Origin of the sequence: Pseudomonas sp. MWU12-2037 (assembly GCF_023242345.1) — a bacterium.
Classification (GTDB): Bacteria; Pseudomonadota; Gammaproteobacteria; order Pseudomonadales; family Pseudomonadaceae; genus Aquipseudomonas; species Aquipseudomonas gingeri_D.
Window position 1 is genome coordinate 227,682 of record NZ_JALLIZ010000006.1, and the last position, 56,872, is coordinate 284,553.

Below are 56,872 nucleotides of genomic sequence, written 5' to 3' on the forward strand. Positions count from 1 at the left end.
ACAAGCTCGTGCACCTCGACAGTCCGCCATGATGCCATTAATGCGCCCGCTGGATCATCCGTTTCCGTCGTCGGCGGCAATGGCTTTCAGGTAGTTGTAAACCGTCGCCCGGGAAATCTCGAAGTATTCGGCGAAATAATCGACGAAATTGCGGATATCCAACAGCCCGCCGGCCTTGGCCTCGATCAGCGCCAGGCGGATTTCGGCGCGGCCGAAATCGCTTCGACGCACGCATTGGCCGGCCGAGATGGCTTCGACGATATCGTTGAGCTTTTCCCGCCAGTCGGCATTGAACAAGGCTTGTGGACGTGGTTGTGGCTTGAGGCCGGCGGCAAATCCGCTGAGCAGCTTCTGCACCTGGGACAGGGCCGTGACATCGAAATTCAGGCACAGCAGGGCGACGATCTCGCCGCTGTCGGCGCGCGCGGCGATGCTGATGGAACGCAACTGGCGATTGTTGGCGCCGTTCTTTTCGTAGGGACCGATAACGTCCGCGCCCTGCTCCAGTTCAGCAAGATCGTCGAGCAACGAGGGATCGCCGACCTTGCGCCGGGAGAAACCGTTGGCGATGTGGGTGATCCGTCCGTTGCGGACATCGTGGACCACCGCTTCAAGGTCGGGAAACAGCAGCGCCGCGAAACCATCGGCGGCGGCGTTCATAAAGGCGATATCGACCATAGGGGAGCCGGGCCATTGAAAATAAGCGGGAATTGTACGCAATGCCCCCTGCGGGAGCGAGCTTGGTGGCGAGGCCCCCGGCGCCTAACGCTCCGCGTTGCGCAGCGACTCGATCGCCAGGCTGGCAATGGCAATGTCATGGGCCGCCAGTCCCGTCAGGTCGGCCACGGTCACATCGTCATCGCTGAAGCGCCCCGGGACCTTGCCCGCCAGCACCTGACCCAGCGAAACATCGGCTCCGGCCTCCACCAACCCCGCCGCCAAGGCATGGGCCAACTCACCCCGCTCGGCGCACTGATGCCGATCATCGGTCATGATCACCCGGGCCCGGGCCAGGATCGCCGGGTCCAGCTCCTGTTTGCCGAGGCTGTCGGCTCCCAGTGCGACAATATGGGTACCGGGCCGTACCGCCGAAGCCGGGACCAGCGCCTCGGTTGAAGGCGTGCAGGTCATCACCACGTTGCAACGCTCGAACAACAGCTCAACGCTCGGCAACGCCTGGGCGATCAGGCCCTGATGGCTGAGACTGGCCGCCAACCGCGCGGCTTTGTCCGGGCTGCGGCCCCAGATAAACACCCGGTCGATCCCCAGCATCTCGGCGGTCCAGCGCGCCTGGTGCTCGGCCTGATGGCCGCTGCCGACAATGCCCAGCGCCGTGACCCGCGACGGCGCACCGGCCTTGGCCGCCAATGCACCGGCGGCGGCAGTCCGCCAACTGGTCAACCAGCCTTCATCATTGAGCACGGCCAGGGTCGCCCCGGTCCGCGCATCGAAGACCAGCATCAGGCCGTTATTGGTCTCAAGGCCCTTGGCGGCGTTCCCATAGAACCCCATCGCCACCTTGACCACAAACACCTCGCCACCACGGAAATGGCCAAACTTGATATGACAGTCCCCCGGCGGATCCTGGAACAGCAACTCACCGCCACGGGGCGCGACGACTTCACCCTCGGCATGGCGGATAAAGGCCTCACGCACCACCCGCAACATGTCCTTGCGCAGCAGCACGTCGCGCAACTCCCCCAGGCCATGGACCGGCAACGCTATCGGGCTCATGGACGGCGACCGCGCAGGTAGTTGGCAAACACCTCCAGCCCCTCCTCCATATGGGCCCGGCCATAACCGATACGAAAGCGATCCTGGGGCACCGGCCCCAGCGCCGACTCGTAGATGCTCGACGGCAACAGCAGCACGCCAGTGCGCTCCACCAGGTCGGTGGCGAAACGCTCGACCCCTTCGGCCCCGAGGTAACGCGGGTAGGCAATGCAGCCGCCATCAGGGCGATACCACTCGAACAACTCTTCAAACTCGCGGAAGAATCCATCCAGCAGCGTGAGGTTGTGGCGCATCAACTGGTGGATCCGCGCCAGGATCGGCTCGCGAGCCTTGAGCGCGATCCGTGCCAGCACTTCACTCGGGCCGGCGTTACAGATCGACAGGTAATGCTTCATGCGCTCCATGCGCGACAGCAACCCACGGTCCTGGCAGGCGATCCAGCCGATGCGCAGCCCCGGCAAGCCATAGGGCTTGGACATCACCGCCAGGGACAGGCCACGTTCGTAGACATCGGCCACCGCCGGCAACTGCCCGCCCTCACCCAGGCCCAGCAAGCGATAGGCCTCGTCGCTGAACAGGTAGATACCGTGCTGGCGGCACAGGTCGACCAGGGCGTCGAAACGCTCGCGCTCAAGGATCTTGCCGGTGGGGTTATGGGGAAAGTTGATGGAGATCAGCCGGGTGTTGGGGCGGATCGCCGCCGCCACCGCGTCGATATCCAGCGTCCAGCCCTGTTCCGGGTCCAGGGCCACGCCCGTGACCTCGCAGAGACTCAAGGGGATGGTTTCCGAGGACTGGTAGTTGGGCGTTACCACAATGGCGTGGTCGCCTTTATCCAGCAGCGCATGCATGGCCACATAGAGCCCTTCCTCGGCCCCGGCGAAGCAGAGCAGATCGGCCGGAGCCAGACGCTCGTAGGTTGAAGCGATCACCTCCAGCAACTCGGGCGCGCCAAATGTCTGGGTGTAGCCCAGGGACAAGGTCTCGAAGGCTTCGCGGTCCGACGCATCGGCCAACGCCAGCAACGCCTTGATGGTCAGGCTTTGCGCATCGGATGCGGTCATATGGTAGCGCGCGGAAAACTCCCACTTGGAAAAGTAGGTTTCCAGGCGGAAATCCGGAAGTGTGGCCATATGATTTTTCCCCAGGTCGATTCAAGTCACGGCCCTTGCGTCAGGACATCAGGCCTTGGAACGAGAATACCCAGAACAATACACATTGTCTAATTTTTACAATTTATACAAAAAACATCCTCAAGCCATCACGCTCTTGTGTTCGGACCCACTCAATCTGAGAGGCAGAATCACCAGGGGAATGCCATCCAGATGAAGTCGGCGCTGCAGCAGCAAGGGCGTCTGATTGTGCAACCACTCGCTGAAACCCCAGCTGTCCTGCAGGATCAGCTTGTTGCTGAAACAGACGCAGCCCGGGTAATGCCGGGTCGCCTCACCGAGCAGCTTCTGCAACTCGGCGACCGGGTCGGTGCCGTAGCCGATTCGCCGTGTCGCGCTGATACCGGCCTGGGCACAGAAGGCCTCCAACTGATCCATGGACTCGTCGAGCCGGGTCTTGCGCCGTTGCACACCGTCGATCCGCCCCCACACATGCCCCTCCACCTTGACGATGCCGACAAACACCACATTGGCGAAACGGTTCGGGAACAGACGCTGCACCCAAAGCAAGGTATGGATCGCCGCGCCCCAATGTTCGGTGGCCAGGATCACCGCCGTCGGCGCGTCTGGCGTGGGCTCGATGCGGGTGACGGTTGCCAGCACCTGCGCCGACAGGGTGAACTCGGTATCCATCTGCAGGCGCAGGGTTTCCACCTTGGCGTAGTGGTGCCGGACCAGGGCACAGCCGCCGATCACCAGCAGGGTCAGGCAAAGGGTCGCCCAACCGCCTTCGAAGAACTTTTCCGTCAGGGTCACCAGCAGGATGCCCGAGGCCACGCAAAAGCCCGTGACCGACACCAGCATCCGCCCGAGCCAAGGCCCTTCGCGGCGATGCTGCCACCAGTGGCGGCACAGCCCGGCTTTGGCCAGGGCCAGACTGAGAAACACATTGATGCTATAGAGCACCACCAGCAGCCCCAGCGATCCCCTTGATAACAGCAGGATCAGCAGCGCGCAGGCCCCCACGAAAACCACCCCATTCTGCTTGACCAGGCGGTTCGACAGGTTGCAGAAACGGTGCGGCAGCCAGGAGTCGGCGGCCATGCGGCCGAGCAGCGAGGGGGCGAAGATCAGGATCGAATTGGCCGCCACGAAGACAATCGCACCTTCCAGTGCCAGGGTCAGCAGGAGCAGCCCATGACTGGCACCCGGTGCAATCCCGAGTTGCTCGATAACGGCCTTGAACACCACTGCGTTCAGGGTCTGCCCATAGGTCGGTTGCGCCCCCCAGAGGCTGTACAGAAGAATCATGCCGCCGGCCATGAACGCCAGGGAAAAGCCCACCGAGAGCAAGGCGGTGCGACCGGTCTTGATCCGGGGCTCGGCCAGCAGGTTGACGTTGTTGGCAATCGCTTCGGACCCCGCGTAGGTACTGCCCCCCAGGGAATAAGCCCGCAGGAACAGCGCCACCAGCAAGGGCCAGCCGATATCCCCGGACAAGGCCACGGTATCAGCGGAGCTGCGCACCAGCGTGCCCGTCAGGTCACCGGCTTTCGAGGCAACGCCATAGACGATCAGCCCCACATGCACCAGCACAAACCCCAGCGTCAGGGGCAGCAGCAAGCGGATCGAGTCGGCGATGCCGCGCAGATTCAACAGGATCAGCAGCAGCACCAGACCGACCTCCACCACCAGCTTGTGGCTCTGCCACTCAACCGGCAACAGGCTGAACAACGCATCGGTGCCACTGGCCAGGCAAACCGCAATGGTCAGCACATAGTCGACCAGCAAGGCGCAACCGGCCACCAGGCCGAGCCTGGGGCCCAGCAGTTTCGAGACGATCTTGTAGTTGCCGCCGCCCGAAGGAAACAGCTCGACCACCTGACGATAGGCCAGCGACAGGACCCAGACGGTCAGCAGCGTCGCCAGGGCCAGGAACACCCCCAGCTCGGGATGGGCCCCCAGCGCCAGATAAGCTCTTTCCGGGCCATAACTGACCGAAGCCAAACCGCTGGCTCCCAGGCCCGCCCAGGCCAGCAGACCGACCAGCAGCGTATGGGCGCGTGTATCGGGGGCCAATGGATCGCGCGCGGGCCCGATAATCCCCTGTGCCAGCCGTTCCAGTTTGAGCATGAGCGCCGCCTTGAATGCGTTGTTAATAGCCTTGATGTCAGTTAGGACCCCAGGTATCAATTCGCCAAGTTTCTTTACGGAAAATTGATAGCGCCAACGCCTAAAAAGACACAGGCCTTATCAGACCCGGATAATCCGATACTTATACTGAAACTGTACCCACCGAGATCGGCCAGACCGATTGAAAGTGCCCACTAACGCTACAGGTATCGAGGACTAACATCATGTTACTCAGCGCACTCCTGTTTGCAGCGATCATCGGCTTTTATCTGTTATGCGGGCTGGTCGTCTACTTTGCCGACAACGTCATCACGCCCTCGAAAGCCCCGGATATCAAGCCCGTGCTGCCGAACCGGCACAGCCGCAACTGATCCTGGAAACGGCTCGCCGACCGATTTCAAGTCACGCAGCGGGCGTGCCCCGTCCGCTGCCCCCCACTCAAACACGGCAAGAAGGAATACTCGACATGGCCATTGATCTATTACTGGCGCTGGTGGTTGGCGTAGTGATCTATCTGTTCTACGCCGTTATCAATCCGGAAAAGTTCTGACGGCCTGTTTCTGTTTAATAGCGCACGCCAGAACAGTCCGCTGATTCAGGAGTTAACGCAATGTCACACCTCTGGCTACAAATCATTATTACCTTGATCGCCACCCTGGCACTGAGCCTGGTGGCGGGACGTTATCTGGCCAGGGTGGTGACTGATCAGAAAACCGTGCTCGACCGGGCGCTCGATCCACTGGACAACCTGCTCTACCGGCTGATCGGCAAACAGGCCTGCAGCCAGGCGATGAACTGGAAAAGCTACACCCTGCACATGCTGGCGACCAACCTGGTGATGGCCCTGCTCATCTACCTGGTGCTGATCTTCCAGAATGTCCTGCCGCTCAACCCGCAGCATTTCGCCGGCATGGAACCGATGCAGGCGTTCAACACCGCCATCAGCTTTATCACCAACACCAACTGGCAGAGTTATGGCGGCGAAAGCACCCTGTCCAACTTCAGCCAGATGGCCGCCATCACCTTTCCGATGTTCACCTCGGCGGCGACCGGTTTCGTGGTGGCAATTGCCTTTATCCGTGCCTTGCTGGTCACCGACGGCGGCGCCAATCTGGGCAACTTCTACCGCGACCTGATCCGCTTTATCACCCGGGTGCTGCTGCCCGTGGTGCTGGTGCTGAGCCTGTTCCTGATCTGGCAAGGCGTGCCGCAGACCCTGGATGCCAGCCTGGTGACCGATACCCTGCAAGGCGGCCACCAAACCCTGACCCTGGGCCCGATCGCCGCACAGGAAGCGATTGAAAACCTCGGCACCAACGGCGGCGGCTTCTTCAACGTCAACGCCGCGCACCCGTTCCAGAACCCCAACGCCCTGACCAACTTCGTGCTGATCCTGCTGATGGCCAGCCTGCCCGCCGCCCTGGTGGTGATGTTCGGCCATATGATCAAGAACCATCGCCAGAGCGCGGTGATCTATAGCGTCATGGCCCTGATGCTGGTGGGTTTCCTGCTGCTCTGCGTGATTCCGGAGCAGGCCGGTACGCCGCTGCTGAGCCAGCTGGGTATCGATCCCCATGCCAGCGCCCTGCAGGCCGGCGGCAATATGGAAGGCAAGGAAGTGCGTTTCGGCATCGCCGAAAGCGGACTCTACGCCGCCTACACCACGGCATTTACCACCGGCTCGATCAACTCGATGCACGACAGTTTCACCCCACTGGGCGGTCTCTCGACCCTGGTGCAGATGATGCTGCAATGCGTCTTCGGCGGTAAGGGCGTGGGCTTCCTCAATTTCCTGATCTACGGCCTGGTCGGGATCTTCGTCGCCGGCCTGATGGTCGGGCGCACCCCGGAGTTTCTCGGCAAGAAGATCGAGAAGCGCGAAATCATCCTGGTTTCGCTGGCCATGCTGATTCACCCGCTGGTGATCCTCGCGCCCTCGGCCTGGTCGATGGTGATGCCCTACGGCGTGGCCGCGCTGGGCAATGCCGGGGTGCATGGCTATTCGGAAGTGCTCTATGCCTTCACCTCCGCCGCCGCCAACAACGGCTCGGCCTTTGGCGGCCTGAACGCCAATACGCCCTGGTACAACCTCGCCATCGCCTGCGTGATCGTGATCGGTCGCTACCCCTCGATCATCTTCCTGATGGCGGTAGCCGGCTCACTGGCGGCCAAGCCGACCCTGCAGCCCAACATAGGCACCCTGCGTACCGATACCCCGATGTTCGGCATCTGGTGGCTGGCGACGATCGCTATCGTCGGCGCACTGACCTTCCTGCCGGCGCTGGTCCTGGGACCGATCGCCGAGTTTTTCGCCATGAACAAGCACTTGCTGTTCTAAGGGTGAGGAGACTGAGATGAAAGTTGAAAAAGCATTGCCACTGGCCCCGCTGTCGACCCCGGTTGCGGCCCGCAAGGCGCCGCGCGCGGAGAACCGGCAGGAGCGTCTGCGGCTGATCCTGGTCGAACCGCTGAAAAAGTTCGATCCACGGGTGCAGATCAAGAACCCGGTCATGTTCGTGGTCTGGATCGGCACCCTGGTGACCGCTGCGCTGACGATCAACCCGCAACTGTTCGGGCCATCGAATGCCACGTCGCTGTACAACGGCGTGGTGACCTTCATCCTGTTTATCACGGTGTGGTTCGCCAACCTCGCCGAAGCCATGGCCGAGGGCCGTGGCAAGGCCAAGGCCGCTTCGTTGCGCCACACCACCACGCAGCTCAATGCCACCCGGCTGCTCTCTGACGGCCGCCAGGAATTGGTGTCCGCTGCATCGTTGCGCAAGGACGACCTGGTCAAGGTCAACCGCGGCGAACTGATTCCCATGGACGGCGAAGTGGTCGAAGGCGCGGCTTATGTCGACGAGTCGATGATCACTGGCGAATCCGCACCGGTGATCAAGGAGTCCGGTTCGGACGTCAACTCCACGGTCACCGGCGGGACCAAGGTGATCTCCGACTCGTTGGTAATCCTGGTCACCGCGTCACCCGGCAACACCTTCCTCGACCGAATGATCAGCCTGGTGGAAGGCGCCAAACGGCAGAAGACCCCGAACGAGATCGCCCTCACTGTGCTGCTCTCGGTGCTGACCCTGATCTTCGTGATCGTGGTCACCGCCATCGCCCCGGTGGCGAGCTACCTCAATGCGCAGATCAACGTCGCCGACCTGGTGGCCCTGATCGTCGCGCTGATCCCCACCACCATCGGCGCCCTGCTCTCGGCCATCGGTATTGCCGGGATCGACCGCACGCTGCGCTTCAATATGCTGGCGATGTCCGGCAAGGCGGTGGAGGCCGCCGGCGACGTCAACACCCTGCTGCTGGACAAGACCGGCACCATCACCATCGGCAATCGCCAGGCCACCGAGCTGCTGCCGGTCAAGGGTGTCACCCGCCAGGAGCTGCAACAGGGGGCTTACCTCGCCTCGCTGTTCGACAGCACCCCGGAAGGCAAGTCCACCACCGCCTATGCCAAGAGCCTGGGTGTCCATGAAGAAAGCCGGCTGGAAGAAGCCATCGGCATGGACTTCTCGGCACAAACCCGCATGAGCGGTTCCGATCTGGCCGACGGGCGCGTGGTGCGCAAGGGCGCGGTGGACTCCCTGGTCAACTACGTCAGGGACAGCTACGGCAGCGAGATTCCCGCCGACCTCGAGCGCATTGCCCTCGGTGTCAGCCAGCAAGGCGCGACGCCCCTGGCGGTAGCCATCGACGGACGGATACTCGGCATTATCAACCTGTCCGACGTGCTCAAACCGGGAATCCGCGAGCGGGCCGCGCAACTGCGGGCCATGGGCATCCGCACGGTGATGGTCACCGGCGACAACCCGACCACCGCCAGTGTGATCGCCGCCGAGGCCGGCCTCGATGATTTCGTCGCCCAGGCCACCCCCGAGGACAAGCTCAAGCTGATCCGCAGCGAACAGGCGGCCGGGCACCTGGTGGCCATGACCGGCGACGGCACCAACGACGCCCCGGCCCTGGCCCAGGCGGATGTCGGCCTGGCCATGTACACCGGGACCATGCCGGCCAAGGAGGCGGCGAATATCATCGACCTGGACTCCGACCCGACCAAGCTGCTGGACCTGGTCACCATCGGCAAGCGCATGCTGATCACCCGCGGCGCCCTGACGACCTTTTCCATCGCCAACGACGTGGCCAAGTACTTCGCCATCCTGCCGGCGCTGTTCATGGTCGCCCTGCCGGGCCTGGCGGCGTTGAACCTGATGCACCTGGCCACGCCGCAAAGCGCGATCCTCTCGGCGCTGATCTTCAACGCCCTGATCATTCCGGCGCTGATTCCCCTGGCCCTGCGCGGGGTCAACTTCATGCCCAAGAGCGCGGAAACCATGTTCTATCGCAACTTGCTGGTGTATGGCGTCGGCGGGCTGATTGCGCCCTTTATCGGCATCAAGCTGATCGACCTGTGCCTGGCACCCTTCCTGTAGGAGGATCTGATCATGATCAAGTTCTTGTCACCGGCCCTGCGGGTCACTGCGGTCACCTTCGTACTCTGCGGCATGGCCTACCCCTTCGCCGTCACCGGGATCGGGCAGTTGCTGTTTCCCGCCCAGGCCAATGGCAGCCTGCTGAAAAACCCCGAGGGCCAGGTGATCGGTTCGGCATTGATCGGCCAGCAATGGGATGCCCCACAGTGGTTCCATGGGCGGCCATCGGCCACCACCGACACCGATCCCAAGGACCCGCTGAAAACCGTGCCATCGCCCTATAACGCCGCCAGCTCCTCGGGCTCCAACCTGGGGCCGACCAGCCAGGCCCTGAGCGATCGGCTGACCGCCGACCGGCATGCCCTGGAGCAGTCCCAGCCGGAACTGGCCGGCCAGACCCTGCCCGCCGATATGCTGACCACCTCGGCCTCCGGCCTGGACCCGGACATCAGCCCGGCCAATGCCGCCTTGCAGGCCACCCGCGTGGCACAGCAACGCGGCGCACCGCTGGATAACGTGCTGGCGCTGGTCCAGGCCAATACCCAGGCGCCGGCGCTGGGGGTGTTCGGTGAATCGCGGGTCAATGTGCTGGCCCTGAACCTGGCCTTGCAACGGGACTATCCGAGCCATCAATAAGGCGGGACAATAGGCGGGACTTAACCTGCAATAGCGACACTGCCATGAACGTACAAGCTTCACGCAACGCCCCGTCCCTGTTCTGCCTGCTGACGCTGGCGATCAGTTTTTCAATGATCGCCGGCTGTTCGGGGAGAGCTTCGCAAACCCCGGTCGGCGGTTACGCCTGCTACGCCAAGGCGGTGCCGACGTTGGGGGATGGCGGATTGGCGTGGGGGCCGAACGTGAAAAGCGCCAGCGTCAAAGCGATGGGCAACTGCCAGCGCTACGCCGCTGAATCGGGCGGAACGCCGGCGACCTGCAAGGTCACCCTGACCGGCTGCCGCTAAAAGCACACCGCAACACCTGTAGCTGGCTTGCCGGCGATGAGGCCAGTAAGCCTTGCATCGACCTTACTGACGTCATCGCCGGCAAGCCGGCTCCTACAGGAAACGCGTTCAACCTTGATGGACAGGCGTTAGCCGCGGATACCCGGCGCCATGAACTCGGGACCCACAGGGTCCTTGACGGTATTGAGCAGGATCTGGTCGATCTGCTTCAGTTCATCCGCCGACAGGCTCCAGCCAAAGGCGTCTTCGATGCCCTTCAATTGCTCAGGCTTGCGCGCGCCCCACAAGGCGATGGTCGGCCCCTGGTCGAGCACCCAGCGCAAGGCCAGGGCCAGCACCGACTTGTCATGCCGCTCACGGGCGTAGAGGTCCAGCGCCGCCACGGCCGCCAGGTACTGCTCGAAACGCGGGGCACGGAACTTAGGATCGGCACCGCGGATATCGTCGCTGCCAAACGCCGTCGCCGCGCTCATGGAACCGGTCAGCAGCCCGCGGCACAGCGAACCATAAGCCAGCACCACCAGCGAATGCTGCTTGGCATAAGGCAGGATATCGTTGTCGATGGCCCGTTCGAACAGGTTGTAGGGCGGCTGCACCGTGGCCAGCGCGGTGTATTCACGGAACTCGTCCATCTGCGCCGGCGAATAGTTACTCACCCCCACCGCCAGGATCTTGCCTTCCTGACGCAGCTTTTCCAGCTCCAGCGCGGTTTCCTGCTGTTCGACCAGAGGGTCGGGCCAGTGGATCTGGTACAGATCGATATAGTCAGTCTGCAAGCGCCGCAGGGAGTCTTCAACTTCCCGACGAATCCGCACGGCCGTGGCGTTACGCCGAACCGAACCGTCATCCCACTGCAAGCCGGCCTTGGTGGCGATAACGGCTTGATCGCGTACGCCCTTCAAGGCCTTGCCGATCAGCTCTTCGGAATGCCCCTTGCCGTAGACCGGCGCGGAATCGATCAGGTTGATACCCCGTTCCAGGGCGTGACGCAGGGTCTGGATCGAGACTTCATCGTCCGCGCCTCCCCACATCCAGCCGCCCATGGACCAGGTGCCGAGGGCAATGCGCGAGACCGGTTTGTCGATACCGGCGATGGCGATGTGTTCGATGCTCATGATGATCTCCAATGGAATCGAAGCATAAAAGGACCATGATTTTAGATCATCCATGGTTGAATAAGGCTCAACACCCCGTTCACCTTCTCTCCTCGTAAAGAACCCATGACATGGCAGCTTTCAACCGCTCCGAACTGGCCGATCTCAATGTGTTCATGGCCATCATCCGCCGCCGCAGCTTTCGCCAGGCCGCCCATGAACTGGGGGTCACCACCTCGGCCCTGAGCCACACCCTGCGCAACCTGGAAACCCGCCTGGGGGTCAAGCTGCTCAACCGCAACAGCCGCTCGGTGGAACCCACGGATGCCGGTGCCCTGCTGGCGCAGAAGCTGGCCGTCGGTTTCGCCACCATCCAGGAAGCCCTCGACGAACTCGACCGTTATCGCCATGCGCCGATCGGCCGGCTGCGCCTCAATGTGCCCCGGGATGCCGCCCGCCTGCTGGTCAGTCCGGTGCTCGGCGAGTTCATGGCGGCCTACCCGCAGATCAACCTGGACCTGAAGGTCGAGGACCGTCTGGTGGACATCGTCGCCGAAGGTTTCGATGCCGGTATCCGCTATGGCGCGACGGTGCCCCAGGACATGATTGCCGTGCCCCTGACCGGCGAGTTGCGCTGGATCATGATTGCCTCCCCCGACTATCTCGCCCGCCGTGGCGTCCCGGAAAAACCCGCCGACCTGCTGGAGCATGCGTGCATTCGGATGCGCCTGGGCGACAACACGGCCTACAAGTGGGAACTGGGCAACGGCGCGCAAATGATCCGCCTGGATGTCCCCGGAGCCCTGACCGCCTCGGATACCCAGGCGGTGATCGACGCGGCGCTGGCCAGTGTCGGGATTGCCTATTGCCTGGAAAAACGCGTCACCCGGGAACTCGAGGACGGCAGCTTGCAGGAGGTGATGCCGGACTGGTCGAGCATGGGCGCCCCGTTCTGCCTCTACTACTCCAGCCAGCGCCAGTCGCAGCCGGGGCTGCGGCAGTTGATGGAGATGATCCGTCGGCACAACCTTCCACTGTAGGACTCGCCCTCGCGGCAACCTGAATACTTTCAGGAGGGGCTTGCACAGCCAATATTATGGTATACCATCATACCACATGATCAACGTGCACCCAGGAGCCCCCTTATGAGTTTCGAAATCCGCAAGATCGTCAGTTATTCCGAACAGACCCTGATCGAAGGCGGCAAGGCCGCGGACAAACCGGTGACCATGATCGGCCTCGCCGTGGTGATGAAAAACCCCTGGCTGGGTCGGGGTTTCGTCGAAGACCTGAAACCGGAAATCCGCGCCCACTGCTCCGACCTCGGCGCCATGATGGTCGAGCGCCTGGTGGCCGCCATCGGCGGTGCCGACAAGATCGAGGCTTACGGCAAGGCCGCGGTAGTCGGCGCCGACGGTGAAATCGAACATGCCTCGGCGGTGATCCACACCCTGCGCTTCGGCAACCACTACCGCGAGGCGGTCCAGGCCAAAAGCTACCTGAGCTTCACCAACAAGCGCGGCGGGCCCGGCACCTCGATCCAGATCCCGATGATGCACAAGGACGACGAAGGCCTGCGCTCGCACTACATCACCCTGGAAATGCGCATCGAAGACGCTCCGCGCGCCGACGAGATCGTCGTCGTGCTCGGTTGCGCCGACGGTGGTCGCCTGCACCCGCGCATCGGCAACCGCTATATCGACCTGGAAGAACTGGCCGCCGAGAAAGCGCGGTAATCAATAAGAAAGGCAGGAGCGCTCCATGATTCGGCTCACCGCTGAACGCACCCCGGCTGGCACCAGTTACCTGGCGACCGGCCAAGGCCAGCCTGTGGTCTTGATCCACGGCGTGGGCCTGAATAAAGAAATGTGGGGCGGCCAGATCGTTGGCCTGGCCACGACGTACCGCGTGATCACCTACGACATGCTCGGCCACGGCGCCAGCCCGCGCCCGGCCAGCGGCACCCCGCTGCTCGGCTATGCCGACCAGTTGCTGGAGCTGCTCGACCATCTGCAATTGCCCCAGGCAAGCGTGATCGGCTTTTCCATGGGCGGGCTGGTAGCGCGGGCGTTTGCCTTGCACTACCCGCAACGTCTGCAAGCCCTGGTGGTGCTCAACAGCGTGTTCAATCGCAGCGCCGAACAGCGTGCCGGCGTTATCGCCCGCACCGCCCAGGCCGCCGAGCACGGACCGGACGCCAACGCCGAAGCCGCGCTGTCGCGCTGGTTCAGCCGCGAATACCAGGCGGCCAATCCCGCGCAAATCGCCGCCCTGCGCCAGACGTTGGCGGACAATGACCCACAAGGTTACCTGACCACCTATGAACTGTTCGCCACCCAGGACATGTACCGTGCCGAGGATCTGGGCGGCATTCAGGTGCCGACCCTGATCGCCACCGGTGAGCTGGACCCGGGGTCGACCCCGGAAATGGCCCGCCAATTGGCCGAACGTATTCCCGGCGCCACGGTTGCCGTGCTCGCCGAGCAACGGCATATGATGCCCGTGGAGTCGCCGCGCCTGGTCAACCAGGTGCTGCTGGACTTCCTCGCCAACGCCCACGCCCGACAAAATCAGATAAAGGGGATCGTTGCATGACACTCACCCGCTTCCAGATGTGCATCGACGGTGAATGGGTCGATGCCCTGTCCGGCCAGACCTTCGACAGCCTCGACCCGGCCCTGGCCGAACCCTGGGCACAGTTGCCCGACGCCGGCGAAGCCGATGTCGAGCGCGCGGTCCAGGCCGCGCAAAGGGCTTTCGACAACCCGACCTGGCGTGGCCTCAGTGCCACCGCCCGGGGCAAGCTGCTGCGTCGCCTCGGCGATCTGATCGCGGAAAACAAGGAGCGCCTGGCCCAACTGGAAAGCCGCGACAATGGCAAGCTGATCCGCGAAACCCGCGGCCAGGTCAGCTACCTGCCGGAGTTCTTCCATTACACCGCGGGCCTGGCCGACAAACTCGAAGGCGGCACCCTGCCGCTGGACAAGCCGGACCTGTTCGCCTACACCGTGCACGAACCCATGGGCGTGGTCGCCGCGATCATCCCCTGGAACAGCCCGCTCTACCTGACCGCGATCAAACTGGCACCGGCCCTCGCGGCGGGCAACACCATCGTGCTCAAACCTTCCGAGCACGCCTCGGCCACCGTCCTGGAACTGGCGCGCCTGGCCCTGGAAGCCGGCATTCCGCCCGGCGTGGTCAATGTCATCACCGGTTACGGCGCAAGCACCGGTGCCGCCCTGACCCGCCACCCTTTGGTGCGCAAGATCGCCTTCACCGGCGGCGCGGCCACCGCCCGCCATGTGGTACGCAGCAGCGCCGAGAACTTCGCCAAGCTGTCCCTGGAACTGGGCGGCAAGTCGCCGAACATCATCTTTGCCGACGCCGACCTGGACAGCGCGATCAACGGTGCCATTGCCGGGATCTACGCGGCGTCCGGCCAGAGTTGCGTCTCAGGCTCACGGCTGCTGGTCCAGGACGACATCTATGACGAATTCGTCGAGCGCCTGGTGGCACGCGCCCGGCGCATTCGCATCGGCAACCCGCAGGACGACGCCAGCGAGATGGGCCCCATGGCCACCGCGCAGCAACTGGCCGTGGTCGAAGGCCTGGTGGCCGACGCCCTGGCCGAGGGCGCGCGCCTGCGCCTGGGCGGCAAGCGCCCGCCGAACCTGGGTAACGGCTGGTTCTACGAGCCGACCCTGTTCGAGTGCGACCGCAACTCGATGAAGATCATGCAGGAGGAAGTCTTCGGTCCGGTGGCTTCGGTGATCCGTTTCAAGGATGAGGCCGAGGCCCTGGCCATCGCCAACGACTCGCAGTTCGGCCTCGCCGCTGGCATCTGGACCCGCGACCTGGGCCGCGCCCATCGCCTGGCCCGGGACATCCGTTCCGGAATCATCTGGGTCAACACCTACCGCGCGGTCTCGGCCATGGCACCCATCGGCGGTTTCAAGAACAGCGGCTACGGTCGCGAGAGCGGCATCGATTCGGTGCTGGCCTATACCGAGCTGAAAACGGTGTGGATCAACCTCTCGTCAGCCCCCATGCCCGACCCCTTCGTGATGCGCTAGGAGACAAACGAGATGATCGAACCCGGTATCTACAAAGAAGTCATGGGCTCCTTCCCGTCGGGCGTCACGGTGGTCACCACCCTGGACGCCGAGGGGGGCATCGTCGGCATCACCGCCAGCGCCTTCAGCGCCCTGTCCATCGACCCGGCGCTGGTGCTGTTCTGCCCCAACTACGCCTCGGACACCTACCCGATCCTGCGGGACAGCAAGCAGTTCGCCATTCACCTGCTGTCCGCCGACCAGACCGCCGAAGCCTACGCATTCGCCGGCAAAGGCAAGGACAAGGCCAAGGGGATCGCCTGGCACCTGAGCGCCCTGGGCAACCCGCTGCTGGACAAGGCCACCGCCATCATCGAGTGCGAACTGTGGCGCGAATACGACGGCGGCGATCACGCCATCATCGTCGGCGCGGTCAAGAACCTGATCCTGCCCGAGCAAGCGGTGACGCCGATGATCTACCACAAGGGCAAGCTCGGCCCGCTGCCCGCGCTGGCCTGAGGTTTTGCCACGGCGCGAGCCGACGCGGATGAACGGCGCATGATAAGCTTGCCGGTGATTTCGGCCCTCGATCGGCCCCACGAACTTTTAGAGCGGATCCCATGAAACGCCTGCCACTCGACGACAGCTTCAAGGTCAATCGCAACCCCGTTACCCTGCGCGAAATCGTGCTGGACAAGCTGCGAAGCGCCATCATGAACTTCCAACTCATGCCGGGGGACCGCCTGGTCGAGCGCGACCTTTGCGAGCGCCTCGGCGTCAGCCGCACCTCCGTGCGCGAAGCCCTGCGCCACCTCGAGTCCGAAGGCCTGGTGGCGTTCGCCGATGCCAAGGGGCCGAGCGTCGCCATCATCACCCTGGACGATGCGGTCGATATCTACGAGCTGCGCTGTGTGCTGGAGGGCCTGATCGTCCAGCTGTTCACCCTGCGGGCCAAGGCCAAGGACATCAAGGCCCTGGAAAAGGCCCTCGAAGTCAATCGCAAGACCCTCAAGGACGGCGAGCTGCAGCAGGTCATCGATTCGGTGCAGGGTTTCTACGACGTCCTGCTCGAAGGCTCGGGCAACCGTGCCGCGGCCACCCAGTTGCGCCAGTTGCAGGCCCGGATCAGCTACCTGCGGGCCACCTCGGTGTCCCAGGAAAACCGGCGCGGCGCCAGCAACCAGGAAATGGAACGCATCGTCGAGGCCATCAAGAGCGGCGACCCGCTGGCCGCCCACCAGGCCTCGGTCGACCACGTGCGCGCGGCAGCCAAGGTGGCGCTGGAATACCTCAAGCGCAAGCAGGACGAAACCGGCCCGGCCCCCGAGATCACCGCGCCCATCGCCCTCAAAGAACCCCGTATGGGCCGCTGACATGCCCAGCCCGCGCTTCTGCCCGCAGTGCGGCGGCGCCGACCTCGCTCGGCAAGTGCCGCCGGGCGATACCCATGAACGCCTGATGTGCGCGGGCTGCGGCTACATCCACTACGTCAACCCGAAGATCATCGCCGGCTGCATCATCGAGCGCGACGGCAAGTACCTGCTGTGCCAACGGGCGATCCCGCCACGGCCCGGCACCTGGACCCTGCCGGCGGGCTTCATGGAAGGTGGCGAGACCACCGAGCAGGCGGCACTGCGGGAAGTCTGGGAAGAGAGCGGCGTGCGCGCGGAAATCCTCTCGCCCTACTCGATCTTCAGCGTGCCGCAGATCAGCGAGGTGTACATCATCTTCCGCGCCATCGCGCTGGAGATCACCGGCCAGTTCGGGCCGGAAACCCTGGACTACCAATTCTTCGCGCCCGAGGACATCCCCTGGGACAGCATCTACTACCCGGCGATCCGGCAGATCCTCGAACGCTACATCGAGGAACGCCAGGCCGGGGTCTACGGCATCTACATCGGCAACGACGACAGCGGCAAGATTCACTTTATCCGCTGAGCGCCCTCAGGGCGCCATGCCCTCGACAATGATCACTTCGGCCCGGGCCGCGCCTTCGCGGTGCCCGCGCGCTTCCTGGTATTCCGCCGAACGATAGCAGGCCAGCGCCTGGTCGTAGGAGTCGAACTCGATCACCACATTACGCTGTGGCGTTTCCCGCCCCTCCAGGGCCTCGGCGCGCCCGCCCCGTGCCAGCATGCGTCCGCCGTAGCGGGCAAATACCGCTGGGGCGCGGCTTGTGTACTCGGTGTATTGCTCGGGGTCCGTGACATCCACATGGGCAATCCAGTAAGCCTTCATCGATGACCTCATTGCTGGCTGATTTTGTATTATGGTATACCACAAATCACACTTTCAGACAGAGCGAGCGCCCGCATGGCCTTTGACAGTATCCAGGACATCATCGACGACTACCGCCAGGGCAAGATGGTCCTGCTGGTGGATGACGAAGATCGCGAAAACGAAGGCGACCTGCTGATCGCCGCCGACCGTTGCAACGCCCAGGCTATCAGCTTCATGGCCCGCGAGGCACGCGGGCTGATCTGCCTGACCCTGACCGACGAGCATTGCCGGCGCCTGGGCTTGGAACAGATGGTGCCGAGCAACGGCAGCGCGTTCAGCACCGCCTTTACCGTGTCCATCGAAGCCGCCCACGGCGTGACCACCGGCATTTGCGCCGCCGACCGCGCCCGCACCGTCGAAGCCGCGGTGGCCGCCGAGGCCCGCGCCGAAGACCTGGTCCAGCCCGGGCATATCTTCCCCCTGCGGGCCCGGGAAGGCGGTGTGCTGACCCGTGCCGGGCACACCGAGGCCGGTTGCGACCTGGCGCGCCTGGCCGGCTTTACCCCCGCCTCGGTGATCGTCGAAGTGATGAACGATGACGGCAGCATGGCCCGGCGCCCGGACCTGGAAGTATTTGCGCGAAAACATGGCATCCGGATCGGCACCATCGCCGACCTGATCCACTACCGCCTCAGCACCGAGCACACGGTGCTGCGGATCGGCGAACGGGAACTGCCGACGGTGCACGGCATGTTTCGCCTGATCACCTTCGAGGACCGCATTGAAGGCGGCGTGCATATGGCCATGGTGATGGGCGATATCCGCCGCGATACGCCGACACTGGTGCGAGTCCACGTCATCGATCCGCTGCGTGACCTGGTCGGCGCCGACTACCACGGGCCGAGCAACTGGACGCTCTGGGCGGCGCTGCAACGGGTCGCCGAGGAAGGCTGCGGCGTCGTCGTGGTGCTGGCCAACCACGAATCCTCCCAGGCGCTGCTGGAGCGCGTACCGCAGTTGACCCGGCCAGCGCGCCAGTACAGCCGTTCGCAATCGCGGATCTATTCGCAGATCGGTACCGGGGCACAGATACTGCAGGACATCGGTGTCGGCCAACTGCGCCACCTGGGGCCGCCGCTCAAATATGCCGGGCTGACCGGCTACGATCTGCAGGTGGTGGAAAGCATCCCCTTCACGCAACCCTGATACCCCGTAAAAAAGCGCCAAGGCCGGATCACCGGTAAGGCAAAGTGCTTGCAGAAAGTTTGGAATACCATAATATGATATTCCGTAGACCGGAGATATTTGCCAAGTGCCCCCGACAGGGAAAGCACCCATAAAAGCCCTTGGCGCGGTCGCCTTAAAAGGCCCCGATGGACCTACTGCTCCCGATAGGCGGGCATCAACAACCCGCTCAAAAACACAACAAATGAGGGCGTGAAAATGGTGTTGAACAAAGGTGCAACCGCGACATTGCTCGCGGGTTTCCTGGCAATCGGCAGTTCCTTCGCCATGGCCGCCGACAGCGTCAACTTCGTCAGTTGGGGCGGCAGCACCCAGGACGCGCAGAAACAGGCCTGGGCCGATCCGTTCAGCAAGGCCAGCGGCATCACCGTGGTCCAGGACGGCCCCACCGACTACGGCAAGCTCAAGGCCATGGTCGAAAGCGGTAACGTGCAGTGGGACGTGGTCGACGTCGAAGCCGACTTCGCCCTGCGCGCCGCCGCCGAAGGCCTGCTCGAGCCGCTGGACTTCAGCCAGATCCAGCGCGACAAGATCGACCCGCGCTTCGTCTCGGACCATGGCGTCGGTTCGTTCTACTTCTCCTTTGTCCTCGGCTACAACCAGGGCAAGCTGGGCGCAGGCAAGCCCCAGGACTGGAGCGCCCTGTTCGACACCAAGACCTACCCGGGCAAACGCGCCCTCTACAAATGGCCGAGCCCCGGCGTGCTGGAGTTGGCCCTGCTGGCCGACGGCGTGCCCTCCGACAAGCTCTACCCGCTGGACCTGGATCGCGCCTTCAAGAAACTCGACACCATCAAGAAAGACATCGTCTGGTGGGGCGGCGGCGCGCAGTCCCAGCAGTTGCTGGCCTCCGGTGAAGCGAGCATCGGCCAGTTCTGGAACGGCCGGATCTACGCCTTGCAGCAGGACGGCGCAGCGGTGGGCGTGAGCTGGAAACAGAACCTGGTCATGGCCGACATTCTGGTCGTCCCCAAAGGCACGAAAAACAAGGCAGCGGCCATGAAGTTCCTGGCCAGTGCCAGCAGCGCCAAGGGCCAGGCCGACTTCTCCAACCTGACCGCCTATGCCCCGGTCAACGTCGACAGCGTCGCGCGCCTGGACTCGGTACTGGCACCGAACCTGCCGACTGCCTACGCTAAGGATCAGATCACACTCGACTTCGCATACTGGGCCAAGAACGGTCCAGCCATTGCGACACGGTGGAACGAATGGCTGGTCAAATGAAAATGACGGCCACGCTTTCCCCTGACACCCGTCCGACCGGGAGCGCCCCTGGCGCTGCCGGCCTGGCCAGCAGCAAGGCGGCGGTCATGCAGCAGTCTTCCACGTATGCGCAGCGCTGGCGGGGGGCGGGTAACCTGTTACCCGCCCTGCTGTTCCTCGGCCTGTTTTTCCTCGCACCACTGATCGGCCTGTTGCTGCGTGGCGTCCTGGAGCCCACGCCGGGGCTTGAAAACTACCAGCAACTGTTCGCCAACTCGGCCTACGCCCGGGTCCTGCTCAACACCTTTTCGGTGGCCGGGCTGGTCACGCTGTTCAGCCTGCTGCTGGGCTTTCCCCTGGCCTGGGCGATTACCCTGGTGCCCCGTGGCTGGGGCCGTTGGCTGCTGAATATCGTGCTGCTGTCGATGTGGACCAGCCTGCTGGCCCGGACCTATTCGTGGCTGGTGCTGCTACAGGCTTCCGGGGTGATCAACAAGGCATTGATGGCCATGGGCATTATCGACCAGCCGCTGGAGATGGTGCACAACCTGACCGGCGTGGTGATCGGCATGAGCTACATCATGATCCCGTTCATCGTCCTGCCGTTGCAGGCGACCATGCAAGCCATCGATCCGATGATCCTGCAGGCCGGGGCCATCTGCGGGGCCAGCCCGTGGCGCAACTTCCTGCGGGTGTTCCTGCCGCTGTGCCGGCCGGGGCTGTTTTCCGGCGGGCTGATGGTCTTCGTCATGTCCCTGGGTTACTACGTCACCCCGGCCCTGCTGGGCGGCGCGCAGAACATGATGTTGCCGGAGTTCATCATTCAACAGGTGCAGTCGTTCCTCAACTGGGGCCTGGCCAGCGCCGGTGCCGCCCTGCTGGTGCTGATCACCCTGGTGTTGTTCTACTTCTACCTGAAGCTCCAGCCGGAATCCCCGGTCGGTGCCAGTAACGCGAGGTAAGCCGTCATGCTCCTGACTCCCAATGCCATGAGCCGGCGCCTGCGCCTGGGCCTCTACCTCACCACCGGACTGATCGCCCTGTTCCTGCTGCTGCCGATCGTGTTCATCGTGCTGCTGTCGTTCGGCTCCTCCCAATGGCTGGTGTTTCCGCCACCGGGCTGGACGCTGAAATGGTACGGCCAGTTCTTTTCCAACCCGGACTGGATGAACGCCGCCCTGGCCAGTTTGAAGGTGGCGATCCTGACCACCTTCTTCGCGGTCGCTCTCGGCCTGCCGACGGCCTTCGCCCTGGTCCGTGGACGCTTTCCCGGCCGCGAACTGCTCTACGGCCTGTTCACCCTGCCGATGATCGTGCCCCTGGTGATCATCGCCGTGGCGGTGTACGCGCTGTTTCTCAAACTCGGCTACACGGGGACGCTGTTCGCCTTCGTGGTCAGCCACGTCATCGTCGCGCTGCCCTTCACCATCATCTCGATCATCAACTCGCTGAAGCTGTTCGACCAGTCGATCGAGGATGCCGCGGTGATCTGCGGTGCCTCGCGCCTGCAGGCGGTGTTCAAGGTGACCTTCCCGGCGATTCGTCCCGGCATGGTCGCCGGGGCGCTGTTCGCCTTCCTGGTGTCGTGGGATGAAGTGGTGCTGAGCGTGATGATGGCCAGCCCGACCCTGCAGACCTTGCCCGTGAAAATGTGGACCACCCTGCGCCAGGACCTGACCCCGGTGATCGCCGTCGCTTCGACGCTGCTGATCGCCCTGTCGGTGCTGGTGATGGTGATCGCCGCCGCCCTGCGCCGGCGCAATGAACTTCGCGCCTGAGCGCCAAGGAGTAGAACATGAGTGCCGTGATCAAAGACCCCGCGCAACAACCCGACCGCCCCCTGGTCAGCCTGCGCAACCTGAACAAGCACTACGGCGACTTCGCCGCCGTGGACAATATTTCCCTGGATATCCGGGAGGGTGAATTCCTCACCTTCCTCGGCTCCAGTGGCTCGGGCAAAAGCACCACCCTGTCGATGCTGGCCGGTTTCGAGACGCCCAGCAGCGGTGAAATCCTGGTGGGTGGACAGTCCCTGGTCAAGGTGCCGCCGCACAAACGCGATATCGGCATGGTGTTCCAGCGTTACTCGCTGTTTCCCCACCTGTCGGTGCGTGACAACATCGCCTTCCCGCTGACCCTGCGCAAGCTCAGCAGCGAGGAGCGCGAGCGCCGGGTCGACGCCATGCTCAAGCTGGTGCAGCTCGAAACCTTTGCCCATCGCCGCCCTTCCCAGCTCTCCGGCGGCCAGCAACAGCGTGTGGCGATTGCCCGGGCGCTGGTCTACGAACCACGCATCCTGCTGATGGACGAACCCCTCGGCGCCCTGGACAAGAAGCTGCGCGAAGACCTGCAGGACGAGCTGCGCCAACTGCATCGTCGGCTGGGCATCACCATCGTCTACGTGACCCATGACCAGGAGGAAGCCATGCGCCTGTCCCAGCGCATCGCGATCTTCAGTCACGGCAAGATCGTCGGCCTGGGCAGCGGCTACGACCTCTACCAGAACCCGCCGAACGCCTTTGTCGCCTCATTCCTCGGCAACTCGAACTTCCTCAAGCTCAAGGCCCGGGGCAATGCCGCGGGGGATTTCGAGGGGCAGACCCTGACGATCCGGCCGACCAGCGGAGTTTCCAGCGAGCAGCCGCTGTTGCTGATGGTGCGCCCGGAGAAAGCCCTGGCCCTGAGCCTCGAACAGGCCGCCGCCGAACCCTTGCCGGCAGGCTGGAACGAGGTCTCGGCCAAGGTCGGCGAAATGCTCTTTCTCGGCGAAAGCCAGACCTGCAGCGTGGTCACCGAAGGCGGCACGGCGATGACGGTCAAGGCACTGTCGGCCACCGGCATGCCGCTCAAGGCCGGCGATCCACTGCGGGTACGCTGGGCCAGCGCGGACGCTTGCGTCTATACCCAATGGAGCGAGGGCGATCTGAACAAAGCAGCCGGCGCCCATTGAATAAAACCCGGGCTCAGGTGTTATATCCGGGTAGCCAGGCACTATCGGCCGTGCAACCCGGAGATCCGAATGAACATCCTGTTATCTGCGACAGCGCTGGCCAGTGCTCTTCTCAGCACGACAACACTGGCGGCGCCCCCGGACTGGCAGTTGGCCAAGGACGAAGACGGCATCCAGGTCTACCTCCGCCACGTCCCGGGCTCGCGCTACCAGAGCTTTCGCGGCGAGACGCGGATCAAGGCCGATGTCAGCACCCTGAGCAACCTCCAGGAAAACCTGCGGGTCGCCTGCAAATGGCTGTATGCCTGCGCCGATATGCGCCTGCTGAAAAATGACGGTGACGACACCTGGGTCTATCTGACCACTGCACTGCCGTGGCCGGCGCAAACCCGTGACATGGTGATCCATGTGCACAGCGAGCGCGCCGACGACGGCAGCCTGACCCGTTATCTGGAGGCGGTACCCGGCTTCGTCCCCCTCGTGCCGGGACAGATCCGTGTCAGCCAGATGAAGGGCACCTGGACCATGCACCCCGAAAGCGACACGCAAACCCGCGTGACCTATGAGCTGCAAGCCGAGCCGGCCGGCGATATCCCCTCCTGGCTGGCCAACCAGTTCGTGGTCGACGCACCGATGGTCAGCCTCAGGACCTTGCGCGTGGTGGCCGAACACCAGGGCATACGCGACGCCGAAACGGCACCGTAGTCAGGCCTGGAGCCGGACCTTGAAGTCCTCGATCCAGGCCCGGACCATGGCCGAATAAGGCGCCTCGGGCCGGGCCATGCGCTTCATTTCACTGAGAATCCGGTCCTGGAGGAAGTACAGGCGCTTGGCGATACTGGCGACCGTGGCCGAGGGCGGTGCCTCGGGATCAGGTAGAAGCTCATCCGCCATAGTCCCCACTTCCAGCGCGAGCATTTCCAGGAACTCCAGCTGGCGCAACAGACGCGTGCGCTCCTGCACCAGGCCCAGCCGGTTCAAACCGTAGACATGAATCGAGACGCTGCCCTTGAGGCTCAGCCCGGCGGCCAGTGCTTCCTGGAGGTTTCCATCCATGGCCGCATCAGTCATGGCCGGAAGGTCCGCCCCCGTGTGCGGCCTGGGCAGTACCAGGCCGATCAGGTTGTCCCGGTCGATATGAAACCTCAGGTGTTCGTCGGGGTTGTCACGACACGGGTCGAGCAGCAGCGGGTATTCGTCGGCAAAGTCCTGCGCAGCGGACATCGCCCGCCGGCCGAGAATAGGGAAGCTGTCCTTCTTGCCGGAAAGCAGCAGGCTGCCCTGGTTGAACCCCTGGCGGTCGTCCCGCAGGGTCAGCAGTTTGGCCGACAACCTGGGGGTGACCTGCTTGCGCTTGCGGTTGCAGTCGATGCAACTGGGCAGCAGATTGTCCCAGTCCATGGCCACCCACCAGTAACCGGGATGGCTGGCGTCCTCGGAGACCGCGCCCTTGGGCCGATAATGCTCGACATCCACCGGCGCGGTGGAGGCAAAGAAGCTCTCGCAATAGGCGCATTTGCCGTGGAACAGCTCATCAAGCTGCTTCTTGACGCTATCGGATTTGTACACCGCAAAAGCCGGTGGGTTGCCAGTCGGTGCGGCGAACCAGGCCTTGAGTTTTTGCAGCTCCTTGGCGGCGGGCGAGTCGGCTCCGGACAGGGCATCCGGCGCCTTGGCAATCGTTCGAAGGACCGCACGCATGCTTCAGATACCCTCCAGGACAGCGAGGATCCGCTTTTTGGATTCCTTACGCAGCTCGCCGAGCTTGAGCGCACTGACCTGTCGGCGGTTCTGCAGGTATTCCACCACCGCTTCCTGTACCAGCCGCTGGACTTCGGTGGCGCCCACCGGCAAGGCGTCGCTGATATCCCGTTCGAAGCGGCTCCAGGCGTGCTGCTGGGCGTCGCTCAGGGGCTGGCCCTGCTCGCGGGCGGCCAGCAGATCGGCGAACATCGCCAGCTCGCGCTCGGTATCCGGCTGGTCGGTGGAGGTGAGGCTGAAAAAGTCCGAGGTCAACAGTTGCTCGATGGTCAGTTGGCTGACGTTGGGCAGGCGGACCACCTGCTCCACCATCACCGGCCAATCACTGTCGGGATTGTCCTCGCTGGCGACCCTCTGCATGACGATCACCTCCCCCTCTCGCATGCCGCGCAGGCACAGAGGGTCGTGGGTGGTGGCGATAAAGGTCACGTTCGGCAAGGCGCTACGCAACGCGCCCATGATCTGGATTTTCCAGCGCGGGTGCAGATGGGCTTCGACCTCGTCGATCAGCACCACCGCCTGGGCGGTTTCCAGGCTTTCGAAGTAAGGGTTGATGCGCCGGTTCATCAGGCCCTGGATGATGTCGCAGACCATGGCCAGCACCGAGCGGTAGCCTGAGGACGCCAGGCTCAATGGGGTTCGGCACAGGGTCCGGCTACCGGCCGTGGCCGTGACGATCAGGCAGCGCTGGTTTTCAACATCACGCTCCATGACTTCGAACTCACCCTCGATGGAGAGGATATCCCGCAGGGCCCGCACCACGCTGTCGAACTCGACCGGTTTGAGGCTCAACAGCCATTTTTCCGGGTTGGACAACAGGGCCGTGGCGTCGAAAAGGTTGATGATCGATTTGCCCGGACTGTAGCGCCGCACCTGCTTCTGGTATTGGCGGAAGGCGCCGTAGGCGAAGACCGGCGGTGTGATGGGCGCGCCTTCGAGCCAGTAGTCGCCACCGGCGATGGTCAATTCCCGCTGACTGCCGTCCTGGAAGGTCAAGGCAACGGTAGCCGAGGTGCATCGAGGCATCTGCCCCGCGCCCAGCAGTTCGGGATCGAGGGGCAATGCTGCAACGTCGACCGGCAATTGTGCCCGCGCTTCTTCGCTGCACAACGCCAGGGCCGTGGCTTCGAGGATGGAGCTTTTGCCAGCGGCGTTTTCACCCAGGATCAGCAGCGCTGGTCGAGAGGGCTTGACGTTCGGAATTGGGGTCTCTTGCGCGGGAGGCATCAGAAGCTCGAGTTGCTCGATCCCTTTGAAGTTTTTCAAGAAAATTGACACAAGCGAGGGAGACGCCAAGAGCGAACTCTGCCTCAATCGGAGTGGATAGAGAGTCCACTCCTGAGAGTACTTATCCAGTCTCATCTCGAGCCCTTCACGCCGAGAGTCGTAACCTTCGCTTCGAGCAATCGTGACGAAGTTTGCCAAAATATCCCCACGTGACAGAGATAAACGTTTCGATTTGACGGGCGCCAGTTCCTGAGCAATTCGACGACATAGCTGGTACCAAAGACCGCCGAACTCTAACTCCGCAAAGTTAAATATCGACAAAGATTCAGGGTCGGCGAGACGCATCATCCGAATCGTATGATTGATCAGCTCATCAAAATACGCTCCAAGCACGCTTCTGCGCCGCTCAATCAACTCGCTCCGATTGAGCTTGAAATGATCAATAGTTGCCTGTGTGCGCAGCTTCGACGCAAATAGCCTCCCAGTGAGGTCAGCATAAGGAAAGGCTTCAACGTTACTTTGCTCACAGGGATCCAGTAAGTCGTGCCGCTCTTGCAACGGAAAGTCGCGCCATAAACCTAGGTTTTCTGCCACATAATTCAGAAGTTGGTGTTTCCTAGGCAATGGCGCGCGCCGCCCTAAAACAGGAAAGTAATCCAGGCGTTCAGGCACACAGCCCTGACAAATCGAATAGATATTCTCCCAAGCATTGCTGAGCCAGATGTAATACAAATGGTCATCTGGTGTTTTCTGTGTGGAGATTGCCCCGGTACTTGGGCGAAATCGGTAAGGAAAGTTGCGGGTCATGCTTTCACAGAACGCACACTTGCCTCGGAAAAGCCGTCCAAGGCTGGTATGAACAGACTCATGATCCAGATTGAGATCAAGTCCCGGGGTGCGAGTCTGCGCTCTCTTCACCGGGTCCATAAGAAAGTAATCTGCCAGCGCTTGCCTGCTGGCAACGGCCTCCCGACTTTGCAAAAAACTCGGCGGTGGCACGGAACCACGATCAAAAAGCTGCATGACTCTCTTCCCTAAGCAGTCAGGGGAAAGCCTGTCGCCCTCCCCCAAAAGCACAGACTCTAAACGGCACCTCGGGAAAAGTGGAGCCGTTTCACACCGGCAGACTGTATCGAGCCAATACACCGGCAAAAAAAGCTCTTGCATGCATTGTATTACGGTATACCATAACACTTAAATTCTACAAAAAGCAGCTCCAGCCACCCGAGGACCGCCCCATGATCGATGCCGCCATCTACAAACAAGTCATGGGCTCGTTCCCGTCCGGAGTCACCGTGATCACCACCCTGGATGACGACGGCCAGGTGGTGGGCCTGACCGCCAGCGCCTTCAGTTCCCTGTCCATGGACCCGGCCCTGGTGCTGTTCTGCCCCAACTACAGCTCCGACTCCTATCCGGTGCTGATCAAGAACAAGCGTTTTGCCATTCATGTGCTGTCCGGCGGCCAGCAAAGCGAGGCCTATGCCTTCGCCCGCAAAGGCAAGGACAAGGCCCAGGGCATCCAGTGGACCTTGAGCGAACTGGGCAACCCGCTATTGCCCAATGCCAGCGCCATCATCGAATGCGAACTGTGGCGCGAGTATGAAGGGGGCGACCACGCGATCATGGTCGGCGCGGTGAAGAACCTGATCGTGCCGCGCCAGGACCCCGGGCCGATGATCTACTGCCACGGCAAGATGGGCACCCTGCCCATTCTCGCCTGAGCCAGTACAACACTGCACAGGCGGTCCTTGCTTAAGGGCAATAAACAGTATTATGGTATACCAATAAATCAGCAGACAGACCTGCCGGCCAACAACAAAAGACCCGAGGTAAGCGTCATGAAGTTTTCCCTCTTCATCCATATGGAGCGTTGGGACGAAAGTGTCAGCCACCGCCAATTGTTCGAAGACCTCAGCGAACTGACCCTGATGGCCGAGGCCGGCGGCTTCAGCACCGTATGGATCGGCGAACACCACGCCATGGAATACACCATTTCGCCGAGCCCGATGCCGCTGCTGGCGTATCTCGCGGCCAAGACCAGCACCATTCACCTGGGCGCCGGCACCATCATCGCGCCGTTCTGGCATCCGTTGCGGGTCGCCGGGGAATGCGCCCTGCTGGACGTGATCAGCAATGGCCGGATGGAAGTCGGCCTGGCCCGTGGCGCCTATCAGGTGGAGTTCGACCGCATGGCCGGCGGCATGCCCGCTTCCTCGGGTGGCCAGGCACTGCGGGAAATGGTTCCGGTGGTGCGCGCCCTGTGGCAAGGCGACTACGCCCATGACGGCGATATCTGGAAATTCCCCACCTCCACCAGCGTGCCCAAGCCGATCCAGAAGCCCAACCCGCCGATGTGGATCGCCGCCCGCGACCCGGACTCCCACAACTTCGCCGTGGCCAATGGCTGCAACGTGATGGTCACGCCATTGATGAAGGGCGACGAGGAAGTGCTGGACCTGAAGAACAAGTTCCAGGCCGCGCTGGACAACAATCCCGAGGTGCCGCGCCCGCAACTGATGGTGCTGCGCCACACCCACGTGCATGCGGTCGACGATCCCGAAGGCTGGAAAGTCGGGGCCACGGCGATCTCGAAGTTCTATCGGACCTTCGACGCCTGGTTCGGCAACAAGCAGGTGCCGGTCAACGGTTTCCTGGCGCCGAGCCCGGAAGAAAAGTTTGCCGAACGGCCGGAATTCGCCCTGGAGAATATCCGCAAGAACACCATGATCGGCACCCCGCAGGAAGTGATCGAGCGGATCCGCTATTACCAGGAGCTGGGGGTCGACGAGTTCAGCTTCTGGTGTGACAACAGTCTGCCCCACGCCGAGAAAAAGAAATCGCTGGAGCTGTTTATCCAACAGGTGGTGCCGGCCTTCCGCTGAGCCTCGCCAGACCGCGGGAGCACCGACCGGTTGCTCCCGCATCGCCGTGACCCGCTCGGGATCATGGCACCTTGCGTTCGAAAATCGCCCCCTCGATCCCCAGCACCTCGCGATTGTCCGAATAGATCCCCACGCCCTTCTCCCACACGGCCTTGATCGAATGGTCGGCACAGCGGATCCGGTAGTTGAGTTCGAACGCCTCCTGCCGCGACAAGGCATATTGCACCGCTCGCCAGACGTAATCGGCATCCTGCGGATGAATCAGGCTGTTGTAGGTGAAGTCATGGTTGTCCACCAGGCGCTGGGCCGGATAGCCGGTCAGTTGCAGGCAGCCGGCACTGACAAACTCCATCGTCCAATCCCGATTGTTGCGTCCGCGATAAATCAGTCCGGGCATGCTGTCCAGCAGGCTCAAGGTGCTGCGTTGACTGGCCTGCAAGGCAATTTCCCGGCGCTTGTGCGCGGTGACATCACCGACTGCCAGGCAAAAGCCATCGGCATTGCGCTTGAGATTGACCTCGAACCAGCGCAACTCCCCCGACGGGTGCACAAAACGCAGGCGCTGACTGAACGCGGTCTCGGGGCGGCGGCGCAACTCGTGGAGCGCCTGCCGCCATAACGGACGGTCCTCCTGATGCACGTAGTCGATCAGCGGGCGCTGGGCCTGCGGCCGGTCCATCAAGGCAACCCAGGCGCTATTGAAGCGGGCGATCCGCGCATCGTCGCCCAGTTCCAGCAGGGCCACCGGGAAGCGGTCCAGTGCCGTTTCGGCCGGCTCGTTCAACAACGATTCCAACAGTGATCCACGCTTGTCCATGGCTAATGACGCTCCTCTGGTCGCCCGCTACCGACGTTGTGCACCCACGCCGCCAGTTCCAGGCGTGAGTGCAGGCTCAACTTCTGCAGGAGATTCTTCACGTAGATCTTTACCGTTCCGTCGCTGATCCCCAATTCCCGGGCGATCTGCTTGTTGCTCATGCCGGCGGCAATCAGCGCCAGCGTCTGGCCTTCGCGCTCGGTCAGGCCGCCGGGGTCCGCCCGGTGTGGCGCCGGGGTGGACTCACCCTGTCCGGCCAGCAGCGAGACCAGGGTGTCGTCGAGGACAATCGCGCCCTTGTTGCAGTTGCGCATATAGGCCAGCAACGCATCGGGCTCGGTCTCCTTGAGCACATAACCATTGGCGCCCAGGCGCAGCGCGGCGAGCAACTCGCCACGGTCCATCGACGCGGTCAGCACCACGATCTGGCAGCCGAGGCGCAACTGGCGCAACTCGTCGAGTACCTGCAAACCGCTGAGGCCGGGCATGTGCAGATCCAGCAGGACCTGTTGCGGCGCCAGGCTCAACGCCAGGTTGATACCTTCCCGCCCACTGGCCGCCTGGCCCACCACTTCGAAATCCTCACTGGCGGCGAACAACTGCGCCAGCCCCTTGCGGAACAGCGGATGATCATCGATCAACAATAAGGTCGTGCAGTCCATTGAAACTCCCCTGGGGATCGTCTGGGTGGCGGGAAAGGCCAAGGTGCACGCGCACACCGTGGGGCCGGATCGGTTCGATAGAGAGTCGCGCGCCGATGCTGCTGGCCCGCTCACGAATGATTTCCAGGCCGAAATGGTTGTCTTCGCCACAGGCCTGGCTCAGCCCGATGCCGTCATCCTCCACCGCGACCGAGACCTCGCCCTCTTGGGTCTGGCGCAGTTCGATGCGCACGTGCCGCGCATGGGAATGGCGCACCGCGTTGGCCAGGGCCTCGCGGATGATCTGCAGGATCTGCAATTCGGTTTCCGGGTTCAGGGCATCGTCGGCCAGGCGGTTGTCCAGCTCGAAGACAATGATGCAACGCCGGGAAAACTCCGCCACCGAGTCCGCCAGGGCCTGGCGCAGCGAACGCCCGTCCATGGTCAGGCGGGCACTGGTGATCAGCTCGCGGACCTGGCGCTGCAACTGGCTCAGGCCGCTGCGCAGCTCCCCCAGCGACGCATCCGCCTGGGCCGGCTCGCCCATGTGCGACTGCATCAGCCGCGCCTGGAATGACAGATAGCCCAGCTGCTGGGCCACCGAGTCATGGAGCTCCCGGGCCAGGGCGCCGTACTGGGACGTGGCATGCTTGCGCTGCTGCTCGCGCTTGTGCCGCAGCAGTTGCACCGTGACCCCGACCGCCCGCGCCGCCTCCTCCAGCAACTGGCGCAAGGTCCGGCCGACCGGGCCCGGTGCATCGAGCAACAACAGGCCGCGCTGCACGCTACCCACTTCCGGCAAGGCACAGAGCAGGCGGTGCGTACCGTGCCGGCGACACGCCGTGCAGGGCTGCGGCAACTCGCTCACCACACCGCCGCGCCAGGGGCAGTTGGCTTCGCCGTGGCACAGGCTGGTCAATTGTTTACGGGCCGGGCCCAGGTCCTCGTCACCGAGTATCAGGTTCAGGCGGTAACCGGGCAGCAGTGCTTCGAAACGGTCCAGCAGCCGTGGCCAGGCACCGTCAGCGTGCATCAGGCACAGCGGCAACTCGGCCAGCAGCCCGCGCACCTGGCGGACTTGCCCGGGGCTCACGCGCTGAAACCAGCGGACCCACCACTGTGGTCGTGTTCGCACTGTCGATGACTCCCCGTCCGGTTGCTCCGCCCTGACCACTGCTGAGCAACTTCCATGCCCCGCCGCCCAATAACGACGGGCTATCTCCAAAGAGGTACTGCTTTTTCCAGATTGAGTGGAAATTCCTTCTGGGAAACTATCTTCCCCAGCAAGAAACAAGTCAGCCAGGAAAATCACCATGATGGATAGACCCAGCGCCGCCCCCGACCGGCTTCACAGCCTCCCCGTCTACCGGGAACCGATGCCCCGCGAGGCGGCACGCCGGCACATCGTCGTCATGCAGTCGACGGCAGCCGGCGCGGCTTTTGTCGAAGGGCTCGACCAGCCGCTGCTGCTGAATGCCCAGGGCAGGGATTTTCCCTTGCAGCTCACTGGCGTGCTGGCGGATGCCAGCGTCGGCTGTCACCTGTACATCCTCGGCGACGAAGCCTTTATCTGGCTGGTCCATGGCCAGGCCCGCAACGCCGGGCTGCACGACGACGAAATCGACATGATCCTCTCGGCCCCCGGCAGCCGCCGGGTCTATTGCGTGCATTGCGGGCTGACCCAGGCCCCCGGCGCGGCGGACCGTTTCAACTGCATCGGTTGCCAGGTGCGACTGGGTGTCCGTGCGCACTTTTCCAGACGCCTGGGGGCCTACCTCGGGGTCTGCGACGACGCCGACCGCCCCTACGCCGGAGCCCACCCATGAGCACACCGTTGCAGGTCCGGGTCAGCGCGGCGCGCCTGCTCACGCCCCTGGTCCGCGAATTCACCCTGGAGCCTTGCACCGGCACCTTGCCGGGCTTCTCTTCGGGCAGCCACGTGCAAGTTCACCTGCCCCTGGGCGAACGGACCCTGCGCAACGCCTACTCGCTGACCGGCGACCCGTCCGATCACCGTCACTACCGTATCGCCGTGCGCCTGCAAGAGACATCGCGAGGCGGCTCGCGCTACCTGCACCAACAGGTCGAAGTCGGCGACACCCTGATCCTCTCGCCGCCAGCCAATCTGTTTGCCCCACACTCGACCGCGCGACTACACATCCTGATTGCCGGCGGCATCGGCATCACCCCGTTCATGGCCTATCTCGACGCCCTGCAACGGCGGCAGGCGGATGTCGAGTTGCACTACCTCTACCGGCCGGGCCTGACCGATGCCTATCTCGACGAGTTGCAGGAACGCCTGGGGCCGCGCCTGCATCGTTACGCCGCCGGCACACCTTGCGACCTGTCGACGATCCTGCGCGACCGGCCCCTGGGCAGCCATGTCTACACCTGCGGTCCGCAGCGCCTGCTCGATGCGGTACGGGAAACCGCGAACCGCCTCGGTTGGCCCGCCAGCCGCGTGCACTGGGAAGCCTTCAGCGCCGCGCAGCCCGGCCGGCCCTTCGAACTGGAACTGGCCCGCAGCGGCCGCCGCCTTCAGGTCAGCGCCGGACAGAGCCTGCTCGAAGCCCTGGAAAGCGTCGGTATCGCGCCACCCAGCCTGTGTCGCGGCGGGGTCTGCGGCCAGTGCATGACCCGCCACCTGCACGGCGAAATCGAACACCGCGACAGCTTCCTGAGCCGCGCCGAACAGGCCGAGTTCCTTATGCCCTGTGTGTCCCGCGGCTGCGGCCCGCGGGTTTTGCTAGACCTCTAGGAGTCGACCATGTCCGTTCAATTCAGCCCACTCCAGACCTACCGGGAGCCCTTCAGCTTCCGCAACAGCCCCAAGGCCATCCGGCGCTTTCCGTTCCCCTTCAGCGAGGACAGTTATCTCTACTCGGTGAACATCGAACCGGCGAACTCGAAGGACCCCGGCTCGATCTACGAGCACTGGTTCGATATCGACGAGCACTACCGCTCGGAAATGGCCGAACGCGCCCGGGTCCTGGACCAGGACCCACGCCGCTACCTGGTAATGCCGCATATGCAGGAAGCCGCCTGGGACGCCCTGGAAATGCTGATGGAAAAGCTCGCCGCCGATTATCCGCAGTGGTTCGAACTCGACTGCGACGGCTTGAACTGGCACTGGCGCAACAAGGCCCTGGCGATCGACCAGCGCTTTATCTTCGGCGACGCCACGACCTTGCCGTGCGAACCGCTGGAGTTCATCACCCGCCAGGTCCAGGGCGATTTCGCCCTGCTCGACCAGCGCGACGGCGACCTGTTCATGGACGCCGGCATGGTCACCAGCCCGGCGGACTGGTCGCTGGCCTTCGATGCCGGCATGAGCTTCAAGCAATGGCATTCGCCGGTGCCCATGGCCCACCAGATGGGCATCTTCGAGCGGGCCCTGAAATACCTGCTCAATGTCCCGGTGGGCCAGCCGGTGCGGCGCCTGAACTGGACGCTGACGATCAACCCGCGCCTGGACTCCTCGCCGGAAACCTTCCACGAGTGGGGCGCCGACCGCGGCAGCGTCACCGCCGAAAACGCCGGTCGCCTGGTGCACCTGCGGGTCGAACTGCAACTGATGGCGCGCCTGCCCCGCAGCAACGGCCTGATGTTCAGTATCCGCACCTACCTGATCAGCCTCGACGAACTGGTCAGCCAGCCCGGCTGGGGCTGCCGCCTGCACCGCGTGCTGCGCGACCTGCCGGAGCCGATCGCCGACTACAAGGGCATGACCCGCTACCGAGAGACCCTGGTCAAGTGGCTGAGCCGCTTCGACCCCGACGCCTGACCCCTTACCCACTCTTTGACCGACAAGGACCTGCATATGGCTCATTCATGGCGCATTTCCGCACTCGCCGAGCGCCACCGCGCACTCGGCTCGAACCTGGAAGACTGGAACGGCATGGGCACCGCCTGGACCTACGCCAGCGACCTCGCCGATCACCACGAAGCGATCCGCACCCGGGCCGGGCTGATGGACGTGTCCGGGCTGAAAAAAGTCCACTACGTCGGCCCCCACGCCGAAAGCCTGCTGCAATGGGCGACCACCCGGGACATCAGCAAGCTGTATCCGGGCAAATCGGTGTACGCCTCGATGCTCGACGAGGAAGGCAAGTTCGTCGACGACTGCATCGTCTACCGCACCGGCCCCAACGCCTTTATGGTGGTCCATGGTGCCGGCAGCGGCCATGAAATGCTGGTGCGTTCGGCCCAGGGCCGGCAGGTCGCGGTGCTGTTCGACGACGATCTCCACGACCTGTCGCTGCAAGGCCCGCTGGCGGTGGATTTTCTTGCCGAGCACGTGCCCGGCATTCGCCAGTTGCCCTACTTCCACCACCTGCAGACCCGGCTGTTCGAGCGCCCGGTGATGATCTCGCGCACCGGCTATACCGGCGAGCGCGGCTACGAGATCTTCTGCAAGGCCGCCGATGCGCCCTTGCTCTGGGACCAGATCCTGGAACAGGGCGCAGGCCTGGGCATTATTCCCTGCGCCTTTACCGCCCTGGACTGGTTGCGGGTGGAAAGTTCGCTGATGTTCTTCCCCTACGACAACTCGCAGATGTACCCCTTCGCCGACGAGAAGCCCGGCGACACCCTCTGGGAAATGGGCCTGGAGTTCACCGTCTCGCCGGAAAAGCGCGACTTCCGCGGCGCCGAGGAACACCGCCGCCTGCAAGGCCGCGAGCGCTTCAAGATCACTGGCCTGCTGCTGGACGGCGTCCGCGCCGCCGAGGCCGGCGACACCCTCTGGCAAGGCGGCCAACAGGTCGGCGTGGTCACCTGCGGCATGTATTCGCGCTTGAGCAAACGCTCCATGGCCATCGCCCGCATGAACGTCGCCTGCTCCGTGCCCGGTATCGCCCTGCAAGTGCGCGGCAGCCTGGAGACCGGCGCCGTCAGCCACGCGCTGCCCTTCGACGATCCGCAGAAAACCAAACGCACCGCCAAGGGCTGAGCCACCCCAGGAGTTTCCATGGACCATCCAGAGCCACACTACATTCTCAAGATCACCTGCCCGGCCACCTCCGGCATCGTCGCGGCGGTCACCTCCTGCCTGGCCGGGCAGAACTGCTACATCAGCGAGCTGGCGCAGTTCGACGATGAGTTCACCGGGCGTTTCTTCATGCGCGCGGTGTTCCGCTTCAACAAAGGTTCGAGCGCCGACGTCGGCGCACTGCGCGAAGGCCTCGGTGGCCTGGCCGGCGGCTTCGACATGCAGTGGGAGCTGTTCAGCGGCGCCGAACCGACGCGAGTGCTGCTGATGGTCAGCAAGTTCGACCATTGCCTGACCGACCTGCTCTATCGCCACCGCAAGGGCGAGATGGACATGACCATCACCGCCGTGGTCTCCAACCACCTGGACCTGCGGCCGATGGCCGAGCGCGAGGGCATCCGCTTCATCTACCTGCCGATCACCAAGGACACCAAGGCCGTGCAGGAAGCCGAGCTGCTGCGCATCGTCGAGGAAACCCGCACCGACCTGGTGGTGCTTGCCCGCTACATGCAGATCCTCTCCGACGACCTGTGCCGCAAGCTGTCAGGCCGGGCGATCAATATCCACCACTCGTTCCTGCCGGGGTTCAAGGGTGCCAAGCCCTATCACCAGGCCTACGACCGTGGCGTGAAGCTGATCGGCGCCACCGCCCACTACGTCACCAGCGACCTGGACGAGGGCCCGATCATCGAGCAGGAGATCCAGCGGGTCGACCACACCCACCGGCCCGATTCCCTGGTCGCCATCGGCCGCGACACCGAAACCGTCGCGCTTTCCAAGGCCCTGAAATATCACCTGGAACACCGGGTCTTCATCAACCAGGACAAGACAGTGATCTTTCGCTGAGCGCCGACCCCATCATTACGAGGCACGATCATGACTTTACGCGTGGCAATCATCGGCGCCGGCCCTTGCGGCATGGCGCAACTGCGAGCCTTCCAGTCGGCCCGTGACAAAGGCGCCGAGATCCCGGAACTGGTCTGCTACGAAAAGCAGAGCGACTGGGGCGGCATGTGGAACTACACCTGGCGCACCGGCCTGGACGAAAACGGCGAACCGGTGCACGGCAGCATGTACCGCTACCTGTGGTCGAACGGCCCCAAGGAGTGCCTGGAGTTCGCCGACTACACCTTCGAAGAGCATTTCGGCCGACCCATCGGTTCCTACCCGCCGCGGGAAGTGCTCTGGGACTACATCAAGGGCCGCGTGGAAAAAGCCGGGGTGCGCCAGTACATTCGCTTCAACAATGTGGTGCGCCAGGTCAGCTTCGACGCCGACAGCGGCCGCTTCACTGTCCAGGCCCATGACTACAACCAGGATCTTCAGACCGAGGAAAGCTTCGACTACGTGATCAATGCCTGCGGCCACTTCTCCACGCCCAAGGTCCCGTACTTCGAGGGTTTCGAGCAGTTCGCCGGACGCATCCTGCACGCCCATGACTTTCGCGAGGCCCTGGAATTCAAGGGCAAGGACCTGCTGATCGTCGGCAGCAGCTATTCGGCCGAGGACATTGGCTCCCAGTGCTACAAATACGGCGCCCGCAGCATCACCAGTTGTTACCGCAGCGCACCGATGGGCTACCAATGGCCCGCCAACTGGGAGGAAAAACCGCTGCTGCAACGCCTGGAAAACAACCGCGCCTATTTTGCCGACGGCAGCAGCAAGCAAATCGACGCGGTGATCCTCTGCACCGGCTACAAGCATCACTTCCCGTTCCTGCCGGACGAACTCTGCCTCAAGACCGACAATCGCCTGTGGCCGATGAACCTGTACAAGGGCGTGTTCTGGGAGCCCAACCCACGGATGATCTACCTCGGCATGCAGGACCAGTGGTACTCCTTCAACATGTTCGACGCCCAGGCCTGGTATGCCCGCGACGTCATCCTCGGGCGCATCGCCTTGCCGTCTCACGCCGAGATGGTCGCCGACAGCCGGCAATGGCACGCACGCGAGCAGACCCTGGAAACCAACCAGCAGATGTTCGAGTACCAGGGCGCCTATATCCAGCAACTGGTGGACGCCACCGACTACCCCGATTTCGACATCGCCGCGGTCAACGACACCTTCCTGCACTGGAAGCACGACAAGGCCGAAAACATCATGGGTTATCGCGACAAGTCCTACCGTTCGCTGATGACCGGCACCCAGTCGCCGCCCCATCACACACCCTGGCTGCACGCGCTGGACGACTCCATGGCCGCCTACCTCGGCGAACCGCCCACCTCGATCCAGTCGGTTGGCTGACAGGGGAGTCGCAGCATGAACGCACCACGTGTTTCGCATCCCCGGGAGCCCGGGCTGTTTGCCCGGGCGCCGGCGCAGGAACGTTATCGGGTGGCCGCCGGCGGCGTCAGCCTGGTGGCCCTGGAGCCCGGCGACACCTTGCAGGTGATCGACGTCGAAGGCCTGCAATCCTGCGAGCTGCTGGCTCTCGCGGCGAACGGCCACAGCGCCCTGGCACAATGGGCACTGGCCGCCACGCCGGGCGGCGAGTTTATCGCAGGGCAATTGGCTGAGCCGAGCCTGCACAGCCGACGCATTCTCCAGGCCTTGCACAAACGCGGTATCGATCTCCGCTCACTGCCCCGCGCCGCCTCACTCTGGGGCGACGACAGCGCAGCCGGGCACAGCCGCCGCTTTGTCGCCAGTGATCCGCTGCTGGTGCTGGTGGCCGCCCCCTCCGGCCCCCATGCCGTCGACCGGCAATACCGGCCCAGCGAACTTCGCCTGGTGATCGAGCGGGCCAACCCGTCGCCGCTGTGGCTGCCCGAACTGCCGGAACCCTTGGGCGAACTGGTGGACGAGTTCACCGTGCGCGCCGGCAGCGCCCGCGGCTACACCGTCGCCAAGGGCCAATATATCCAGGTGCTGGATGTCGCCGGTCGGCAATGCTCGGACTTTATCGCCTTCGACCGCCGGGCGCTGGAGCGCGGTCAGGAACTGGACCTCGACCAGACCGTCACCCGCACCTTGAACGGCAGTGCCTACCCGGCGCCCGGGCTGTTCTCGAAGTTCTTCGACCGGCAGTTTCAGCCCATGCTCGAAGTGGTGCGCGACACCGTGGGCCGTCACGACGCTTTCGCCCTCGCCTGCGCCGCCCGTTATTACGAAAGCCAGGGCTATTTCGGGCACGACAACTGCAGCGACAACCTCAGCCGCGCCCTCGCCCCCCATGGCGTAAAAGCGCGCGCCGGCTGGCCGGCGATCAACTTCTTCTTCAACACCGCGATCGACGCCCACCAGCAGATGACCCTCGACGAACCCTGGTCGCGCCCCGGCGACTATGTGCTGCTCAAGGCCATGAACGACCTGGTCTGCGGCAGCTCATCGTGCCCCGACGACATCGACCCGGCCAACGGCTGGAACCCGACCGACATCCATATCCGCGTCTACAGCGAACAGGAGCGTTTTTCCATCGCCATGAGCACTCGAACCACGGCGGACGCCGACCCGATCCTGACCCGTGAATCGGGCTTCCACAGCCGCACCAGCGGCCTGACCGGCAGCTTCACCGACTACCGCAACTGGTGGCTGCCCCTGCGCTACGACGGTTTCGGCGCCATCGACGAATACCTCGGCTGTCGCGAGCGCGTGGCGGTGATGGACCTGACGGCCCTGCGCAAGTTCGAGATCCTCGGCCCGGACGCCGAAGCCCTGTTGCAGTACTGCCTGACCCGCGACGTGCGGCGCCTGGCGGTCGGCCAGGTGGTGTATTCGGCGATGTGCCACGAGCACGGCGGCATGCTCGACGACGGCACCCTGCTGCGCCTGGGGCCGGATAATTTCCGTTGGATCTGCGGCGAGGACTATGCCGGCACCTGGCTGCGTGAACAGGCGGCGAAGCTGGGCATGAAGGTCTGGGTCAAGTCCGCCAGCGAGCAGATCCACAACCTGTCGGTCCAGGGTCCGCTGAGCCGCGAACTGCTCAAGCAGATGGTCTGGACCCCACCGACCCAGCCGGACCTGGAAAGCCTCGGCTGGTTCCGCTTCCTGGTGGGGCGCCTGGACGGCTACGACGGTTGCCCGCTGATGATTTCCCGCACCGGCTACACCGGCGAGCTGGGCTATGAGGTCTGGTGCCAGCCCGAGGACGCCGGGCGGGTCTGGGACCGGATCTGGCAGTTGGGCCAGCCCCTGGGCATCGTCCCCCTGGGCCTGGAAGCCCTGGACATGCTGCGCATCGAAGCCGGGCTGATCTTTGCCGGCTACGAGTTCAGCGACCAGACCGATCCATTTGAAGCCGGGATCGGTTTCAGCGTGCCGCTCAAGAGCAAGACCGACGACTTCATCGGTCGCGACGCGCTGCTGCGGCGCAGCGCCCATCCCAGCCACAAGCTGGTGGGCCTGCAACTGAGCGGCAATGAAGGTGCCCACCATGGCGATGCGGTCTATCGCGGGCGGGCCCGGGTAGGAGTCGTCACCAGCGCCTGTCGCTCGCCACTGCTGGGCAGCAATATCGCCCTCTGTCGCGTCGATGTGGCCTGCGCCGAGATTGGCATGGAGCTTGAGGTCGGCAAGGTCGATGGCCTGCAGAAGCGCATCAGCGCCACGGTCACGCCCGCGATCTTCTACGACCCGGACAAGAGCCGGGTGCGCAGTTGATAGGAATAACGAACGGTTACGCCAACTGACTTTGACTGCCCAACGCCCCTCCACTCAGACATGGGAATACAACGATGGAAGCGACGACGTTCGAGACCGTACCGCCGGCCACCGCCGCGGTCGGCAGCCTGCACCGCAAGATCGATTGGCGCGGCGCCTTCTGGGTCGCCAGCGGCGTGCCCGCGCTGGTGCTGTTCTCCATTGGCGCGATTGCCGCCACCGTGGGCAAACCGGCCTGGATCGTCTGGATCGTGTCGATCCTGTTCGGCTTTATCCAGGCCTTCACCTATGCCGAAATCGCCGGGCTGTTTCCGCACAAGTCCGGCGGCGCCTCGGTCTACGGCGCCATCGCCTGGGTCCGCTACAGCAAGCTGATCGCCCCGGTGTCGGTGTGGTGCAACTGGCTGGCCTGGTCGCCGGTGCTGGCCATCGGTTCGGGACTGGCCGCCGGCTATATCCTCACCGCGCTGTTTCCGGCGGATGCGCTGATCAACACCTGGCAGTTCACCCTGCTTGACCTGGGCTGGGTCAAGAGCGGCCTGTCGCTGCGCATCAACGCCACCTTCGGTATTGGCCTGCTGATCCTGCTGGGAGTGTTCGCCGTGCAGCACGGCGGCATCCTGCGTTCGGCGCGACTGACCCTGGTGCTGGGCGCCACTTCGCTGATTCCGCTGCTGCTGGTAGGTGTGGTGCCGCTGCTTACCGGCGACGCGGCGCGGGTCAACTTCCTGCCGTTGTTCCCCCTGGCCCACGACGCCGCCGGACAGGTGATCGACGGGCCCTGGGATATTTCCGGCTGGTCGCTGATGGCCGGCGGCCTGTTCATGGCCGCCTGGTCGACCTACGGCTTCGAGACCGCCGTGTGCTATACACGGGAATTCAAGGACCCCAAGCGCGACACCTTCAAGGCGATCTTCTACGCGGGCCTGCTCTGCATCCTGGTGTTCACCCTGGTGCCGCTGGCTTTCCAGGGCAGCCTCGGGCTCGGTCAACTGGTGACGCCGGCGGTGCTCGATGCCAGCGGCGCGGTGGTCACTCCCGCCGTCTACAGCGGCTTGCTGTCGCCAGCGATCTACAGCGGCATGGGCGTCGGCCAGGTCATGGCCGATAGCATCGGCGGCGGCAAGCTGGTGGCCAATATCGTGCTGATCATGCTGATACTGGCCACGCTGCTGGCGATCATGACCTCGATGTCCGGCTCTTCGCGCACCCTGTACCAGGCCTCGGTGGACGGCTGGTTGCCCAGGTACCTGGGGTGGACCAACGAACACGGCGCGCCGACGGCGGCGATGTGGACCGACCTGACGTTCAATATGCTGCTGTTGCTGATGTCCGACTATGTGTTCGTCCTCGCGGCGTCGAATGTCAGCTACATCATCTTCAACTTCCTCAACCTCAACGCCGGCTGGATCCACCGCCTGGACCGCCCGGACTGGGCCCGTCCGTACAAGGCACCGACCCTGTTGCTGGCGGCCGGCGGGGTGCTGAGCTTCGTCAACCTAGCGTGCATGGGAATGGGCGCGGATATCTGGGGCGCCAGTACGCTGTTCACCGGCCTGTTACTGGCGCTGCTGATCATTCCGGTGTTTGTCGTGCGCCATTACTGGCAGGACAAGGGCCGTTTCCCGGAAGCGATGCTGACCGACCTGCATATCCAGGCCGATGCCGGACTCAAGCGCGCGGGTATGCTGCCTTATGTCACACTGCTCGCCGGCGTGCTGGTGGTATATTTCTGCCACCGGCTGGTGGCCTGACCGACCTGAAGAACCCCAATGACCTGGCTGGCGCTACCAGCCGCCCAGGCTGAACCCGATCCCTGTAGGAGCCGGCTTGCTGGCGATGGGGCCAGTGAGCCTTGCATCGCCTGATCGGCCGCTATCGCCAGCAAGCTGGCTCCTACAGGTTTGGCGGTGTCTTCAAGTCCCCCATTGGGGCGAAGGCGCCTGGCCCCACTCTTTTTCCTATCCAGACCATGGTGACGCATTCGATGAATTCTTCCCTTGCACCGGCCCGTGACATCGACGGCAAGGCAATCGCCGCCCAGGTGCTCAATGAAGTCCGCGACGAAGTCGCGAATCTGGCCCGGCAAGCCATCTTCCCCGCACTGGCCGTGGTCCTGGTGGGCGACGACCCGGCCAGCCAAGTCTATGTGCGCAATAAATTGCTGCGCGCCGAAGAAGTCGGCATCTGCTCGCTGGAACATCGCCTGCCCGCAAGCACCGGCCAGGCCGAGCTGCTGCAACTGATTGGCGAACTGAATGCCGATCCGACAGTGAACGGCATCCTGGTGCAACTGCCGTTACCCGCGCATATCGAAGAAAATGCCGTGATCCAGGCCATCGACCCGCTCAAGGATGTCGACGGCTTTCACCGGGAAAACGTCGGCGGCCTGGTTCACGGCGCCGAAGTGCTGACACCCTGCACCCCCAGTGGCTGCATGCGCTTGCTGCAGGAAACCTGCGGCGATCTGAGCGGCAAGCACGCGGTGGTGATCGGTCGTTCGAATATCGTCGGCAAGCCGATGGCGACCTTGCTGTTGCAGGCCGATTGTTCGGTCAGCGTGGTGCACTCGCGCAGTGTCGATGCCCCGGCGTTGTGCCGGCTGGCGGATATTGTGGTGGCCGCTGTCGGGCGCCCGCAGTTGATCGATGCCAGTTGGCTCAAGCCGGGTGCGGTGGTGATCGATGTGGGTATCAACCGGATTGAAACCGAGACCGGCAGCCGACTGGTAGGGGATGTCGACTATGCCAGCGCCCGCCTGGTGGCCAGCGCGATCACCCCGGTACCGGGTGGGGTCGGGCCGATGACCATTGCCTATCTGATGAAGAACACCGTGATTGCCACACAGTTGCAGCAATCCCGGTAGACGCTGGCGGTTGTGCTGTCCTCGCAGACGCCATCGCCGGCTTGCCGGCGATGCGATGTCAGCCGTTACACCGTTTCACCGGCCGGCACACCGGGTCCAGGCTCAATGGTTGTAAGCGCGCTCATTGTGCTCGGCCAGGTCCAGCCCCATCTCTTCCACCGACTCATTGGCGCGCAAGCCGATCAACACCTTGATCACCTTGAGAATCACCCAACTGACGACAAAGCAGTAGGCCGTGGTCAGCGCCACCCCCTTGATCTGCGCCAGGACCTGCCCGCCCAGGGTCACGCCCTCCACCAGGCCGCCCATCGACGGCACGCAGAACACCCCGGTCAGCACCGCGCCGATCATGCCGCCGATGCCATGCAGTCCGAAGACATCGAGGCTGTCGTCATAGCCGAAACGTCGTTTCAGCACGGTCACACTCAGGTAGCAGAACACCCCGCACAACAAGCCGATGGCCAGGGCACCGCCGACGCCGACATAGGCGCAGGCCGGGGTGATCCCCACCAAACCGGCCAAGGCACCGCTGGCCAGGCCCAGGGCACTGGGTTTGCCGACCTTGAACCACTCGGTGAACATCCAGCCGAGAATACCGGCACAGGCGCCCAACTGGGTATTGAGCATGACGATGCCCGAGAGCCCGTTGAGACCGCCGCCGGAACCGATATTGAAACCGAACCAGCCGACCCAGAGCATCGCCGCGCCAGCCATGGTCAGGCTCAGGTTGTGCGCCGGCATCGGCTCGTTCTGATAACCCTTGCGCTTGCCGAGGATCAGGCACGCGGCCAGGGCGGCGACGCCGGCATTGATATGCACGGCGGTGCCGCCGGCAAAGTCGAGCACGCCCCAGTTGTGCATCAGGGCCCCGGACCCGCCCCAGACCATATGCGCCACCGGCGCGTAGACCAGGGTGAACCAGACCGCCATGAACAGCAGCGCCGCCGAGAACTTCATGCGCTCGGCAAAGGCCCCGGCAATCAGCGCCGGGGTGATGATGGCGAAGGTCATCTGGAAGGTCACGAACACCCCTTCCGGGATATCCCCCACCAGGCTGTCGGGTTTCATTCCGGCCAGGAAGGCCCGGCTCAGGCCACCGACAAAGCTGTTGAAGGTCACCTGGCCGTCGATCATGCCGGTGGTGTCGACCACCATGCTGTAGCCGTAGATCACCCACAACACGCCGACCAGACCAGCGACACCGAAGCACTGGGTGAACAGCGAGAGCATGTTTTTTGCCCGGACCAGGCCGCCGTAGAACAGTGCCAGGCCCGGCAGGCACATGAACAGCACCAGCACCGCCGCGGTGATCATCCAGGCGGTGCTGCCGGTATTGAGGGTCGGGGTGTCGGCTGCTTGAGCCACGGGTGCTATCGCACCGAGGGCCAGCAGCAGTAAAAGGGATTTGCCAGGTAGACGATTGACCATTATTGAAGCTCCTGCAAAAAGAATGGGGATGTCTGGCAGCGAGCAATGTGAGAGTGGACGGGCCTTGAGGCCTCTTCGAATGATGAACGTGCAAATACCGCCGTCCCTGTCAGGGCCCGTCACGGCTGAGCACGCTCTCTGCAGGAGCCAGCTTGCTGGCGATGAGGCCGGTGAGCCTTGCATCGTCTGAGCGGCCGCTATCGCCAGCAAGCTGGCTCCTACAGGTTTTTCGGCGTGTTCAAGATTCCATTGGAGTCTTGGTTCAGTAGCCCGAACCCGGAATCCACGACGTGCCGGCCAGCGGCACCCGGGCCATGGCCGCCGATTCCACGGTCAAGGCCACCAGGTCCTCGGGATCGAGGTTATGCAGGTGCGACTTGCCACAGGCCCGCGCCATGGTCTGCGCCTCCAGCACCAGCACCCGCAGGTAGTTGGCCAGGCGCCGGCCGCCTTCCACCGGATCGAGGCGCTTGGACAGCTCCGGGTCCTGGGTGGTGATCCCCGCCGGGTCACGACCGTTCTGCCAGTCATCGTAAAAGCCGGCCGCCGAGCCGATCTTCTTCAATTCCTCGTCCAGGCGCGGGTGGTTGTCACCCAGGGCAATCAATGCCGCCGTGCCGATCGCCACCGCATCGGCCCCCAGTGCCATGGCCTTGGCCACATCGGCGCCGTTGCGAATCCCGCCCGAGACGATCAACTGCACCTTGCGATGCATGCCCATCTCCTGCAACGCCTGGACCGCCTGGGGAATCGCCGGCAGGATCGGAATCCCCACATGTTCGATAAACACTTCCTGGGTCGCCGCCGTGCCGCCCTGCATGCCATCGAGCACAATCACATCGGCCCCGGCCTTGACCGCCAGCTTGACGTCGTAATACGGCCGGCTGGCACCGATCTTCACGTAGATTGGTTTTTCCCAATCGGTGATTTCCCGCAACTCGGCAATCTTGATCGCCAGGTCGTCCGGGCCGGTCCAGTCCGGGTGCCGACAGGCGCTGCGCTGGTCGACGCCGATCGGCAGCGTGCGCATGCCCGCTACGCGCTCGGTGACTTTCATCCCCAGCAGCATGCCGCCACCGCCCGGCTTGGCGCCCTGCCCCAGGACGATCTCGATGGCGTCGGCCTTGCGCAGATCATCCGGGTTCATGCCATAACGCGACGGCAGGTATTGATAGACCAGGTGCTGCGATTGCCCGCGCTCTTCCGGGGTCATGCCGCCGTCACCGGTGGTGGTGCTGGTGCCGGCAATGGTCGCGCCACGGCCGAGGGCTTCCTTGGCATTGGCCGACAGCGCGCCGAAGCTCATGCCGGCGATGGTCACCGGAATCTTCAGGTGGATCGGCTTCTTGGCGAAGCGGTTGCCGAGAATCACATCGGTCCCGCACTTCTCCCGGTAGCCTTCCAGCGGGTAGCGCGAGACGCTGGCACCGAGCAGCAGCAAGTCATCGAAGTGCGGCAGCTTGCGCTTGGTGCCACCACCCCGGATGTCATAGATACCGGTCTCGGCGGCACGCTGGATTTCCTGGATGGTCAGGCGGTCGAAGGTGGCGGATTCACGCAGCACCGGAGTAGCGGCTTTTGGGTTAACAGGGTCGCTCATGGCAGTTCTCCTCGCGCGGATCAGTACGCGGACGCGTTATCGACTTTGAAGTTGTACAACTGACGGGCCGAGCCATAGCGCTTGAAGCTGGCGGGGGACTCGTCGAAACCGGCGCGGTTGAGCAGTTCCTGCAACTCTTCCAGGTGCTCGGCGCGCATCTCTTTCTCGACACAATCCGACCCCAGGGACTGCACGCTGCCTTTGACATAGATACGGGTTTCGTAGAGCGAATCGCCCAGGGCATCGCCGGCATCGCCACACACCACCAGGCGTCCGGCCTGGCCCATGAAGCAGCTCATATGGCCGATGCTGCCGCCGACCACGATATCAATGCCCTTCATCGAGATCCCGCAACGGGCCCCGGCATCACCCTCGATCACCAGCAGACCGCCATGGGCCGTGGCTCCGGCCGCCTGGGAGGCGCTACCCTTGATCCGGACCATGCCGGACATCATGTTTTCCGCCACACCGACACCGGCATTGCCGTGCACGGTGATGCTCGCCTTCTGGTTCATGCCCGCGCAGTAGTAACCGGCATGGCCCTGGATATCGATGGACACCGCCTGGTTCACCCCCACCGCGAGGTTGTGCTTGCCGTTGGAATGAGTGACCACCCATTCACGGTCTTCTAGCTGATGGACCTGGTCATGCAGCGCCTGGTTGAGGTCGCGCACCGAGGCCGTGGAAAGATCGATGGTTTTCATGCAGGCACTCCTTAAGCTGATTCGCGTTCCCAGAGGTACAGGGTGGCCGGTGCCGGCTCCCAGACCTTGGCGTGTTCGATACCCGGCAGGCTCGACAGGGCCTGGTATTCCGAGGCCATGGCCACGTAGTCGTCGGTTTCGGCGATGATCGCCGGCTTGCAGGCCACCGGGTCGCGGATCACCGCAAAGCCGTTGCGGGTGCCGATGGCGAAGGTGAAGAAGCCATCGAGGTCGCGCAGTGAATGGTCCAGCGCCTGCTTCAGCGAGTCGCCCTGTTGCAGGCGCCAGGTCAGGTAACCGGCGGCCACTTCGGTGTCGTTGTCGGTCTCGAAATGAATGCCTTCGCGCTTGAGTTCCTGGCGCAGACGGAAGTGGTTGGACAGCGAGCCGTTGTGCACCAGGCACAGGTCCGCGCCAGTGGAGAACGGGTGACTGCCTTCCAGGGTCACCGCGCTTTCGGTGGCCATGCGGGTATGCCCGATAATGTGGCTGCCCTGCATGCCGGACAGGCCGAAACGCTGGGAAATCTCCAGCGGCAGGCCCATGCCCTTGAGGATTTCGATGCTCTGTCCGGCGCTCATGATCCGCACCGACGGCGCCAGCTCATTGAGCAGCGCCCGTACCGGGGCTTCAGTGGCCTGGATTTTCAGCACCACGGCACTGGCGTTCTGAAACCAGTCCAGGGAGCAGCCCAGGCGCCCTTCCAGCTCGGCCATCAGTGGTTGCCAGTCGAAACCCTCAGTGGTCGCCTGCAAGGTCAGTTTGAGCCAGCCGTCGGCCACTTCATCACCGTAGATGGCAAAGCCGGCGCTGTCCGGGCCACGGTCGGTCATGGCCAGCAACATCGGCTCGAACAACTGGCCGAGCCGGGCTTCCAGCTGCGGATTTTTCAGGTAAAGCCCTACGATCCCACACATATCAAGTCTCCCTCGAAGACACAGGGCGCCCGGTTTGACCCCGACCGCCCGGATGGTTGTTGAAGCGGTCGGTCAGAAGAATTCGGTGTAGCGCTGGATTTCCCAGTCGGAGACATGGCGGCTGTATTCCACCCACTCCATGCGCTTGAGCTTGATGAACTCACCGACGATTTGCGGGCCCATGACCTCGGCGAACAGCGGGTCGGCTTCGAGGGCGTCGGTGGCTTCCTTGAGCGATTGCGGCAAGGTCTTGATGCCCCGGGCGGCGATCTGCTCCAGGCTCAGGCTGTAGAGGTTTTCGTTGCAGACATGCTCGACTTCCAGTTGCCGGTCGATGCCGTCCAGGCCCGCGGCGATGATCGCGGCGCTGACCAGGTAGGGGTTGCAGCCGGCATCCGGCAGGCGGAATTCGAGGCGTCCGTAAGGCACGCGGACCATCGCCGAGCGGTTGTTGGCGCCGAAGGCGATAAAGGCCGGGGCCCAGGTCGCGCCGGACAGGGAGTTACCCACCACCAGGCGCTTGTAGGAGTTCACCGTCGGCGCGGCGAAGGCACACAGCGCCGGGCCATGGGCGAGCAGGCCGGCGGCGAAGTGATAGGCCAGCTTCGACAGGCCCATGCCGCTCGGGTCGCTGGCGTCATGGAACAGGTTCTTGTTCTCGGCGCTGGCGATCGACAGGTGAAAGTGCATGCCGTTGCCGGCCCGCTTCGGATCGGGCTTGGGCATGAACGAGCAGATCATGCCCAGGTCGTTGGCGATCTCGCCGGCGGCCATGCGAAAGAAGGTGAAGCGGTCGGCCGAGGTCAGGGCATCGCTGTAGGTGTAGTTGATCTCGAACTGGCCGTTGGCGTCTTCGTGGTCGATCTGGTAGACCTCGAAATCCACCGCTTGCAGCGACTCGGTCAGGTGCTCGAGAAACACCCGGGAGCGCGACAGGCCCTTGTAGTCGTAGCAGGGCTTGTCGAGGTTGTCGCTGGCGTCGACCGCTTGCAGCTTGCCCTCGGCGTCACGGCGGAACAGGCTGAACTCCGGTTCCAGGCCAGTGTTGAGGGTCCAGCCCTTGTCCTGCAGGCGCTGGACCTGTTGTTGCAGGACATAGCGGCTGTCATAGGGATGCGGCTGGCCGTCGACATGCCCGACACAGACCACGCGGCCATACCCCGGCTGCCAGGGCACCGGCGTCAGGGTCGACAGATCGCCACGGGCCATGAAGTCCGGACCGTGGGGCTCCATGCCCATGCCGCAGATGGCGAAACCGGCAAATCCGGCCCCTTCTTCCGCCACCGTCTTGAGTCCGCACACCGGCACCGATTTGGTTTTTGCCGCGCCATGGATATCGACAAATTGCGCAAGCACGTACTTGATCCCGTGCTTGTCGATAAGGCGCTGGGTTTCTGCTGGCAACATGGGGTCTTCACTCCTCGTGAAAAGGCAAAGCGCTAGGGATGGAGTTGACGCTCTCAACCTTCTTTATTCCGCAGAAGAAAGTTAATTTCTCTTCAGGAATGCAAAGCCCTTGCCAAGTTCAGTCATACCGAGGTGCGGCATCAGCAACCGCGCATTTGCGCTGTATATATGGGAAAATTGTTTTCCCTGTGGGAATACACCCCATTGGCGAGCCTCGCAGGGACTCGCCTTGCACTTTCCTAGTGCGAAACTAATATTATTGAACAGAAACCGTGCAGGTCCCGATGAATATGCCGAACGAGCTCGAACCGCGTCTCAAGCTGGAGCAGTACCTGGGCATGCAGATCAAGCGCCAGCGCCTGGCGCAGGATCTGAAATTGTCCGATGTGGCGAAGATCGCCGGCATCAGCCAGGGCATGTTGAGCAAGATCGAAAACGCCCAGGTGTCCACCAGCCTCGACACCCTGAGCCGCCTGTGCGACGTGCTCGGGTTGCCGATGTCCAAGCTGTTCAGCCAGTACGACCAGCAAGGTGGCAGTGCCCTGCTGGTCAAGGCCGACCAGGGCATGGAGGTGGTGCGCCGGGGCACGGAGAAAGGCCACACCTACCACCTGCTCAACCATACCCGCGGGCCGAAGAAGAGCTTCGAGGCGTATATGGTCAGCATGGATGACGCCAGCGAGGAGTTTCCGACCTTCTCCCATCCCGGCACCGAGTTCCTGCATCTGCTCGAAGGCGAGTTGATCTACCGCCACGGCAATCAGCTGTACCGCATGGAAGCCGGTGACAGCCTGACCTTCGAAGGCGAAGTGCCCCACGGTCCCGAGCAATTGGTGCAGGTGCCGATCCGCCTGCTGTCGATCATGAACTACGGCAACGGCAACGAATAAACCCGCCCCTCGCGCACGACGGCCAGAAACGCTGTCGTGCCGCCTGATATTTCCCACCAGTTAAAAAACTTTCAGAAACCTCTGGACGTCCCCCGCGCACTTCCCCTATAAAGCCGCTATTGGGAATATTTTATTCCCTATAAGAAAATACGCTTCATCCATGAAGCTGGCTTCACCGTTGTTTTTTATCGCCCTGCGATGAGCTGCCGCCACCCTCCCGAGGACGCGTCATGCAACACGACAAAAACCATTTCATCATCAAGATCAGCTGTCCGGCGGTGTCCGGGATCGTCGCCGCCGTCACCACTTACCTGGCGGACAACGGTTGCTACATCGGGGAGATGGCGCAATTCGACGACGAGTTCAGCGGCAAGTTTTTCATGCGTGCGGTATTCCGCTTCAACGACGGCCTGCCCGCCGATATCGAGACGCTCAAGGCCGGCTTCGCCGACGTGGCCAAGGCCTTCGACATGGCCTGGGAGCTGCACGATACGCGCCAGCCCATGCGCGTGCTGCTGATGGTGAGCAAGTTCGACCATTGCCTGACCGACCTGCTCTACCGCTACCACAAGGGCGAGATGGACATGACCATCACCGCCATCGTCTCCAATCACCTGGACCTGCGGCCCATGGCCGAGCGCGAAGGCATCCGCTTCATCTACCTGCCGGTGACCCAGGACACCAAGGCCCGCCAGGAAGCCGAGCTGATGACCATCATCGACGACACCCGCACCGACCTGGTGGTCCTGGCGCGCTACATGCAGATCCTCTCCGACGACCTGTGCCGGCAGCTCTCGGGCCGGGCGATCAATATCCACCATTCGTTCCTGCCCGGTTTCAAGGGTGCCAAGCCCTATCACCAGGCTTACCAGCGCGGGGTGAAACTGATTGGCGCCACCGCCCACTACGTCACCAGCGACCTGGACGAAGGTCCGATCATCGAGCAGGAAGTACAACGGGTCGACCACGTGTACCGCCCCGATGACCTGGTGGCGACCGGTCGCGACACCGAAACCGTGGCCCTGTCCAAGGCGGTCAAGTACCACCTGGAGCACCGGGTTTTCCTCAACCAGGACAGAACGGTGATCTTCCGGTGAACACACCCAGACTGATAGATGGCAAGGCCGCTTCGGCGCGGGTCCTGGAACAGGTGCGTCGTGAAGTCGGCGAGCTGCTCGCCCAGGCGGTGCAACCGGCGCTGGCAGTGATCCTGGTGGGCGGCGACCCGGCCAGCCAGGTCTATGTGCGCAACAAGATCCTGCGCGCCGATGAGGTGGGGATTCGCTCCCAGGAGCATCGCCTGCCCGGCGACACCAGCACCGAGCAGTTGCTGAACCTGATCAAGGGCCTCAACGACGATTCCTCGATCAACGGCATCCTCCTGCAACTCCCGCTGCCGGCGCAGATCGACGAACTGCGGGCCCTGGAAGCCATCGACCCGCGCAAGGACGTGGACGGTTTCCACAGTGAAAACGTCGGCGGCCTGAGCCAGGGCCGCGACGTGCTCGCCCCTTGCACTCCCAGCGGCTGCCTGCACCTGCTGGAACAAACCTGCGGCGATCTGCGCGGCAAGCATGCCGTGGTGGTCGGCCGCTCGAATATCGTCGGCAAACCCATGGCGGCTTTGCTGCTCAAGGCCGATTGCTCGGTCACCGTGCTCCACTCCCGTAGCCATGATGCCCAGGCGCTGTGCCGCCAGGCCGATATCGTGATTGCCGCCGTCGGCCGCGCCGGCCTGATCGACGCCAGCTGGCTGAAACCGGGAGCGGTGGTGATCGATGTGGGGATCAATCGGATTGATACCGGGAATGGCAGCCGCCTGGTCGGCGATGTCGATTTCGCCAACGCCCTGCCCCAGGTCTCGGCGATTACCCCGGTCCCCGGCGGCGTCGGCCCGATGACCATCGCCTTCCTGATGAAAAACACCGTGATCGCCGCCCGGCAGCAACACCAGGCGCAACGCAACCAATCGGAGGCCGTATGCCATTCAATCTATTGAAATACGGACTGAGCGCCGAATACCCGGTGGATGTCGACCTGCCGCCGCCCTGCGAGCTCAAGCCGTCCTATGACGTGGTGATCATCGGCGCCGGCGGCCATGGCCTGGCCACCGCCTACTACCTGTCACGCTACCACGGCATCAACAATATCGCCGTGCTGGAGAAGGCCTACCTGGGCGGCGGCAACACCGCGCGCAATACCGCGGTGATCCGCTCCAACTACCTCACCAGCGAAGGCGTGCGCTTCTATGCCGAGTCGGTGAAGCTGTTCCAGAACCTCTCCAACGAATTCGACTTCAACATCATGTACTCGGAGCGCGGCCAACTGACCCTGGCCCACACCGATGCGACGGTGCGCTCGTTCCGCCAGCGCGCCGAGGTCAACAAGCACTTCGGCGGCCGCACGGAAATGATCGACCGCCAGCAGATTCGCGAGCTGGTGCCCAGCCTCAATCTCGACCCCGGCCATCTGCCGGTGCTCGCCGGGCTCTGGCATATCGACGGCGCCACCGCGCGGCATGACGCGGTGGCCTGGGGCTACGCCAAGCAAGCGGCCAAGCGCGGGGTGGAGATTCATCAGCTCACCGAGGTCCAGGACCTGGTGATCGAGAACGGCCGGATCCGCGCGCTGAAAACCAATCGCGGCACCGTGCAGTGTGGCTGCGTGGTCCAGGCCATCGCCGGGCACAGTTCGCTGTTGATGGCCAAGGCCGGGATCCGTTCGCCGATCCAGACCTTTCCCTTGCAGGCCATGGTGACCCAGCCGTTCAAGCCCTTCCTCGATCCGCTGGTGAGCTCCTCGGCGCTGCATTGCTATGTGCAGCAGACCAGTCGCGGCGAAGTGGTGTTCGGCGGTGGCTCGGACCCCTACCCGCTGTTCAACAGCCGTTCGACCCTGGACCTGAAGGAAAGCCTGCTGGCCCATGCCATCGAGATGTTCCCGTTCCTGGCCAACGCCAAGCTGATGCGCCAGTGGGCCGGGATCACCGACATGACCCCGGACTACAGCCCGATCATGGGCCTGTCGCCAGTGGAAAATTACTACCTGGACGCCGGCTGGGGCACCTGGGGCTTCAAGGCCACGCCGATCTGCGGCAAGACCATGGCCGAGCTGGTTGCCAGCGGCGGCCGGGTGCCGGAACTGATCAAGCCCTTCGGTCTCGAACGTTTCAGCACCTTCCAGCAAGTCAACGAAATGGGCGCCACGGCGGCCAGCCACTAATGGAGAGCGGACTGTGAAAATCATCAATTGCCCGCTCAACGGGCCGCGCAATATCAGTGAGTTCACCTACGGCGGCGAGTTCAAGCCGATGCCGGACCCGGGCACCTGCAGCGATGCCGAGTGGGCGGACTATGTCTTCAACAGCGAAAACCGCGCCGGGGTGGTCCGCGAGTGGTGGATGCACACGCCTTCCAGCTACTGGTTCCTGGCCGAGCGCCACACCGTCAGCGACGAGATCATCCGCACCTTCGATGCCAGGGAACTGTTCAGTTCACGGCTCGACTTCAATGCCCCTCAGTCCCGGGAGATCGCCGGATGAACAGTTTCAACCGCCTGCCCGCCCCCATGGGTTTGCTGATCGACCGCGACCAGCCGCTGGACTTCAGCTTTGACGGCAAGGCCTACCAGGGTTTCAAGGGCGACAGCATCGCCAGCGCCCTGCTCGCCAATGGCCGTTTCCTGCTCTCGCGCTCCTTCAAGTACCACCGCCCCCGTGGCCCGCTGACCATGGCCGGCCAGGACGCCAACAGCCTGGTGCAGTTGCCTCGCGAGCCGAATGTGCTGGCCGATGCTTATCCACTGGAAGCCGGCCTTGAGGTCCAGGGGCAGAATTTCAACGGTTCCCTGGATAACGACCGCGATGCCTACCTCGGCAAGTTCTCCAAATTCATGCCGGTAGGCTTCTATTACCGCTCGTTCTACAAACCCAAGGGCATGTGGAAAGTCTGGGAGCCGATCATTCGCAAGAAAGCCGGCCTGGGCGTGCTCGACCTGAAGTTCCAGCCCGAGTACTACGACAAGGCCTATCTGTTCACCGACCTGGCGGTGATCGGCGCCGGGCCCGCCGGGTTACAGGCGGCCTTGACCGCCGCCAACTGCGGGGCCCAGGTGCTGTTGATCGAACAGCAACCGGTGCTCGGCGGTGCCCTCGCTTACGCGCGTTTCGATATCGCCGGCAGCCGTGCCGAGCACCTGCGCCGGGAACTGCTGGAGGCAGTCCTTGGCCACGCCAATATCCGCGTGCTGAGCGACGCCACCTGCAATGCCTGGTTCACCGACAATTACCTACCGGTGATCCAGGGCAAGCGGATGTACAAGGTCCGCGCCCGCCAGTGCCTGGTGTGCAGCGGCGCGTTCGACCAGCCGGTGATTTTCCGCAACAACGACCTGCCCGGCGTCATGCTGTGCAGCGCCGCGCAACGCCTGATGAAGCTCTACGCGGTCAAGCCGGGCAAACGCGCGGTGGTGTTGACCGGCAACGATGACGGCTACTACACCGCCCTCGACCTGCACGACCAGGGGGTCGAGGTGGCCGCGCTGGTAGACCTGCGCAATAGCGCCGACCCGGCCCTGTCCCGCGCCCTGGAGCAACGCAAGATCCCCCACCTGACCGGTAGCACGGTCTATGAAGCCCTGCACGAAAAGGGCATGCGCCACGTCAACGGCGTGGAGGTGCGCACCATCAGCGGCCAGGGCCAGGTCAGCGACAGCGGCCTGCGCCTGGACTGCGACCTGCTGTGCATGTCCGCCGGCTATATGCCTGTTTACCAGCTGCTTTGCCAGGCCGGCGGCAAGCTGGCCTACGACGACCAGAAGGCCGAGTTCAACCTCAGCGGCCTGCCGGCCAACCTCGCTGTCGCCGGTTCCGCCAATGGCCGTCATGGCCTGGACAACGTTCTCGCCGACGGTGCCAATGCCGGGCTCGACGCGGCCAGGGCCCTGGGGCTGAGCGTCGGCGCCGAGCGGGCGAACTACGCCCGGGAAAACCCGGTGAATTTCGACTGGCCGATTTTCCCGCACCCCAAGGGCAAGGACTTCGTCGACTTCGACGAGGACCTGCAGGTGCGCGATATCATCAACGCGACCAAAATCGGCTACCGCGACGTGCAACTGGTCAAACGTTATTCGACCGTGGGCATGGGACCGTCCCAGGGCCGCCATTCGGCCTTGCCCACCGCACGCCTGGTCGCGGCCTCGACCCAGCGTAATATCAGCGAAACCGGCGTCACCACGGCCCGACCGCCGTTTGTCGCGGAAAAGCTGGCCCACGTCGCCGGCCGCGCCTTCGATCCTTACCGGCAGACCCCGATGCACCGCCGTCACCTGGAGGCCGGTGCGAAAATGATGCCCGCCGGCATCTGGCAACGCCCGGCGTTCTACGGCAAGGCCGAAGACCGCGAGCGCTGCATGCAGGAAGAAGCCCGCCACGTACGCAGCAAGGTCGGCCTGATCGACGTCTCGACCCTTGGCGGCCTCGATATCCGTGGACCGGATGCGGCCGAGTTGCTGAACCGGATGTACACCTTCGCCTTTCTCAAGCAACCGGTGGGCCGCTCGCGTTATGCGCTGATGACCAACGAACAGGGCGCGGTAATCGACGACGGCGTCTGCGCGCGTTTCGCCGAGGAGCATTTCTACGTCACCGCCACCACCAGCGGCGTCGACCGCATCTACCAGCAGATGCTCAAGTGGAATGCCCAGTGGCGCCTGGACGTGGACATCGCCAACGTCACCGCCGCCCTTTGCGCGGTCAACGTCGCCGGACCCGATTCGCGCAAGGTCCTGGAACAGCTCTGCCCGGACCTCGACCTGAGCGCCGACGGTTTCCCGTACCTGGCGGTGCGCCAGGGGACGGTCGCGGGGATCAAGGCACGGTTGCTGCGGGTCGGTTTCGTCGGCGAGCTGGGCTATGAAATCCACGTGCCGGCCCGCCATGGCCTGGCGCTCTGGGATGCCCTGGTCAGTGCCGGCCAGGCCCACGACATCCGGCCCTTCGGCGTCGAGACCCAGCGTCTGCTGCGCCTGGAAAAAGGCCACGTGATCATCAGCCAGGACACCGACGGCATGACCCATCCGGCGGAGATCGACATGGGCTGGGCGGTCAGTCGCAGCAAACCGTTCTTCGTCGGTCGGCGCTCGCTGGACATCCTCGAAGCCCAGCCGCTCAAGCGCAAACTGGTGGGTTTCACCCTGCCCAAGGGCAGCCCGCAACCGCTGGAGGGCCATCTGGTGCTCGACGGTGCGGACATCAGCGGCAACGTCACCTCCTGCGAGTATTCCGCAAGCCTTGGCCGAATCATCGGCCTGGCCTATGCCGGGGCCCGCCAGAGCGAGCCGGGGCAACAGATTCCGATCCGCGTCGAAGGCGCGATCGTGGTCATGGCCACCGTGGTGAAACTGCCTTTCTTCGATCCCGAAAACCTGCGTCAGGGGCTTTGACTCATGTCCATTTTCGCCACGCATGAACCCATCGTGACTGCCTTGCCAAGCCACACCCTGAGCGACTTGACCGACCTGCCGCGGGTCGGCTTTCGCGGCCGCGACAGCGCCCAGGCGCTACAGGCCAGCGGTTTCAGCCTGCCGGATCGACCCAACCGTAGCGTCACCCAGGAAGATGGCAGCCAGGTCATCAGCCTGTCGGCCAGCGAGTACCTGCTGCTGGGCAGTCCCCGGGACCATGGCTTGCGAATCGCCGATGAAGAAGCCCGCTGGGAACTCGACCATCAGGCCAACTACTTGCTACCACGCCAGGACAGCCATGCCTGGCTGCAACTGAGTGGCGAACGGGTGCCCGAGGTGATGGCAAAGATCTGCGGGGTCGACCTGCGTCCGCAGGCCTTCGGGCCGGGGTCGGTGGCGCAGACCTCGGCGGCGCGGATCAACGTCATCGTGATCAATCCCCAGGTAGCCGAGGTCGCGACCTTGCATATCCTCTTCGACCGGGCATCACTCAGCTATTTTCGCGGGGCGTTGCTCGATGCC

The 56,872-nt window shown here is 63.6% G+C and carries 52 protein-coding genes (1 of these 52 running past the window's edge); 36 read left to right on the plus strand and 16 right to left on the minus strand.

Annotated elements, in window-relative coordinates; translation table 11 throughout:
- Positions 1-54 precede the first annotated feature (54 nt).
- The 4 genes from M5B42_RS13405 to M5B42_RS13420 form a co-directional block, all read right to left on the minus strand.
- On the minus strand, positions 55-678 hold the full coding sequence (locus M5B42_RS13405) for a PAS domain-containing protein (protein ID WP_248746115.1): 624 nt from the start codon (positions 676-678) through the stop codon (positions 55-57).
- 84 nt (positions 679-762) lie between these two features.
- Positions 763-1,734, minus strand: a complete 972-nt coding sequence (locus M5B42_RS13410; RefSeq protein WP_248746116.1) for an ornithine cyclodeaminase — start codon at positions 1,732-1,734, stop codon at positions 763-765.
- Positions 1,731-2,867, minus strand: coding sequence for an aminotransferase class I/II-fold pyridoxal phosphate-dependent enzyme (locus M5B42_RS13415; RefSeq protein WP_248746117.1), 1,137 nt, complete (start codon positions 2,865-2,867; stop codon positions 1,731-1,733). The genes M5B42_RS13410 and M5B42_RS13415 overlap by 4 nt, the downstream gene beginning before the upstream one ends.
- Before the next feature lie 120 nt (positions 2,868-2,987).
- Positions 2,988-4,979, minus strand: coding sequence for an amino acid permease (locus tag M5B42_RS13420; RefSeq protein WP_248746118.1), 1,992 nt, complete (start codon positions 4,977-4,979; stop codon positions 2,988-2,990).
- Between the two features lie 224 nt (positions 4,980-5,203).
- Here M5B42_RS13420 and M5B42_RS13425 point away from each other — a divergent pair, with 224 nt between their 5' ends.
- The 5 genes from M5B42_RS13425 to M5B42_RS13445 all read left to right on the plus strand — a co-directional run bounded on the left by M5B42_RS13425 (position 5,204) and on the right by M5B42_RS13445 (position 10,389).
- A complete protein-coding gene (locus M5B42_RS13425; RefSeq protein ID WP_164886179.1) occupies positions 5,204-5,350 on the plus strand; it encodes a hypothetical protein in 147 nt (48 codons plus the stop codon).
- Between the two features lie 239 nt (positions 5,351-5,589).
- Positions 5,590-7,317, plus strand: a complete 1,728-nt coding sequence (gene kdpA / locus M5B42_RS13430; RefSeq protein ID WP_103494628.1) for a potassium-transporting ATPase subunit KdpA — start codon at positions 5,590-5,592, stop codon at positions 7,315-7,317.
- A gap of 16 nt (positions 7,318-7,333) precedes the next feature.
- Positions 7,334-9,424, plus strand: a complete 2,091-nt coding sequence (kdpB, locus tag M5B42_RS13435) for a potassium-transporting ATPase subunit KdpB (protein WP_248746119.1) — start codon at positions 7,334-7,336, stop codon at positions 9,422-9,424.
- A gap of 12 nt (positions 9,425-9,436) precedes the next feature.
- Complete coding sequence (gene kdpC / locus M5B42_RS13440) at positions 9,437-10,060, plus strand: potassium-transporting ATPase subunit KdpC (protein WP_248746120.1); 624 nt, start codon at positions 9,437-9,439, stop codon at positions 10,058-10,060.
- A 44-nt stretch (positions 10,061-10,104) separates the two neighbouring features.
- Positions 10,105-10,389 carry a hypothetical protein gene (locus tag M5B42_RS13445; RefSeq protein WP_248746121.1) on the plus strand — a complete coding sequence of 95 codons (285 nt, stop codon included), beginning with the start codon at positions 10,105-10,107 and terminating at the stop codon, positions 10,387-10,389.
- Positions 10,390-10,517: 128 nt separating this feature from the next.
- On the opposite strand, the gene M5B42_RS13450 is transcribed toward M5B42_RS13445, so the two are convergent.
- The gene (locus M5B42_RS13450) at positions 10,518-11,504 is read right to left on the minus strand and encodes an aldo/keto reductase (RefSeq protein WP_248746122.1); all 987 of its coding nucleotides are present in this window, start codon (positions 11,502-11,504) and stop codon (positions 10,518-10,520) included.
- Positions 11,505-11,614: 110 nt separating this feature from the next.
- Between M5B42_RS13450 and M5B42_RS13455 the strand changes: the two genes are divergently transcribed.
- The 7 genes from M5B42_RS13455 (at position 11,615) to M5B42_RS13485 (ending at position 17,473) form a co-directional block, all read left to right on the plus strand.
- Positions 11,615-12,523, plus strand: coding sequence for a LysR family transcriptional regulator (locus tag M5B42_RS13455; RefSeq protein ID WP_152739449.1), 909 nt, complete (start codon positions 11,615-11,617; stop codon positions 12,521-12,523).
- Positions 12,524-12,628: 105 nt separating this feature from the next.
- Positions 12,629-13,219, plus strand: coding sequence for an amino acid synthesis family protein (locus M5B42_RS13460; protein WP_103494624.1), 591 nt, complete (start codon positions 12,629-12,631; stop codon positions 13,217-13,219).
- 25 nt (positions 13,220-13,244) lie between these two features.
- A complete protein-coding gene (locus tag M5B42_RS13465; protein ID WP_103494623.1) occupies positions 13,245-14,078 on the plus strand; it encodes an alpha/beta fold hydrolase in 834 nt (277 codons plus the stop codon).
- Positions 14,075-15,556 (plus strand): aldehyde dehydrogenase, encoded by a 1,482-nt coding sequence (locus M5B42_RS13470; RefSeq protein ID WP_103494622.1) that lies wholly within the window; start codon positions 14,075-14,077, stop codon positions 15,554-15,556. The genes M5B42_RS13465 and M5B42_RS13470 overlap by 4 nt, the downstream gene beginning before the upstream one ends.
- A gap of 12 nt (positions 15,557-15,568) precedes the next feature.
- Positions 15,569-16,054 (plus strand): flavin reductase family protein, encoded by a 486-nt coding sequence (locus tag M5B42_RS13475; protein ID WP_103494621.1) that lies wholly within the window; start codon positions 15,569-15,571, stop codon positions 16,052-16,054.
- Positions 16,055-16,155: 101 nt separating this feature from the next.
- Positions 16,156-16,908 carry a GntR family transcriptional regulator gene (locus tag M5B42_RS13480; RefSeq protein ID WP_100943754.1) on the plus strand — a complete coding sequence of 251 codons (753 nt, stop codon included), beginning with the start codon at positions 16,156-16,158 and terminating at the stop codon, positions 16,906-16,908.
- A 1-nt stretch (position 16,909) separates the two neighbouring features.
- Positions 16,910-17,473: an NUDIX hydrolase gene (locus M5B42_RS13485; RefSeq protein ID WP_152739450.1), complete on the plus strand. Its 564-nt coding sequence runs from the start codon at positions 16,910-16,912 to the stop codon at positions 17,471-17,473.
- A 6-nt stretch (positions 17,474-17,479) separates the two neighbouring features.
- Here M5B42_RS13485 and M5B42_RS13490 read toward each other — a convergent pair whose 3' ends face one another.
- Positions 17,480-17,773 (minus strand): DUF1330 domain-containing protein, encoded by a 294-nt coding sequence (locus M5B42_RS13490; RefSeq protein WP_152739451.1) that lies wholly within the window; start codon positions 17,771-17,773, stop codon positions 17,480-17,482.
- A gap of 75 nt (positions 17,774-17,848) precedes the next feature.
- On the opposite strand from M5B42_RS13490, the gene ribBA reads away from it, so the two are divergent.
- The 6 genes from ribBA to M5B42_RS13520 all read left to right on the plus strand — a co-directional run bounded on the left by ribBA (position 17,849) and on the right by M5B42_RS13520 (position 23,858).
- Positions 17,849-18,961, plus strand: a complete 1,113-nt coding sequence (gene ribBA / locus M5B42_RS13495; RefSeq protein ID WP_248746123.1) for a bifunctional 3,4-dihydroxy-2-butanone-4-phosphate synthase/GTP cyclohydrolase II — start codon at positions 17,849-17,851, stop codon at positions 18,959-18,961.
- Between the two features lie 237 nt (positions 18,962-19,198).
- A complete protein-coding gene (locus M5B42_RS13500) occupies positions 19,199-20,224 on the plus strand; it encodes a polyamine ABC transporter substrate-binding protein (protein WP_248746124.1) in 1,026 nt (341 codons plus the stop codon).
- Complete coding sequence (locus M5B42_RS13505) at positions 20,221-21,165, plus strand: ABC transporter permease (RefSeq protein WP_177098891.1); 945 nt, start codon at positions 20,221-20,223, stop codon at positions 21,163-21,165. The genes M5B42_RS13500 and M5B42_RS13505 overlap by 4 nt, the downstream gene beginning before the upstream one ends.
- A gap of 6 nt (positions 21,166-21,171) precedes the next feature.
- A complete protein-coding gene (locus tag M5B42_RS13510) occupies positions 21,172-21,981 on the plus strand; it encodes an ABC transporter permease (RefSeq protein WP_103494615.1) in 810 nt (269 codons plus the stop codon).
- A 17-nt stretch (positions 21,982-21,998) separates the two neighbouring features.
- Positions 21,999-23,153, plus strand: coding sequence for an ABC transporter ATP-binding protein (locus M5B42_RS13515; RefSeq protein ID WP_248746125.1), 1,155 nt, complete (start codon positions 21,999-22,001; stop codon positions 23,151-23,153).
- 69 nt (positions 23,154-23,222) lie between these two features.
- Complete coding sequence (locus M5B42_RS13520; protein WP_248746126.1) at positions 23,223-23,858, plus strand: START domain-containing protein; 636 nt, start codon at positions 23,223-23,225, stop codon at positions 23,856-23,858.
- Here the strand turns inward: M5B42_RS13520 and M5B42_RS13525 are convergent, their stop codons facing one another.
- Together M5B42_RS13525 and M5B42_RS13530 are read right to left on the minus strand one after the other, a co-directional pair.
- The gene (locus tag M5B42_RS13525; protein WP_248746127.1) at positions 23,859-24,854 is read right to left on the minus strand and encodes an endonuclease; all 996 of its coding nucleotides are present in this window, start codon (positions 24,852-24,854) and stop codon (positions 23,859-23,861) included. It abuts the gene before it with no gap.
- 3 nt (positions 24,855-24,857) lie between these two features.
- On the minus strand, positions 24,858-26,141 hold the full coding sequence (locus tag M5B42_RS13530; RefSeq protein WP_248746128.1) for an AAA family ATPase: 1,284 nt from the start codon (positions 26,139-26,141) through the stop codon (positions 24,858-24,860).
- Between the two features lie 1,238 nt (positions 26,142-27,379).
- Between M5B42_RS13530 and M5B42_RS13535 the strand changes: the two genes are divergently transcribed.
- Positions 27,380-27,865 (plus strand): flavin reductase family protein, encoded by a 486-nt coding sequence (locus M5B42_RS13535; protein WP_248746129.1) that lies wholly within the window; start codon positions 27,380-27,382, stop codon positions 27,863-27,865.
- A 117-nt stretch (positions 27,866-27,982) separates the two neighbouring features.
- Positions 27,983-29,026 (plus strand): LLM class flavin-dependent oxidoreductase, encoded by a 1,044-nt coding sequence (locus M5B42_RS13540; RefSeq protein ID WP_248746130.1) that lies wholly within the window; start codon positions 27,983-27,985, stop codon positions 29,024-29,026.
- A 61-nt stretch (positions 29,027-29,087) separates the two neighbouring features.
- Here M5B42_RS13540 and M5B42_RS13545 read toward each other — a convergent pair whose 3' ends face one another.
- From M5B42_RS13545 to M5B42_RS13555, 3 genes are read right to left on the minus strand one after another with little or no spacing between them, the layout of a single operon-like run.
- A complete protein-coding gene (locus M5B42_RS13545) occupies positions 29,088-29,843 on the minus strand; it encodes a PAS domain-containing protein (protein WP_103499795.1) in 756 nt (251 codons plus the stop codon).
- A 2-nt stretch (positions 29,844-29,845) separates the two neighbouring features.
- Positions 29,846-30,505, minus strand: coding sequence for a response regulator (locus M5B42_RS13550; RefSeq protein WP_177098734.1), 660 nt, complete (start codon positions 30,503-30,505; stop codon positions 29,846-29,848).
- Positions 30,474-31,577, minus strand: a complete 1,104-nt coding sequence (locus tag M5B42_RS13555) for an ATP-binding protein (protein ID WP_248746131.1) — start codon at positions 31,575-31,577, stop codon at positions 30,474-30,476. Before M5B42_RS13555 ends, M5B42_RS13550 begins: the two co-directional genes overlap by 32 nt.
- Positions 31,578-31,797: 220 nt before the next feature.
- Between M5B42_RS13555 and M5B42_RS13560 the strand changes: the two genes are divergently transcribed.
- The 9 genes from M5B42_RS13560 to folD (M5B42_RS13600) all read left to right on the plus strand — a co-directional run bounded on the left by M5B42_RS13560 (position 31,798) and on the right by folD (M5B42_RS13600) (position 42,942).
- Positions 31,798-32,310 (plus strand): dimethylamine monooxygenase subunit DmmA family protein, encoded by a 513-nt coding sequence (locus M5B42_RS13560; RefSeq protein ID WP_248746132.1) that lies wholly within the window; start codon positions 31,798-31,800, stop codon positions 32,308-32,310.
- Positions 32,307-33,242, plus strand: a complete 936-nt coding sequence (locus tag M5B42_RS13565; RefSeq protein WP_248746133.1) for a PDR/VanB family oxidoreductase — start codon at positions 32,307-32,309, stop codon at positions 33,240-33,242. The genes M5B42_RS13560 and M5B42_RS13565 overlap by 4 nt, the downstream gene beginning before the upstream one ends.
- Before the next feature lie 9 nt (positions 33,243-33,251).
- Positions 33,252-34,268 (plus strand): DUF3445 domain-containing protein, encoded by a 1,017-nt coding sequence (locus tag M5B42_RS13570; protein WP_248746134.1) that lies wholly within the window; start codon positions 33,252-33,254, stop codon positions 34,266-34,268.
- Positions 34,269-34,304: 36 nt separating this feature from the next.
- Positions 34,305-35,435: an aminomethyltransferase family protein gene (locus M5B42_RS13575; protein ID WP_177098739.1), complete on the plus strand. Its 1,131-nt coding sequence runs from the start codon at positions 34,305-34,307 to the stop codon at positions 35,433-35,435.
- An 18-nt stretch (positions 35,436-35,453) separates the two neighbouring features.
- Positions 35,454-36,320, plus strand: a complete 867-nt coding sequence (gene purU / locus M5B42_RS13580; protein WP_248746135.1) for a formyltetrahydrofolate deformylase — start codon at positions 35,454-35,456, stop codon at positions 36,318-36,320.
- Between the two features lie 30 nt (positions 36,321-36,350).
- The gene (locus M5B42_RS13585) at positions 36,351-37,718 is read left to right on the plus strand and encodes an NAD(P)/FAD-dependent oxidoreductase (protein WP_248746136.1); all 1,368 of its coding nucleotides are present in this window, start codon (positions 36,351-36,353) and stop codon (positions 37,716-37,718) included.
- A 15-nt stretch (positions 37,719-37,733) separates the two neighbouring features.
- Entirely contained in the window at positions 37,734-40,076 is a 2,343-nt protein-coding gene (locus tag M5B42_RS13590; protein ID WP_248746137.1) for an aminomethyltransferase family protein, read from the plus strand.
- A gap of 74 nt (positions 40,077-40,150) precedes the next feature.
- Positions 40,151-41,830 carry an APC family permease gene (locus M5B42_RS13595; RefSeq protein WP_248746138.1) on the plus strand — a complete coding sequence of 560 codons (1,680 nt, stop codon included), beginning with the start codon at positions 40,151-40,153 and terminating at the stop codon, positions 41,828-41,830.
- A 233-nt stretch (positions 41,831-42,063) separates the two neighbouring features.
- Complete coding sequence (gene folD, locus M5B42_RS13600; protein WP_248746139.1) at positions 42,064-42,942, plus strand: bifunctional methylenetetrahydrofolate dehydrogenase/methenyltetrahydrofolate cyclohydrolase FolD; 879 nt, start codon at positions 42,064-42,066, stop codon at positions 42,940-42,942.
- Positions 42,943-43,044: 102 nt separating this feature from the next.
- Here the strand turns inward: folD (M5B42_RS13600) and M5B42_RS13605 are convergent, their stop codons facing one another.
- The 5 genes from M5B42_RS13605 to glnT form a co-directional block, all read right to left on the minus strand.
- A complete protein-coding gene (locus tag M5B42_RS13605) occupies positions 43,045-44,370 on the minus strand; it encodes an ammonium transporter (RefSeq protein ID WP_248746140.1) in 1,326 nt (441 codons plus the stop codon).
- 262 nt (positions 44,371-44,632) lie between these two features.
- Positions 44,633-45,970: an FMN-binding glutamate synthase family protein gene (locus M5B42_RS13610; protein ID WP_103495374.1), complete on the minus strand. Its 1,338-nt coding sequence runs from the start codon at positions 45,968-45,970 to the stop codon at positions 44,633-44,635.
- Between the two features lie 20 nt (positions 45,971-45,990).
- Positions 45,991-46,674 (minus strand): protein glxC, encoded by a 684-nt coding sequence (locus tag M5B42_RS13615; protein WP_103495373.1) that lies wholly within the window; start codon positions 46,672-46,674, stop codon positions 45,991-45,993.
- 11 nt (positions 46,675-46,685) lie between these two features.
- Positions 46,686-47,591: a glutamine amidotransferase family protein gene (locus tag M5B42_RS13620; protein WP_248746141.1), complete on the minus strand. Its 906-nt coding sequence runs from the start codon at positions 47,589-47,591 to the stop codon at positions 46,686-46,688.
- 72 nt (positions 47,592-47,663) lie between these two features.
- Positions 47,664-48,998, minus strand: a complete 1,335-nt coding sequence (glnT, locus tag M5B42_RS13625) for a type III glutamate--ammonia ligase (protein ID WP_248746142.1) — start codon at positions 48,996-48,998, stop codon at positions 47,664-47,666.
- Positions 48,999-49,288: 290 nt separating this feature from the next.
- Between glnT and M5B42_RS13630 the strand changes: the two genes are divergently transcribed.
- The 7 genes from M5B42_RS13630 to M5B42_RS13660 form a co-directional block, all read left to right on the plus strand.
- The gene (locus M5B42_RS13630; RefSeq protein WP_177098893.1) at positions 49,289-49,888 is read left to right on the plus strand and encodes a helix-turn-helix domain-containing protein; all 600 of its coding nucleotides are present in this window, start codon (positions 49,289-49,291) and stop codon (positions 49,886-49,888) included.
- A gap of 230 nt (positions 49,889-50,118) precedes the next feature.
- Positions 50,119-50,985 carry a formyltetrahydrofolate deformylase gene (purU, locus tag M5B42_RS13635; RefSeq protein ID WP_152739469.1) on the plus strand — a complete coding sequence of 289 codons (867 nt, stop codon included), beginning with the start codon at positions 50,119-50,121 and terminating at the stop codon, positions 50,983-50,985.
- A complete protein-coding gene (gene folD / locus M5B42_RS13640; RefSeq protein WP_248746143.1) occupies positions 50,982-51,887 on the plus strand; it encodes a bifunctional methylenetetrahydrofolate dehydrogenase/methenyltetrahydrofolate cyclohydrolase FolD in 906 nt (301 codons plus the stop codon). Before purU (M5B42_RS13635) ends, folD (M5B42_RS13640) begins: the two co-directional genes overlap by 4 nt.
- Positions 51,869-53,110: an FAD-dependent oxidoreductase gene (locus M5B42_RS13645; protein ID WP_177098746.1), complete on the plus strand. Its 1,242-nt coding sequence runs from the start codon at positions 51,869-51,871 to the stop codon at positions 53,108-53,110. The genes folD (M5B42_RS13640) and M5B42_RS13645 overlap by 19 nt, the downstream gene beginning before the upstream one ends.
- A 13-nt stretch (positions 53,111-53,123) precedes the next feature.
- On the plus strand, positions 53,124-53,429 hold the full coding sequence (locus tag M5B42_RS13650; RefSeq protein WP_103497285.1) for a sarcosine oxidase subunit delta: 306 nt from the start codon (positions 53,124-53,126) through the stop codon (positions 53,427-53,429).
- Entirely contained in the window at positions 53,426-56,329 is a 2,904-nt protein-coding gene (locus M5B42_RS13655; RefSeq protein ID WP_103497284.1) for a 2Fe-2S iron-sulfur cluster-binding protein, read from the plus strand. Before M5B42_RS13650 ends, M5B42_RS13655 begins: the two co-directional genes overlap by 4 nt.
- Before the next feature lie 3 nt (positions 56,330-56,332).
- On the plus strand, positions 56,333-56,872 hold the 5' portion of the coding sequence (locus M5B42_RS13660) for a sarcosine oxidase (protein WP_248746144.1). Its footprint extends 27 nt past the window's final position; the window shows 540 of its 567 coding nt (coding positions 1-540); the start codon lies at positions 56,333-56,335; its stop codon lies beyond the right edge, outside the window.

Excerpts from the sequence above, each read along its gene's own strand:
- M5B42_RS13405 (WP_248746115.1), bottom strand. The coding sequence starts at position 678 with ATGGTCGATATCGCCTTTATGAACGCCGCCGCCGATGGTTTCGCGGCG.
- M5B42_RS13410 (WP_248746116.1), bottom strand. The coding sequence starts at position 1,734 with ATGAGCCCGATAGCGTTGCCGGTCCATGGCCTGGGGGAGTTGCGCGAC.
- M5B42_RS13415 (WP_248746117.1), bottom strand. The coding sequence starts at position 2,867 with ATGGCCACACTTCCGGATTTCCGCCTGGAAACCTACTTTTCCAAGTGG.
- M5B42_RS13420 (WP_248746118.1), bottom strand. The coding sequence starts at position 4,979 with ATGCTCAAACTGGAACGGCTGGCACAGGGGATTATCGGGCCCGCGCGC.
- M5B42_RS13425 (WP_164886179.1), top strand. The coding sequence starts at position 5,204 with ATGTTACTCAGCGCACTCCTGTTTGCAGCGATCATCGGCTTTTATCTG.
- kdpA (WP_103494628.1), top strand. The coding sequence starts at position 5,590 with ATGTCACACCTCTGGCTACAAATCATTATTACCTTGATCGCCACCCTG.
- kdpB (WP_248746119.1), top strand. The coding sequence starts at position 7,334 with ATGAAAGTTGAAAAAGCATTGCCACTGGCCCCGCTGTCGACCCCGGTT.
- kdpC (WP_248746120.1), top strand. The coding sequence starts at position 9,437 with ATGATCAAGTTCTTGTCACCGGCCCTGCGGGTCACTGCGGTCACCTTC.
- M5B42_RS13445 (WP_248746121.1), top strand. The coding sequence starts at position 10,105 with ATGAACGTACAAGCTTCACGCAACGCCCCGTCCCTGTTCTGCCTGCTG.
- M5B42_RS13450 (WP_248746122.1), bottom strand. The coding sequence starts at position 11,504 with ATGAGCATCGAACACATCGCCATCGCCGGTATCGACAAACCGGTCTCG.
- M5B42_RS13455 (WP_152739449.1), top strand. The coding sequence starts at position 11,615 with ATGGCAGCTTTCAACCGCTCCGAACTGGCCGATCTCAATGTGTTCATG.
- M5B42_RS13460 (WP_103494624.1), top strand. The coding sequence starts at position 12,629 with ATGAGTTTCGAAATCCGCAAGATCGTCAGTTATTCCGAACAGACCCTG.
- M5B42_RS13465 (WP_103494623.1), top strand. The coding sequence starts at position 13,245 with ATGATTCGGCTCACCGCTGAACGCACCCCGGCTGGCACCAGTTACCTG.
- M5B42_RS13470 (WP_103494622.1), top strand. The coding sequence starts at position 14,075 with ATGACACTCACCCGCTTCCAGATGTGCATCGACGGTGAATGGGTCGAT.
- M5B42_RS13475 (WP_103494621.1), top strand. The coding sequence starts at position 15,569 with ATGATCGAACCCGGTATCTACAAAGAAGTCATGGGCTCCTTCCCGTCG.
- M5B42_RS13480 (WP_100943754.1), top strand. The coding sequence starts at position 16,156 with ATGAAACGCCTGCCACTCGACGACAGCTTCAAGGTCAATCGCAACCCC.
- M5B42_RS13485 (WP_152739450.1), top strand. The coding sequence starts at position 16,910 with ATGCCCAGCCCGCGCTTCTGCCCGCAGTGCGGCGGCGCCGACCTCGCT.
- M5B42_RS13490 (WP_152739451.1), bottom strand. The coding sequence starts at position 17,773 with ATGAAGGCTTACTGGATTGCCCATGTGGATGTCACGGACCCCGAGCAA.
- ribBA (WP_248746123.1), top strand. The coding sequence starts at position 17,849 with ATGGCCTTTGACAGTATCCAGGACATCATCGACGACTACCGCCAGGGC.
- M5B42_RS13500 (WP_248746124.1), top strand. The coding sequence starts at position 19,199 with ATGGTGTTGAACAAAGGTGCAACCGCGACATTGCTCGCGGGTTTCCTG.
- M5B42_RS13505 (WP_177098891.1), top strand. The coding sequence starts at position 20,221 with ATGAAAATGACGGCCACGCTTTCCCCTGACACCCGTCCGACCGGGAGC.
- M5B42_RS13510 (WP_103494615.1), top strand. The coding sequence starts at position 21,172 with ATGCTCCTGACTCCCAATGCCATGAGCCGGCGCCTGCGCCTGGGCCTC.
- M5B42_RS13515 (WP_248746125.1), top strand. The coding sequence starts at position 21,999 with ATGAGTGCCGTGATCAAAGACCCCGCGCAACAACCCGACCGCCCCCTG.
- M5B42_RS13520 (WP_248746126.1), top strand. The coding sequence starts at position 23,223 with ATGAACATCCTGTTATCTGCGACAGCGCTGGCCAGTGCTCTTCTCAGC.
- M5B42_RS13525 (WP_248746127.1), bottom strand. The coding sequence starts at position 24,854 with ATGCGTGCGGTCCTTCGAACGATTGCCAAGGCGCCGGATGCCCTGTCC.
- M5B42_RS13530 (WP_248746128.1), bottom strand. The coding sequence starts at position 26,141 with ATGCCTCCCGCGCAAGAGACCCCAATTCCGAACGTCAAGCCCTCTCGA.
- M5B42_RS13535 (WP_248746129.1), top strand. The coding sequence starts at position 27,380 with ATGATCGATGCCGCCATCTACAAACAAGTCATGGGCTCGTTCCCGTCC.
- M5B42_RS13540 (WP_248746130.1), top strand. The coding sequence starts at position 27,983 with ATGAAGTTTTCCCTCTTCATCCATATGGAGCGTTGGGACGAAAGTGTC.
- M5B42_RS13545 (WP_103499795.1), bottom strand. The coding sequence starts at position 29,843 with ATGGACAAGCGTGGATCACTGTTGGAATCGTTGTTGAACGAGCCGGCC.
- M5B42_RS13550 (WP_177098734.1), bottom strand. The coding sequence starts at position 30,505 with ATGGACTGCACGACCTTATTGTTGATCGATGATCATCCGCTGTTCCGC.
- M5B42_RS13560 (WP_248746132.1), top strand. The coding sequence starts at position 31,798 with ATGATGGATAGACCCAGCGCCGCCCCCGACCGGCTTCACAGCCTCCCC.
- M5B42_RS13565 (WP_248746133.1), top strand. The coding sequence starts at position 32,307 with ATGAGCACACCGTTGCAGGTCCGGGTCAGCGCGGCGCGCCTGCTCACG.
- M5B42_RS13570 (WP_248746134.1), top strand. The coding sequence starts at position 33,252 with ATGTCCGTTCAATTCAGCCCACTCCAGACCTACCGGGAGCCCTTCAGC.
- M5B42_RS13575 (WP_177098739.1), top strand. The coding sequence starts at position 34,305 with ATGGCTCATTCATGGCGCATTTCCGCACTCGCCGAGCGCCACCGCGCA.
- purU (WP_248746135.1), top strand. The coding sequence starts at position 35,454 with ATGGACCATCCAGAGCCACACTACATTCTCAAGATCACCTGCCCGGCC.
- M5B42_RS13585 (WP_248746136.1), top strand. The coding sequence starts at position 36,351 with ATGACTTTACGCGTGGCAATCATCGGCGCCGGCCCTTGCGGCATGGCG.
- M5B42_RS13590 (WP_248746137.1), top strand. The coding sequence starts at position 37,734 with ATGAACGCACCACGTGTTTCGCATCCCCGGGAGCCCGGGCTGTTTGCC.
- M5B42_RS13595 (WP_248746138.1), top strand. The coding sequence starts at position 40,151 with ATGGAAGCGACGACGTTCGAGACCGTACCGCCGGCCACCGCCGCGGTC.
- folD (WP_248746139.1), top strand. The coding sequence starts at position 42,064 with ATGAATTCTTCCCTTGCACCGGCCCGTGACATCGACGGCAAGGCAATC.
- M5B42_RS13605 (WP_248746140.1), bottom strand. The coding sequence starts at position 44,370 with ATGGTCAATCGTCTACCTGGCAAATCCCTTTTACTGCTGCTGGCCCTC.
- M5B42_RS13610 (WP_103495374.1), bottom strand. The coding sequence starts at position 45,970 with ATGAGCGACCCTGTTAACCCAAAAGCCGCTACTCCGGTGCTGCGTGAA.
- M5B42_RS13615 (WP_103495373.1), bottom strand. The coding sequence starts at position 46,674 with ATGAAAACCATCGATCTTTCCACGGCCTCGGTGCGCGACCTCAACCAG.
- M5B42_RS13620 (WP_248746141.1), bottom strand. The coding sequence starts at position 47,591 with ATGTGTGGGATCGTAGGGCTTTACCTGAAAAATCCGCAGCTGGAAGCC.
- glnT (WP_248746142.1), bottom strand. The coding sequence starts at position 48,998 with ATGTTGCCAGCAGAAACCCAGCGCCTTATCGACAAGCACGGGATCAAG.
- M5B42_RS13630 (WP_177098893.1), top strand. The coding sequence starts at position 49,289 with ATGCCGAACGAGCTCGAACCGCGTCTCAAGCTGGAGCAGTACCTGGGC.
- purU (WP_152739469.1), top strand. The coding sequence starts at position 50,119 with ATGCAACACGACAAAAACCATTTCATCATCAAGATCAGCTGTCCGGCG.
- M5B42_RS13645 (WP_177098746.1), top strand. The coding sequence starts at position 51,869 with ATGCCATTCAATCTATTGAAATACGGACTGAGCGCCGAATACCCGGTG.
- M5B42_RS13655 (WP_103497284.1), top strand. The coding sequence starts at position 53,426 with ATGAACAGTTTCAACCGCCTGCCCGCCCCCATGGGTTTGCTGATCGAC.